Here is a 56195-nt window from a genome sequence, read left to right on the forward strand (position 1 = left end):
CGCCGGCAGCGGCGCGCTGGTTCTGCGGCAGACGGTCGCCTGCGGCACCGCCGTGGACAACGTGGATGTGGACGCCTTCGGCGCCTTGTGGATCGGTGCCCACCCCAAGCCGCTGAAATTCGCCCGGCACGCCCGATCCGCCCGTAATCGCTCGCCCAGCGAGGTGATCCGGCTGACCCCCAGGCCAAACGGCACCTTCGAGCGGCAGACCATTTACCTGGATGACGGGACTCAACTGTCCGGCTGCAGTGTGGCCGTGACGTTCCGGGACCGAATGCTGGTCGGCAGCGTGTTTGAACCGTTTTTTCTGGATTGGCGCCTGAGTCGTCGGTAGTCAAAACCGATTCGAGGAGATCGCTTTATGACGGATGAATCGCAAGTGGCGGCCATCGAAGCCTATATTCAGAACGATGCCTTCGCCCGTTTTTTAGGGGCCGAGGTCGAGATTGTGGCGCCGGGGCACAGCCGGGTGTCGTTGACGATCACCGAACGGATGACCAATTTCCACGGAATCACCCACGGTGGGGTGGTCTTCTCCCTGGGCGACATGGCTTTTGCAGCTGCCGGTAATTCCCGAGGGCAGGTGGCCGTGGCCCTGAATGTGAATATCCATTTCCTCCACCCCTCCAAGGTTGGCGACCGCCTGGTGGCCGAAGCCAAAGAGTGTCACCTGGGAGGCCGGACGGGGCTTTATGAGATTACCGTAATCGAGGAAAAATCCGGCACCCTCATCGCCCGCAGCCAGGATCTGGTTTATCGTAAGAAAGCGTGGTTTGTCGAACTGGAAGAATAACGGATTACAGCAATTGTGAAATGTAAGCAAACCGTACATCCCCGCTTTCCGGCGTTTCCAGAAAGCGCTGAATTCCCGCCAGGGTTTCCGGCCGGGGGTGGCCGATCCCGATAGCGCGGCCGTATTTTAAAGCGATCTTTCCAAGACGCTTCATTTGCCCGAAAACCGCTTTTTCGTCCCGCTGTGTATCCAGAAACAGATCTCTTCGAATGGTATCGACGCCCATCTGCCGTGCACGGGCATAAGCGGTGGATTGTCCGGTAGTCAGGCTGTCCACAAAAAACAGATCGTTGGCCCGAACCGCATCCAGGGCCTGGTCCATTTTTCGGGGAAGCTGGGTGTATCGGGAGCCCATATGGTTGTTGACCCCGACGATATTGGGCAGGGTCGCAATGTTTTGCGCCACCACATCCCGCACCCGTTCCGGCCGGTCATCGACAAAGATGGCCCCGGGACCTGGGTCCACACGGGTGCTGAAGGGTTCCATAGGCTGGTGGAGCATGAGTTCATGACCGCTTTCGTGCAATGCCTGAGCTGAGGATTCGGAACAGCAAAGCCGGGGAAGAATCGAAAAGGTGATGGGGATGCCGGCCGTAAGAAATTGTTCGGCCCTGGTGAGATTAAAACCGATGTCGTCGATGATCACGGCGATTCTGGGCGTCGCTGTTTCCGGCGGCATGAACATTTCCGCAGTGGCAGGTATGTGGGTGGCAAAGAGACCCCCAAAAAGAAAGCCGGCGCTTTTAGCCAGGAATGTTCGTCGATCCATTCGTTGTCTTGTGTTTCCCCGGCCTGCTGCCAGCAGCCCCGCTTTTCTGGCGGGATAAATGTTTTTCTCCAGGGCGATCCCTGATCGAATCGCGGTGAATCCTGCCTGTTTGTTTATACCGCTGGTTGGATATGGGATCAACCCCTATCACTATATATTGTTATACTTGACGAATCCATAAAAAGCTCCGGACTCGTCATGCCAGGATAGATAAGCCTGCCCCGGACCTGATGCGGGGGAATCCAGATTTTTTCGCCTATTTTTTGGCAGATCCCGCTTTTTACCCCCGAGCCATCTGCGATACGACCCGACCCAGGCGCCGAATCGCCGGCAGGGCTTCGTCAGACCAGTTGGCGGCATTGAGGCGGATGAAATTGCGATAGCGGTCTCCTGTGGAAAACAGATGGCCGGGCGTGATGGCGATGCCTTCGTTAAGGGCCAGCCGGTAAAGCTTCAGGGCATCGACGACTTCAGGAAGTTCGATCCACAACAGATAGCCCCCGGCCGGATCGGTGACCCGGATGTCGGTCGGAAAGAAACGGATCACCGCCCGCCGCAGTTCGGCCAGCCGCTGGCGGTAAACGCGGCGAATCCGGCGCAGATGCTGGCGATACCCCCCTTCGGCCATGAAAGCCGCCACGGCCACCTGGGACAAGGTGGGCGCGGCCAGGCTGACGCTGTATTTCAGCCAGGCCACTGTCGAACGGTAGCGGCCGGCAGCCGCCCATCCCACCCTAAGTCCCGGCGAGAGCGTTTTGGAAAAAGATCCGCACCACATGACGCGCCCATCGGCGTCAAAGGCTTTGGCGGACACCGGCCGTCGGGTGGAGTAGTGCACGTCCCCGAAAATATCGTTTTCGATCAGCGGAATGTCGTAGGACGCCAGCATCCGGACCAGGTCTTTCTTGTTGCCGTCCGGAATGCAGCTTCCAAGGGGGTTGTTGAAATTAGAAATCACCACACAGGCCTGCACCGAGTTGTTTTCCAGGGCGAAGCGCAGGGCTTCGAGACTGATGCCGTCTTTGGGATGGGTTGGAATTTCAAGGGCTTTGAGGCCCAGGTTTTCCAGATATTGAAAAACGTCGAAGCAGATGGGGGACTCGACGGCAACGGTGTCTCCGGGGCGGCAGATGGCCTGCAAGCAGGCGGAAACCGCCTCGCCGCAGCCGGAAGTAATCACGATTTCGTCGGCGTCGAGGCTGCAGCCGGCATCCATGGCGTGAAGGGCGATCTGCTGGCGAAGGGACCGGTTGTCCGAGTGCGGCATATACAGGCCGGCCCGATCGCCCATGCGGCGGGCCGCGGACGCCATCAGGCGGTTGAGCTGGCGGGTGGCGGTCTGTTCCATGGCCGGATGGGCGGCGCCCAACTGGATCAGCTTGGGATTGAGGGTGTCGTGAATCACAATGCGGGTGATCAACTCGCGCATGCCGACGGTGGTGGGATCCGGATCGGGATCGGAAAGGTCCGGCGCCGGTGGTGCGCTGGGCAGTTTGTGGCTGACAAAAAATCCCGATCTGGGCCGCGGAACCAACAGCCCCCGCGCTTCCAACAGGTAGTAAGCCTTGAGGATGGTCGAAATGCTGACTTCCCACTGCTGGCTCAACTTGCGCACCGAAGGTGCCGCTGCTCCCGGACCGAAAACGCCTTCCTCGATCATGCGGGTCAACCGCTCCGCCACTTGCTGGTATTTGGGCGTTTTTTTCATGTGTGCCATGACTCCCTTGAAAACAGTACAATATTGTAACCGTTCGACCAGTACAGATGAATATTTATCATAACTGTACTCATAACAAAACACGTTTTCTGTGGCTGTTATTTCTTTTTAAACGGACGTATAATTTATACCAGATCGTCAACGGTGTCTTTGACCCGGCGGTCTCGGGCCGGTCGACGGTGTGGCCCGTTATCAACCGATTCTGCTGTATGGGCAGCAACAGGAGGCTGTTATGGATACTCGGCATCAGGTCGTAGAAAACGACAAACCATTTTGCAACCAATTCGTGTTTTCCAATTTGAACAAACCGGAAAAGGTGGTCCATCTGTCCGCCGGCCAGGGCTGGGGCGTAAAGGGAAAGCGGGGCCGGCAGACCCTGTATTGCCTCGAAGGGACTGTTTGGGTAACCCAGCAGGGCGACATGCGCGATTACCTGCTGAAAGAGGGCGACGTTTTTGTGGTGAGCCGGCCCGGCCTGGTCATGGCCCGTGCGATGACGCCGGCATCTTTGGGGTATGCCGAAAATTTTATGACGGATACCTGGAATTAAAGGTGATCCACCATGCCTGAAAATCGACTGGCCGTGCTGAGCCTGGTCTGCGCAGCCCTTTTCTGGAGCACCAGCGGGGTGTTGATCAAACTGGTCGCCCTTTCGCCCCTGGCTATTGCCGGCTGGCGCAGTCTGATTGCCGGCATGGTGATCCTCTTGTTGTGTCGCAGGGCTGTGCATATTTCCTGGAACCGGGACGTGTTGATCGCCGCGGCCTGCGTGGGCCTGTTCTGCATCTCTTTTGTTGTCGCCACCAAGCTCACCACAGCCGCCAATGCCATCGTTTTGCAGTATTCCTCGTCGGCCCTTGTGGCTGTCCTGGCACCCGGGATGCTCGGAGAGCCCACGCGGCGGCAGGACTGGTATTTTTTGTCCGTGGTGGTTGCCGGCATCGCTCTTTTTTTTCTCGATTCGCTTTCCCTGCGCGGCATGCTGGGCATTCTGGCCGGAGCGGCGGGGGCGCTTTTCTGGGCAGGCGCCATGATTTTTTTGCGCAAAACCCGCCACGGATCCACCGCCTGGCCCATCGCTTTGGGCAATTTCATGGCCGCAGGCTTGTGCCTGCCGTTCATGTTTCGGCAGGTGCCGACAGCCACGGACACCCTGGGCCTTGTCGGACTGGGCGTGGTTTCTTTGGGCATCGGTCATGCCCTGTTTTCCTATGGAATCAAACGGGTGCGGGCGCTCGAGTCGGTCTTGATTCCTTCCATCGAACCGCTGATCAACCCCATGTGGGTCTTTCTGGCGACCGGAGAGGCGCCCGGCACATGGGCGTTTATCGGCGGCACCCTGGTGCTGGCGGCGGTGACGGTGCGCGGGGTGGCCATGGTGGGTGCGGGTCGGATGACCATCGCACCGGCGAAACCGAGCCTGTCAGCCCAAAGCGGCTGATTGGGCCATCGTTTTTTGCGACGTTATTCGGACAAGGCCGATTTTACGGTTTCGGCCAATTTATCGATCGTATAGGGTTTGCGCACGTATTGACCGGCGCCAAGTCGTTGAAGCGCCTTTACCCGCGCACTTTCGGAAAAACCGCTGACGATGATCGCTTTCTGGTCGGGACGGATTTCAATGATGCGCCTGTAGGTCTCCAGTCCGTCAATGCCCGGGTCCATGATCATGTCCAGCACCACCAGATCGACCGGATTTCCACTCAGATATTCAAGCGCTTCTTCTCCTCCGGCCACGGTGATGGGCCGATACCCCAACCGCTCCAGGATTGCGGCGGCGATCTGCCGCTGCTCCAGAACGTCATCGACAACGAGGATCGTTTCTCCTGCCCCCTGGTGATTGGCAAGCACGAACGAGGACTCTTTTTCGTCGATTTGCTTGCGGGTTGCCGGAAAAAAAAGGTTAAAAGTCGTACCGGAACCCTTTTCGCTTTGAATGCCGATAAAGCCCTCATGGTCCTTGACCGTACTCCACACCACGGTCATCCCTAAACCGGTGCCGCTTTTCCCCATGACCTTTTTGGTGTAAAAGGGCTCGAAAATTTTCTCCTTGTCTTCCTCCGAAATGCCGTGGCCCGTGTCGGCAACCTCGAGCAATACATAATCGCCTTCTTCAACATCGTCATAGTCCTCAAGGGTCCGATCAACGTATCGGTTATGAGTCGACAGGGTGCAGGTGCCGCCGTCGGGCATGGCCTCGCAGGCGTTAATTACAAGATTCATGATGGTTTTTGAAAGATGCACTTCGGATCCCATGATGTTGAGCAGATCGGGCGCAAGACGGGTCTCGATGTGACATTTCGGATGCGTTTTTTCCAGTTCCGCAAGCTCGGCGCTGTTCAGGTAATCCGTGATGATGGCATTCATTTTCACCGGCGTGAAGCGGGAAACGCCCCTTCTGGCAAGGGTAAGCAGCTCCTGGACGATATCGGCGGCTTTTCGGCCGGACTGGTGGATGGCTTCCAGCGGCGCTTTGAGTTCGCTGTCTTCAGGAAGGTTCATCAGGATCATTTCCGGGTAGGCAACCAGACCGGACAGGACGTTGTTCAGGTCGTGGGCTACACCGCCGGCCAGCGTGCCGATGGCTTCCATTTTCAATGCCCGGTGAAGGCGCTTTTCAAGCAGGTTTTTTTCCACCTGGGCTTTTTTATAGTCTGAAATGTCGTGCACGATCATGAAAATATATTCTGTCTGGCCGAGCTTGTAAAAGTTGGCTTTGATATCCACCGGCACCAGTTCCCCCGATTGTGCTTCGAGGTGGGATTCCATCAGAACCGTTTCCTGAACCCGGAGTTCCTGCCAGAACGCCGGCCATGCCGAAGGCGCGATATTGGAATCGATCTCGAAAATGGTCATGCGCATCAATGCGTCGAGCGAATAGCCTAGTTTTTTACCGGCCGCATTGTTGGCGAACAGAATTTTGGCATCCGGTTGGACGATAAAAATCGGATCCGAGAAGTGATCGATAATAAATTGGGTCAGTTCGAGGGATGCTTCAGTTTCCTTTCTAGCCTTCATTTCCTGCATAAGGTTTTCGTTAACCTGCTTGAGGTCTGCCGTGCGCTCGGCGACCTTGTCTTCCAGCGAGTCGTAAAACCCATGCAGTTTTGAAAAAAGGACGTTGAAACTGTCGGCCACTTCGCCAATTTCATCTTTTGATGAGATGCGAATTTCAGCGATATCCCGATAGCTGTCGCTCGCTGCGGCCTCGGACATGTGCCGGCTGATTTTGGCCAGGGGGTTCGTGACACTCAGACGGATAATTTGGGTGATGACAAAGAAGAAAAACCCAACCATTAAACCGATTAGAATAAACTTGTCGATGGATTCGGACCACAAAGCCGAGGTCATACTGGACAGGGGAACCGCCACGGTGTCGGTACCGATCACTTCACCGATCGGCCGATGAAAACCGGCTTTTTCACCGTAGCGTTCAATCAGGGACCGGGGCGCATCCGCCGGATCACCATGACATTTCAGGCACGACGGTATCATCCGACGGGCGCTGAACTTGGCCAGATAGGAACGCCCCTTGATTTCGATCTGGCCGGTCCAGCGTTTTACATTCGGGTTTTCGTTGAAGTAGCGGATAACCTTCAGCTCCTCGGGGCCGGCCTGATTGACGGGGTTGCGGGGGTTGTCCGAAGAAAATTTGATAATGGTTTCCGGAAACCGTTTGCGGACATCTTCGAATATGCTGCGGGCCACGAAAGACGTGGACATGGTTTCCGGTACGAATTCGTCCTCGCCAAGCAATTCGTACATCATCGGCCGAACGATCCCGCCCACGTAGCTGCGGATGGAAAGGTCGAACTGCATGGCCATTTCGGCCTGCTGGACAACCACGTCCTCGAGCCGTTGATTGGTCATGCGGTAGGTTTCGTAAAACAGGTAGGTCGCCAGCAGGGCGGATGCAATCCCGATGGAAAGGATCAGTTTGCCGGCAAGGCTTTTCATTTCTAATGGATCCTCTGGTGGCACATAAACAACGATTGTTGATTTAAGTAGACAGATACCGACTCATCATAATAGGTATCGTTCTTTGCGGTTAAAAAATTAGCGAAAAGGTTCCTGCAAATCCTGGAAGTTATGAATATGGGTGTTTTGCAAATAGTAAGGCCCTCAATCGATACAACGATTGAGGGCCTTTTTTACATAATAATTTTTGGTGATGTCTAGAAGGGAATGTCGTCCTCCTGGCCGCCTTGATACGGCTGCTGGGGGTATCCCTGGTCCTGATAGTCTCCGCCGCCGCGTCCACCGCCACTACCACCACTGTACCCGCCACCGCCGGAAGCCGGGCGTGAGCCGCCCCCGTCTCCCCGGTTGCCGAGCATCTGCATGGTCCCCCGCATGTCGACCACCACTTCGGTCGTCCAGCGGTCCTGGCCGTCCTGGCCCTGCCACTTGCGGGTCTGCAACTTGCCTTCGATGTAGACTTGCCGCCCTTTGGACAGGTATTCGCCGCAGATTTCCGCCAGTTTGCCGAAAACGACCACCCGGTGCCATTCGGTTTTTTCGCGCCGTTCGCCGGAACCTTTGTCGGTCCACGTTTCCGAAGTGGCAACGGAGAAATTGGCGATGGGGCGTCCATCGGCCGTATACCGGATTTCGGGGTCCTGTCCCAAATTACCCACCAAGATTACTTTGTTGATTCCGCCAGCCATGCGTAACCTCTCTTTTGCTGATATTTAAAAGTTGACAGAATCGTAAAAAGTTGCAGAGGCGTCATGCCGGACTTGATCCGGCATCCAGAATATATTGAAACGACTGGATTCCGGCCTTCGCCGGAATGACGAAAAATGGACTTTGTTACTTTTTACGAGTTCACCAAATTATCTTTGCGGAGAAAACTTATTTCCCCATATCATTTCTATGAAAATATTAACAGCCTGCCGGTCGGTAAACCTTTACCGGTTTCTGAACCAGTCGATAATCTTGCCGGCCAACGGTTTCTTGGCGCGAATGGCCGCGTGGGGGCAGACCTCCAGGCAACAATAACAGCGGATGCAGGTGTCGGTGTTGAACGAGATTCCCCGATCCGTATGGGAGATAGCCTGGGCCGGGCAATACTTCCAGCATTCCCCGCACAATTTACAGGCCTTGTTGTTCGCCACCGGCTGCTGGATCACAAACCGACGCATGAAGCGGCCCAGGTATTCCGGCCCCATGGCCAGCGAACCCAGTTCCGGAAACTGGAAATCGTTCAGGATATTCAGGTCGCCGTTGATATGAACGTCGCCCTTATAAACCCCCATTTCCCGGGCGTTGCGTTGTGTTTCCAGGCTTTCGGGGTCCATCCCCGTCATTAGGCAGGCCACGTGGTCCACGGCGTGGGCGTCTTTGCCGGCCAGCATCACCCCCAAATGGCGGGGGGTACCGCTTTTGCCCGGACCCTGCCCTTCCATGGCCAGAATGCCGTCTACGATGGTGTAGGCCGGCCTCAGCGCTTCGTAAATGTTTACGATCAGGCGGCCGAACATGTGCCGGTCCACACCCGTCCGCAAATGCCATTCGGGTTTTTGGATGCCCACGATACAGCCGAAGAGGTTTTTGACGCCCAGGGTCAGCATCATCATGGCATGGGTTTTGAGCTTGGCCAGATTGATGACCACATCGGCGTCCATGGCATCTCTGGCCACATCGATGCTGCCGAAAGGGTCCCCCACATCAACAGCGACGGTCTCTTCGAACGGTTTGGCCACCACATCCAGACCCTTCAGGGCCTCCTCGTAGCCCCCTTTTTTCATCACCTTGGCAAAGCTTCCCGTGGCCGGACTGTCCGAGATCTGGACCCTGGCCCCCCCTTCCAGGCAATATTCGGCTGCGGCCCGGAGGATGAGCGGATGCGTGGTCAATGCTTTTTCGGGTTCTGCCGGAGATAGAAAGTTGGGCTTGATCAGTACCCGGGTGCCGGCGTCGATGACCGGTGCTTCGGCGGAAGCCAGCATTTCGAAGACAAGGGGCCGAATGACCGCGTCATCGTATTCCGCTTTTCGGATGAAAACCGTGGACATGACCAAAAGGTGCTTTCCGGAGTAAGGCGATTGAACAAGGTTCGTTGAACTGATAGGGTTTGTTCAAGTTGGAACTTAGTATCGATGATGTTGTTTATCAACCCAAAGTTGACGGACACGTAAAAAAGCCGATATCGGCGTCACGCTTCATCCTTCGTCACTGCGGCGTACCTTTAAGTACGCCTCATTCCTCAGGATTCGCAAGCCTGATCTCGGCCTTTTTACGTGTCCGTCGGAAAAGCTTTTTACGAGTTCATCACCATTGAACGATTCAAAAAAAGAAACCGGCGTCAGTGACGCCTTCGCCAAGCGGGTTCGCAGACACGTCAGCGGCAGGGTGAGGGATTATTACGCCATCGTTTCCCCGGGATTCGAAGCCTGCGCCCGTCAGGAGTTGATTATCCTGGGGATCGATGAAAGTGACATCCGGGTATCCACCGGCGGCGTGACATTTCGCGGGCGGTTCGTCGATTGTCAGCGGGCCAATCTGCATCTGCGGACTGCCACGCGCATCCTCATGCGCATCGACACCTTTACCGCGACCAATCCAAGACAGCTTGAAAAGCATTGCGCGTCGATTCCCTGGGAGTTGTATCTGGTCGAGGGCACACGTCCAGAGATCAAGGTGCATTCCCAGCGTTCGCGGTTGTATCATTCCGATGTTGTCGCCCGGGCCGTAAAGGAGGCCATCGCCGGGCACTGGGAAGGTTCGTCCGCCCCAAGTGTATCAGCGGATTTTCCGCAAACGGTCTTTGTGCGTCTTTTAGACGACCGGGTGACGCTTTCGCTGGACAGCAGCGGTGCGCCTCTTTACAAGCGCGGCCTGAAACAGGGCGTGGCCCGGGCACCTCTCCGGGAATCGCTGGCGGCCGCCATGCTGATATGTTCGGGATACGACAGCAGCCGTCCTTTAGTGGACCCCTTGTGCGGCTCCGGCACCCTGTCCATAGAGGCGGCCATGATGGCCAAGGGCATGGCACCGGGAAGTCTGCGAAATTTTGCCTTCATGGGCTGGCCGGCATTTCGCGGGCGACAATGGTCCTTTTTGAAGCGGGAAGCCGAAGCCGACGCAAAGGCGTTCAACCGGCCGCCGATCCATGCATCGGATCTGGATGCCGCCGCCTGCGGGAAGCTGTCAGGAATCATATCGGATAATGGGCTGTCCGATGCCGTGAAGGTAACCGTTAAAGATTTCTTCGATTGCGAGGCCGGCCAGTACGAAGGTGGTCCCGGGCTGGTGGCGATCAATCCGCCCTACGGCATCCGTATCGGCTCCTCCCATCAGGCCGCCGACCTGTTTCAGCGCATCTGTCGGCACCTTAACGCGGCATTTACAGGATGGGACGTGGCCCTGATTTCCCCCGAGAAAAGTCTTCTACAGACCGTGCCCTTTGCCTTCCGGCAGGTGCCGATGCGGCACGGTGGATTGCGGTTGAAGCTGCTGTTGGGGACTGTGGGATCGGCATCCACCACAAGGCAAGGGCGAGGGAAAGCCTGAAGAATGATTTACCATTTATGGAGGCTTCCCAAGGAGCGTTCAATCTGACGCCCGGGAGCGCCTTGACAACCCTTGGATGCTTATTTATTTTCCCGTTGCACCGAATCCCGGCGCGCCTCTGCCGGAATTTCAAACGATGAAACCGAGCCTGCATGAACCCGGAAAAACGGGTCTGCATACGACTTTGCAGTAGGCAATCGATAAAAGGAGAGCATCGTGTCTTTGGAAGAACTGAACGTGCAGATCGAAGAGAAGCATCTGGTGGTCAATCGCATCCGGGAGGAGATTGCCAAGGTCCTGGTGGGGCAGCGCGAACTCATCGACGGACTGCTCATGGGCCTGTTCACCCGGGGACATATTCTCATCGAGGGGGTGCCGGGTCTGGCCAAGACCAGCGCGGTCAAGGCCCTGGCCGATACGGTGCGCGCCAACTTCAAACGCATCCAGTTCACTCCCGACCTGTTGCCGGCGGACCTGGTGGGCACCGAAATTTACCGCCCAAAAACCGGCGATTTCAGCATTAAAAAAGGCCCGTTGTTCAACAACATCATCCTGGCTGACGAAATCAACCGGGCCCCTTCCAAGGTACAATCGGCCCTGCTGGAAGCCATGCAGGAACGCCAGGTGACCATCGGAGAAACCACGTTTCCCCTGGCCGACCCATTTTTGGTCATGGCCACCCAGAACCCCATCGAACAGGAGGGCACCTACCCCCTGCCCGAAGCCCAGGTGGATCGTTTCATGCTCAAGATTCTCATCGACTATCCGGAGAAAAACGAAGAGAAAGAGATCATGAAGCGCGTGGGTTTCGATGCACCGGAGGCCGTGCAGCCGGTTCTCGATCCCTCGGAAATCAACGCCATCGGCAAGCTGATCAACAGCATCTACATGGACGAGAAATTAAAGGATTACATCGTAGACCTGGTTTTTGCCACCCGCGATCCGGCCGGCTACAACATTGACGTGGCCGACTACATCCAGTTCGGGGCCTCTCCCCGGGCCACGATTTTTTTGAGCCTGACCGCCAGGGCCTACGCTTTTCTGCAAGGCCGGGCTTACGTGACGCCCCAGGATGTCAAGACCATTGCCCCGGCCGTGCTACGGCACCGCATCCTGTTGACCTACGAGGCCGAAGCCGAGGATATCGACACGGATCAGATCATTGGCAGGATTTTCGATTCGGTGGAAGTGCCATAATTGTCGCGGATGCTCAGGCTCGTCATCCCGGCGAAGACCGGAATCCATTCGTTTCAAATAATTCTGGATGCCCCCGGACCTGGGTCCGGGGCAGGCTTGTCAAGCCCGGCATGACGAACCAGGAGCTTCATTCAAAGCAATGATGATGGTTATATAGAGTTAGAGAATACCAAGATAGCGTCATTCCGGCGAAAGCCGGAATCCAGGACAACACAGATAAGCATGTAGCCTGCTGTTTACATTCTGGCAAGTAAACGAAATGGAACCCTTTACATTGGTGTGACATCTGATCTCGCCAAACGGGTATGGGAACACAAAAACGATGTTGTGGGTGGCTTTACCAAACGCTACAAGGTCCACCAATTGGTTTGGTATGAGATTCACGCTACCATGGAATCAGCCATTAGAAGAGAAAAGCAGCTTAAAAATTGGAAACGGAACTGGAAGCTGGACTTGATTGAAAAAAATAATCCAACGTGGAAAGATTTTTATAACGAGATTGTTTGACATTGCCTATGAGTTGCCACGTCGAGGTCATTCCGGCAAAGGCCGGAATCCAGCTGTTTCAAATATTTCTGGATGCCGGGTCAAGCCCGGCATGACGAGACCGCAGCCTTTTACAGAGTCTCTATAACGCATGCTTTCTCCCGAAATCATAAAAAAAATCAAGAAAGTCCACATCAAAACCGGCCGCATGGTCAACACCGTCATGGCCGGCCAGTACCGGTCGATTTTCCGCGGGGAAGGCATCGAGTTCGAAGAGGTCCGGGAGTACAGCCCCGGCGATGACGTCAAAAGCATCGACTGGAAAGTGTCGGCCCGCATGGGCAAATCTTTCATCAAGCGCTACCGGGAGGAGCGCGAGCAGGTGGTGATGCTCCTGGTGGACATGAGCGCCTCGGGCCACTTTGGCACTTCGGAGAGCATCAAGCGCGAGACCGCAGCCGAAATCGCCGCCATCCTGGCCTTCAACGCCATCCGCAACAACGACAAAGCCGGAGCCATTCTTTTTACCGACCAGGTGGAGCGCTATATCCCCCCCAAAAAGGGTTCGGCCCACGTGTGGCGGCTGATCCGCGAAATTTTTACCTTCCAGCCCGAGCACACCGGCACCGATATCGAAGCTGCGGTGGACTTTCTGGCCCGGGTTTGCCGCAAACGGACCGTGGCCTTTCTCGTTTCCGATTTTCTCACTGAGCGTTTTGACCGCCGGGCCACCCTGCGCATCCGTTCGGCGGCCCGCAGACACGAACTGATCAGCGTGCTGGTCAGCGATCCCGGCGAATTCCGACTGCCAGAGGGCGGCATTGTTGCCCTGAAAGACCTGGAAACCGGCGTCCTGCGCTACCTAGATGCCGGGAACCGCGCCACCCGTGATCGATTTCAATCCGACCGTCAGGCGGTTCACGACCGCATCCTGCAGACCCACAAAGCCATGGATATGGACTGCATCGAAATGCCCACCGACGGTGATTCGGCCGACGCATTGGTGCGCTATTTCAGGTATAGGGAGAGGCGGCGGCGATGAAGCGGATACCAATAGACTTTAAGATGATGCTTTTGGGCGGCGTTATCGGTCGTCGCGGTATGATTTATACAGCTTCCTCCCTCTGGCCTTGCCAAAAACATCATCTTAAAGCCTATGAGAAAGCGTTAGGCATCCTGAGTGGTGTAGTCTTGTTTTTGATGATCGGATTTGGCATTCCAGTTCTGGCTGCGGAACTCCCGCCGTCAGTCCTCCCCAATGCCACACCAGCACCGGGCCAGGCTGCTACCAACACACCGGCAACATCCGACGCGCCGGCACCCATGACCGACATCCACGATATCCGGCCGCCGGTGTCGGTGGGTTTCGACATGCCGCCCTGGCTGGTGCCCGTGCTGCTGGCCCTGGCCGGGGTGGTGCTGCTGGCGGCCCTGTTTTTCTGGTGGCGCCGTCACCGTAAAAAACGTGTTATCGAAACCATCGTTCCCGAACTGCCGCCGGAAATGGTCGCCATGCAGGCCCTGGACGGGATCGGCGATGTTCGCGGACAGGACGGCAAGGCCTTTTACTTTCGTCTCTCGGCCATCCTGCGCCGGTACATCTTCGGCCGTTTTTCCGTAGGCGCACCGGAAATGACCACCGAGGAGTTCCTGCCTTGCATCGACCGGCTGTCCATCGATCGGGAGCTGGCCCGCCAATTGAAGCAGCTTTGCCGGGCCATGGATCCGGTCAAATTCGCCGGGGTGGCCACCGTGGAAAAGCAGATGGAAGCCGACCTTTTCTTTGCGCGGGCCTTCGTACGTCAGACAGCGCCGGAAGCCACACCGGAAACCCCGCCCGAAACCAACGCCCAGCCACCGGCGTTGCCGCCGGCAGAGGGAAAGGGGTAGCCATGCTGCGCTTCGCCTCACCTTGGTTCTTTCTGCTGCTCCTGCTGGTACCCCTGATCGTCTGGTACCGGCGCCGTCGGCATCGTCCGCCGACAATGGCCAGCAGCGCCCTTTTCCCGGCGGCAGCGGTGCCGGCTTCGGCGGCTCTGCGGCTGCGCCCCATGGTGCCAGCTCTCAAGTACCTTGTTCTGGTTTTGATGATCGTTGCCCTGGCCCGGCCCCAGTGGGGCACGGAGCGCACCGAGGTGCAGACCGAAGGGATCAACATCGTGCTGGCACTGGACCTTTCCGAAAGCATGGCGGCCCTCGATTTCAAGAAAGAGGGCCGGGTGGTCAACCGCCTGGAGGCGGTCAAGGGAGTGGTTGAGAATTTCGTGGCCGGCCGTACGGGGGACCGCATCGGCATGGTGGTTTTCGGCACCCATGCCTATACCCAGCTGCCGCTGACCCGAGATTACAACACCATTGTCAGCATGCTGGAGCGGCTGAAAATCGGGGCGGCCGGCAAGCAGACAGCCATCGGAGACGCCATCGGGATCAGCATCAAACGGCTGGCCGACATCGAGAGCAAATCCAACGTCATTATCCTGCTCACCGACGGCCAGAGCAATGCCGGTGAGTTGTCCCCGGAAACCGCCGGGCAGATCGCCAAGGAGAAGAGCGTCAAGATTTACACCATCGGTGTGGGCAGCCGGGGGAAGGCGCCGTTTCTGGTCAACGACCCGATCTTCGGCCAGCGCTACGTCTACCAGCGGGTCAGCATCGACGAAGAGACATTGAAGGCCATCGCCGAACAGACCGGCGGGCTTTACTTCCGGGCCGAGAACCTGGAGGGGCTGCAGGAGATTTACGATACCATCGACAAGTTGGAGAAAACCGAGGTCAAGGTGGACATCTTTGCCGATTACAGCGAGATCTACCCCTGGCTGCTGGTTCCGGCGGTGATTCTTTTGCTTGTTTACGTGGTGTTGAGAAATACGAGGTTTCTGGTCGTGCCATGAGCTTCTTTCGGGTTGAAATGCTATTCTTTATCTGGGTCGCACCACTGCTGGTGCTGGCCATCGCCTTCGGCATGCGACGGCGGCGCGAGATATTGCGCCGCTTTTCGTCGGAGCATGGCCTGGCGGCCATCGCTCCCCGGGTAGCCGATGGGCGGCGCTGGATCAAGGGTTTGCTGCTGGCCGCGGCCGTTCTTTTTGCCGCCGTGGCCCTGGCCGGACCCAAATACGGATTCCGCTGGCAGGAGATCCGCCAGCACGGCGTGGACATCATCATCGCTCTGGACTGCTCCCGCTCCATGACCGCCGCAGACATCTCGCCCTCCCGGCTGGAGCGGGCCAAGCGGGAGGTGTTCGACCTGTTGACCATGCTCCAGGGTGACCGGGTGGGGCTGGTGGCCTTTGCCGGCACCGCCTTTTTGCAGTGTCCCTTGACCTTGGACTACGACGCCTTCAATCTTTTTCTCAACGCTCTTTCCCCGGACTATCTGCCCGTAGGCGGCACCGATATCACCGGAGCCCTGACTACCGCCGCCGATGCCTTCGATCCCAAAAGCGCCGCCGATAAGGCGATCATTCTGATCACCGACGGCGAGAACACCGGCGAGGGCGACCCGGTCAAGGCAGCCGAAAGCTTGAAGGAAAAGGAGATCAAGCTCTTCTGCATCGGTGTGGGCGGCAGTGACGGCGTGCCCATTCCTGAGGCCGAAGGCGGATTCAAAAAAGACAAAAGCGGGCAGATCGTGCTTTCGCGGTTAGACGAGACGACCCTGAAGAAAATCGCCGTGGTCACCGGCGGCACCTACGTGCGCTCCGTGGCCGGGGACATGGACCTGGATGCCATCTACACCGATGAAATCCGCCGCACCATGGATGCCCAGACGCTTACTTCCAGCCGCAAGCAGGTCTGGGAGGACCGTTTTCAATGGCCCCTGGCCCTGGCCCTGGTCTGCCTGTTGGCCGAAATGCTGCTGCCAGTCGTTCGAAAAGGGCTGGTGTCGGTATTGCTGGCGGTGCTGCTGGTGCTGCCGGCAGCCACATCACAGGCCAGCGACACCAGCCAGGGCATCGAGGCTTACCAGGCCGGCGATTACGAAAAGGCGCTCAAGCATTTTGTGGATGCCCAACTGCAAACGCCGGACAAGGCCGAGTCCCTTTACAACGTAGCCAATGGCTACTATAAAACCGGCAACTTCGACGCAGCGGTCGACCATTACAAAAAGGTGCTGGAAACCGAAGACAAGGTCCTCAAGCAAAAGGCCGAGTACAACCTGGGCAATGCCGAGTTCCGGCGCGGCGATGCCAAGGCCGCCATCGAGCACTACAAAGCGGCCTTGGCCCTGGATCCGGACGATAAGATGAGCAAGGAGAACCTGGAATTCGTCCAAAAGATGCTTGAGCAGCAGCAGAATTCGGACGACCCGCAAAAGGACCAGAAAGACCGGCAACAGGATCAAAAGCAGAACCAGGATCAGCAAGGTCAGTCCAAACCGGACAACAAAGCTGACGACGGAAACTCCGAGAACCAACGGCCGCAAAATCGCGATCCATCCGCAGAAACCCAGACCGCCCCTGATTCCGGGGATAAACAGGACCAGCAGCCGCCGGCGCCGCAACCGGAGCCATCCGATCCGTCTGATGACAAGCAGGCCTCCCAGGCCTCTGCAACACCCGGCCAGGATCAGCAGGAAGGCGATCCGGGCCAGGCCGAGAGAATGCTCAACCGTTTGCAGGACCGGCCGGGCCGGGCTTTGATGCCGGCCGCGGGTGGACAACGCGTAGACAAAGACTGGTAATGATGGCAGCTTAGAGTATTATGGATGTGGGTGTTCGATGAATTCGTTAAAAGTAAAAAACACCAAATTGACGTCATTCCGGCGAAGGCCGGAATCCAGGCATTCCAATGTGTTCTGGATGCCACCGGATCGGGGTCCGGTGCAGGCTTATCAAGCCCGGCATGACGAGAAAGGCACTTTTTACGAATCCATCATATTCAGAACGCTTACCACCGCCATACTCATCTTACTATCTACTGCCATCGGCGCCCAGGCGGCCACTGTGCGGGCCGTGGTGGACCGCAACCAGGTTATGGTCGGGGAATCGCTCAGCCTCCAGGTGACCATCGAGGGCGGAGACGGTGATGTCGATCTTTCCAGCCTGACCGACTTCAAGACCGTCTCACGGGGCTCCACCAGCAGTTTCCAGATGGTCAACGGCCGAACCTCCCGCCAGATGATCTACAATTACGTTTTAATTCCGCTTAAGGCCGGCGAACTGAACGTCCCGGCCATTCCCGTGACCATCGACGGCAAGATCCATTACACGACCCCCATCCGTGTCCGGGTCTCCGAGGAGCCGCCGGTGGACAGCGGCCGGCGCGATGTGTACGTGTCTGCCGCCGTATCGGAGACCTCCCCCTGGGTTGGCCAGCAAATCGTTTATACTTTCCAGCTCTTCAACGCCGTCCAGGTGGCGGAAGCCAAGTTCCAGGCACCGGAATTCGACGATTTTCAGGCCGAGGAACTCGAAGACCGAAAATCCTACCGCACCGTGGTCAACGGCCGTGAGTTCATCGTTACCGAGGTGCGGTTTATCCTGATTCCGGTCAAGACCGGAACCTTGACCATCGATCCGGCGGTGCTCCAGGTGGGCCTGGTCCAGCACCGTCGCCGACCGCGCCCCTTTTCCGGCATGGATGCCTTTTTCGGTCGCACGGAGATGACCACCCGGGTGCTGCAGACCGATCCCGTTACGGTGACGGTACGCGATCTACCGCCCAAACCGCCGGGCACCGTGTTTTCCGGATTGGTGGGGAAATTTGAGATCAGCGCTGTTCTGGACAAGATTGACCTTCAGGTGGGCGATTCCACCACTCTGGCCGTTACCGTCAGCGGCAGCGGAAATATCATGGATGCTGCTCCGCCGACCATTGCCGCACCGTCGGATTTCAAGAGTTACACCGACAACCCCGAGGAATCCATCCGCAAAGAGGCCGCCGGGTATGTGGGCAGCAAGACTTTCCGCACAGCCCTGGTTCCGGTAAAGGCGGGAGACTACCATCTCGACCCGGTTACGCTGACCTATTTCGATGTCAATCAGGGCGACTACCGGACACTTTCCGCCACTACCGAAACGATTTATGTCCGCCCCTCGAAAACCGCTGCCACGGACATCGACGTGTTCCGAGCCGCACCGGATCGGATGCCTTCATTGAAAAAGCGGGTGGAGTTCACCGGCCGGGACATCCTGCCGCTCAAGACGGAACTGGAGGCCCTGCAGACCGGTCGACGGATGCCTCTGTCGTGGTTCAGCCTGCTGCTGGCGCTGCCGATCCTGGTTTTTGCCGCCACCCGAGTCGTGCTGCGTATGACCCGGAAGGATGAAACCCCGGGCCGGATCATGGCGGGTCGTGCCCGGCAGGCCCTCAAAGAGGCTTGCGCCCCAGCGACAACCGACAATGATTTTCTCACCAGTCTGTATCGTGCCCTGGTGTCGGCCATCCTGGGTCGCATCGGCGTCATGGGCACCTCGCTCACCTGGTCCGAAGCCCGTAGCCGCCTGCTCGAAATCGGCTGGGATGCCGAATCAGCCGATGCCGCCGCCCGTCTTCTGGAAGAGATCGAGTCCTTCAACTATTCGGGCGGCATTCTTGATGCGGATAAGCGGGCCGACCTGCTGGATCGCACCCGGCAGACGATACGGAGGCTGGCATCATGAAGCGATGGCTAACCACCGCAATCGGCCTGTTGGTTTTGCTTTCCCTTGCCACCGGCGTCCCGGCGAGCGAAAGGGCCCGGACCTTCATGGCGGGCATCGATGCCTACGGTCAGGGGGACTGGCCGGCAGCCATCGAGGCTTTCGAGCACCTGGCCGAAGAGGGCATCGACAGCGGGCCGCTTTGTTACAACCTGGGAAATGCCTACCTGAAAAATGGCGATCTGGGCCACGCCCTGCTCTGGTACGAACGCGCCCTGAAACGCACTCCCGATGATCCGGACCTGCGTTTCAACTACGATTATGCCCTGACCCTGACCAAAGACGAGCAGGGCGAGCAGACCTCGCCTTTGCTGCGAATCCTTTTTTTCTGGAAATACCAGCTCAACCCGGAGACCATCCGCTGGATCGCGTTGGCACTCAATGGGGTGTTGTGGTTATCCCTTGCGGTGCTGGTCATCCGTAAAAAACATCTGCTGCGGCCCAGCATCCTCCTGATTGCGGCCGCCACCCTCCTTTTTTCCGCCACGGCTGTCTTCAATTACTTCGAAGCCGCCCGTATCCGCCACGCCGTCATCCTCCCCGCCCAGGTTTCCGTCCGTTCCGGTTTTACCGACAGCGCCACCCAGCTTTTCGTTCTGCACGCCGGCACCAAGGTGCGGGTGGAAAGGCAGTCCGAGGATTATCTTCTGATTCAATATACGGAGGACAAGATTGGGTGGGTGAAACGATCGGATGCGGGAATTATTTGATATTGCTGGTTTTTTAGGGGCACGGCGCGCCGTGCCCCTACAACAACCTGCGAACAGTTTGGAGAATCATTTAAAACAGGTAGGGTATCACCGGCGCTTCGATGGGTTCGAGGGCGGCATCGGTCACCAGCGGAAAGGACTTGTCATCGACATGATGCAGGGAAAAGGTTCCACTCACCCGCACCCATTGGTCGTTGGCGAATGGTTCGGCCCGGTCTGCATCCACGGCGACGGCAAGGGGCAGGGCATCGGCAGCGCAACAGGTGATCAGGAAACGATAGACGGCCGTATCCCGGCCGCCGAAGTGCTCTTTGAGGGCCTCGTCGCGCATGATCATGCCCGTGAAAACCACCCGCCGGCCTTCATAGCGACCCGCACGGCGATATAAATCCGTGATGAAACACTCGCCCGCGGCCCTCGAACGGGGGCGGGTCGTATCGACGAGGCTCGCCTCTTCTTCGTTTTGTCCATCTTCCCAGGGAAAGCGTTCCCCGCTCGGATCCCGGGAATTGGTCGTGATCGTACCCGTTCCCACGAAACGATTTTTAAAAGCCAGTTCGCCCAGCATGGCATCCGGTACGCCGACCAGGAAAATCAGCGGGAGCAGCAATACGGCAGCCCGCAAGGCGGTCGAGGCATCTTTATCGGTCGTCCGATTCCCGGCGATAGCGGCAATCATGAAACCCATGGCGATGAAAACCGCCGGGACCAGCAGCAGTCCAAACTCCGGCCTCAGAAAGTCCATGTAGCGCCGGGAGCCCAGCAGGTAGACCAGTGCGACCATCCAGGCACCGAACACAAAAGGGTGCAGCCAGCGGGAAAAGATGGTGTCGGGCGATTTCATGCGAGCATCCCGGTGAGCGTTTCGTAGCCCATGGAAAATAGAAAAACCATGAGCGCAACCAGACTGGCCAATGCGACGATGGCGCGGTTGGTGAAAAGGCTCCGGTACATCAGCAGCAGTTTGAGATCCAGCATCGGCCCGGTCAGCAGGAAGGCCAGTTGCGCCGGAATCGGCATCATTCCCTGGAAAGAGGCCGCGATAAAGGCGTCGGCCTCGGAGCACAGGTTGAGCAAAATGGCCAGCGACATCATCAGAAGCACGGATACCGCCGGAATATCGGCCAATTCCGTGAACAGGGATCGTTCGACAACCGTTTGCGCCAGAGCGGCGATAAAGGCTCCGATCACCAGGTAATGGCCTACGGCAAAAAAGTCATTTTTAGCATGGATAAAGGCCTCACCCGCTTTATCCATCCAATCGGCCGGGGCCGCGGCGGTGTGGGGCGAGCAGCACCCGCATGCCGGGGCATGGGAATCGTGCATGCAGCCGCAAGGCGAGGAAGCCGGATCGATCCCGATTGTAAGGATTGCCGGCGCGTTTTGGAACAAGCGCCCCATGACAAGCCCGATGACAACGGCCAGGAAGTAGCCCCCAAGCAGGCGTAAGGCCACCACCTGCCAGTCAAAGGCATAGGCTAGGGCGGTGGAGGCCGCCACGACGGGATTGACGATGGGTCCGCCGAGCAGGTAGCCGATAGCAGCCGCAAGGGGGAAACCCTTGCCCACCAGTCGCCTGACCACCGGAACCACGGCGCACTCACAGACCGGGAAAAGAATGCCTGCGGCAGCCGCGACGCAAACGGTTTGCCAGCCCCGTTCGGGCAGCAATGCGGTCATACGTTCCCGGCTCAAGAACGCCTCGATTACCCCACCGACCAGCGAGCCCATAAGCATGAACGGAATCGCTTCCAGAACGATGCTGATAAAAACAATGGCCAGGGAATTCAGGGCGGACGAATCCGACCTGGCGGGAAGGAATAAAAACGCCGCCACCAGAAAAACCGCAGGCAGCCAGTCGATGGCAGCCAAACGATTGAAATTTCGACTTTTTAAACGAGATGTGTTCTTTGAATCCAGCATGATCAACCTTGTATAAACGAGCAGCATCGCCGTAGGAGATAGCTGATAGCAGAAGATGCACGGGAAGGAAACAGGCAAGCCATAAGCGAAGGAGCTGTTTTTTGACTCGGTCCCGTTGCGCCGGTCGGATTTATGCAATATATTTGCATAACAAATTTTCGCCGTATATTCGCTTTTTGTTTTAAATAATCATATAAAACAAAATATTAATCATAAATTGTCTGGATAAAGGGTGTTGAAAAATAGTTGCGTCTGATTCCACTTTTCTCTAAATCCTTGCCGCGAGGAGATTGACATGAACCGTACATTTTTTAATTTTTTATCCATTATTTGTATGTTATTTGGATTTGCATCAACGGCTGCGGCGGACGACAAGCTGCCTGTTTTCGTCAGTATCGTACCCCAGAAATTTTTCGTGCAACAAATTGGCAAAGACCTGGTGGATGTCCAGGCGATGGTTCAACCCGGCGCCAGCCCGGCCACCTACGAACCCAAACCCAGACAAATGGCTGCGCTTTCCAAAGCCAAAATTTATTTTTCCATCGGCGTTCCTTTCGAAAATGTCTGGCTGAACAAGATTGCCGCCGCCAATCCGCAAATGAGTTTGGTCCACACGGATGACGGCATTGAAAAGATCGCCATGGGAGGACATCATCACCATGATGATCATGCGGGCAAGGATCAAGAAGAGAAACACCATGGGGACGACCATGAGCATGCCGGTCTCGATCCGCATATCTGGCTGTCCCCACCCCTGGTGGAGGTTCAGGCGCGAACGATCACAACCGCCCTGCAGACCGCCGATCCCGCCCATCGGGATTTGTACGACGCCAATTTCCGCGACTTCGTTGGCCGGATCGATCAGTTGGACAATGAATTGAGACAGACCCTTGCCGGCAAGTCCGGGATGTCGTTCATGGTTTTTCATCCGGCCTGGGGTTATTTCGCCCATGCCTATGGCCTCAGGCAATTGCCCGTCGAGGTCGAAGGCAAGGACCCGAAACCGGCCCAGTTGCAAGCGTTGATCGAAAATGCTAGAGAACACGACATCCGTGTTGTTTTCGTGCAGCCGCAGTTTTCCACCAAAAGCGCCGAACTGATTGCCCGGGAAATCGGCGGCCAGGTTGTGGCTGCCAATCCGCTGGCCGAAGACTGGATGGCCAACTTGCGCCAGGTTGCTGACAAGTTCAAGGCCGCTCTCAAATAAACTAAAGAAAGGTGACCATGGCTCTGGTCGAAATCAACAACGTCTATTTTTCCTATAACGGCGATACTGTTCTCGAGGATATCAATCTGGATGTCCGACAAGGGGATTTCATCGCCATGATCGGACCCAATGGCGGCGGTAAAACCACGCTGCTGAAAATCATGTTGGGGTTGTTGAAACCGAATTCCGGCACGATCCGCGTTAACGGCGATTCCGCGCACAAAGCGTCTTCCTGCATCGGCTACGTGCCCCAGGATGTCCACATCAACAGCCGGTTTCCCATTACCGCCCTGGACGTGGTCCTGATGGGGAAGCTGGACCGCAATAAACGCTGGGCTAGAAAAACAGCGGCGAATCGCCGGGAGGCTTTGGACGCCCTGGAACAATTGGACATGGACATCCACGCCGAAAAAAAAATCGGCGAACTGTCCGGCGGGCAGCGCCAGCGGGTCTTCATCGCCAGGGCCTTGGTCACCCGGCCCAAACTGCTGTTGCTGGATGAACCCACGGCCAGTATCGACACAAGAGGGCAGGCCGATTTTTTCAAGCTTCTGGAAAAACTCAACCGGGAGATCACCATCGTCGTGGTCAGCCACGACCTGCTCGTCATTTCCCGCTACATAAAATCCGTCGCCTGCGTGAACCGGCGGCTGCATTACCACGACCAGGCGGAAATTACCGGCGACATGCTCGAAACCATGTATCCATGCACCGTCGAGGAAACGTGTCCCGTCGAACTGATTGCCCACGGGCATCTTCCGCACAGGGTGTTGAGGCATCACGAGGATGATCGATGATTGAAGCCCTACAATTCGAGTTCATGCGCAACGCCCTGCTGGCCGGCCTGCTGGCCGCCGTCATTTGCGGCATCATGGGCACGCTGGTAGTGGTCAACCGGATTGTGTTTCTTTCCGGTGGAATCGCCCACGCCGCATACGGCGGCATCGGACTTTCCTTTTTCTTCGGCTGGCCCTATATGGTCGGAACGATCGGGTTCTCGCTGTTTGCCGCCATGCTGATGGCGGCCATCACCCTGCAAGCCAAGCATCGCGCAGATACGATCATCGGCGTAATCTGGGCGCTGGGCATGGCTTTCGGCATTATCTTGATGGACCTGACGCCGGGGTACCATGTGGACCTGATGAGCTATCTGTTCGGCAGCATCCTCACGGTGCCGGACAGCGACTTGTGGACCATGCTCATCATGGCCGCGGTGATCGCGGTTTTCGTCGTGGGCTACTACAACGACCTGCTGGCACTCTCCTACGACGAGGAGTTCGCCCAGGTCCGGGGCGTACCGGTCAAGGGCCTTTATTTCACCATGATCGGGATGCTGGCCATCACCATCGTCATGGTCATCCAGGTGGTGGGACTGATTCTGATTATCGCCTTGTTGACCATCCCGCCCTTTATCGCCGAAAAATATGCCAAATCCCTGTTCCAGATGATGGCGGGATCAAGCATTCTGGGAGCCCTGTTCACCATGACCGGTCTGTGGCTGGCCTACCGGTTCGATCTGACGTCGGGCGCCTCGATCATCCTGGTTTCCGGGATCGCTTTTTTAATTATCCTGGGCACTGAAAAACTGCGCCTGTCCGCACGAAAAGCCAATGGGCGTAAATCGTAAGGAACGCCATGTGCCATCAATGCAATTATGAATCGTTGTTGACCGAAGCGAAACTTGGCCCTACCGAAAACCGTCGGCGCGTGCTGGAAGTCATCGGCAACAACCGGTTCCCCCTTTCTGCAGGCGATGTTTATCAGACGCTGGAGCGCACCGGCTCCATCAACCGGGTAACGGTCTACCGAATTCTGGATCTTTTGGTGGACCACGGCCTGGTGGAGCGCATCAGCACCGGCGGCCGGGCTTTTTGTTACGGAATGGCGCCCAACGAAAATCACCGACCCCATCCCCATTTTTACTGCAAACGCTGCGGCCGCATGGACTGTTTGAGTCCGGAAAGTCTTACGATTGATATCGATGCGTTATTGCAGACCTTTCCCGGGCGCATCGACAAGGTGGAAGTCCGGGTGGACGGGGTGTGCAAGGACTGCCTGAAATAGGGTCGGAAATCGTCGAACAGGCGCATCTGCCGGTCGTCCCCGGCAGATTTATTTCACCCCGGATTTTTTCGCAGTTTCACAACCGCGTCAACAACCACTGCAACGGCCTGATCGATCTGATCGGCAGTGGTCATGCGGCCCGTGGAGAACCTTACCGTTCCCTTGGCCCATTTTACCGGTATCCGTATGGCTTCCAGGACATGGGAAAGCTGAACCGTGTCCGAATGGCAGGCCGCACCGGCCGAGGCGGCCACCTCCAGGCCGATCTCCTCCAGAATTCGATTGGCTTCCAAGCCCTTGAATGAAAGACTCAACGTGTTGGGCAGCCTTTGTTCCGGGTGCCCGTTGAGGCGAACCTCGCCCAATTGATCGGTCAGTCCCCGGTGCAGCCTGTCGCGCATGGCTTTCAGGTGGGTTTGGGTGTGGTCCAGGCTGCGCTCGGCCATCTCGCAGGCCTTGCCCAGCCCGACGATTTCCAGGACATTTTCCGTGCCGGCCCGCCAGCCCATCTCCTGCCCTGCGCCGTGGCAGAACTTTTCAGGCACCACTCCCTTTCTCACATAAAGCGCACCGATGCCTTTGGGGGCATACACCTTGTGCCCGGCCACCGACAGCATGTCCACGTTCAAACGTTGAACGTTCGTTTCGATCTTGCCCACACTCTGGGCCGCGTCGGTGTGCATGTGAATATTGTATTTTTTGGCCAGTTCGCCAATCTCGGAAATGGGCTGGATGGTTCCCACCTCGTTATTGGCATGCATGACGGTAATCAGGATGGTCTCGGGCCGGATGGCAGCCGCGACATCTTCCACGCGAACCATGCCGGTGTCGTCCACTTCAACGTAGGTCGTGGTGAAGCCCTCGCCCTCCAGATGGCGGCACACCTCCAGGATTGCCGGATGTTCAACGGTGCTGGTGATGAGGTGGTGCCCCTTGTCTTTCAGCGCCCGGGCCGCACCTTTAATGGCGTGGTTGTTGGATTCGGTGCCGCCGGAAGTGAAAAAAACCTCGGTCGGCTCGCAGCCCAGCAGAGCGGCCACCTGCCGTCGGGCGGCTTCCACCGCTTTTTTGGGGCGAATGCCATACCAGTGTGAACTGGACGGGTTGCCGAATTCGGTTTCCAGAAAGGGGCGCATGGCCGCAATCACTTCCGGATCGTGGGGGGTGGTGCCGTTGTAGTCCAGGTAGACGGGCTGAATCATGAGAACGCTCCAATGGCAGCTTCTGTTTTCCGGTATCAACGAAAACCGGATTTTATCAGGATGTATATTGGCCTCGAATCGGGCTGATCGAAGCCGGTGAAGCGATATATTTTCATAATTTCTTATATCATGTCAATCGCTTGGGCTTGGATGCGAGCCTTTCCAAAACCACCATGAATGTGATAATAATATGACAATGCCTGTATCCCCTCTGGAACCGTTCGATCCCGACAACCAAACCCAGCGAAAAGAGATGCAATGAAAAATGCGGTGGGCGTTATCCTTTTACTTCTGATGATTGCCCCGCATGCCGGAGCGGAAACCTATTTTTTCGTGGGGAGCCATTTCCCGATCCTCTCGGAGGAGACTGAAGACGGCAGTCTTTGCGGTATCGGTGTTGATGTTGCCAGACGGATCGGCTTGAAACTCGGTCATACCTTCACCATCCGCATAGTTCCCTGGGAGCGTGCCAAAACCATGGTAAAGACAGGCGACGCAGACGTGCTGATTGCGCCTTTCAAGACCCCCGAACGGGAAAAATGGCTCGATTACTCCGCCACTTATTTCTTCGTGGACAGGTCGTTTTTTTTCGTAAAACCCGGCAGCCCGGTTACCTGGGACGGCACGTTTGCTTCGTTGCAGGGTTTGAAAATCGGTCTTGTCCAGGGGTGGAGCGTCGGCCCCGTCTTCGACCAGGCAAAAGAGGCATTGCAGATTGATTATGCCCCCACATTGGATCTCTGCTTCAAAAAATTGCTTTACAACCGTATCGATATGATTCCCACCCAGGACCGCGAAGCAAATGCCGCTTTCAAACGGATGCATCTCAACGATACGGAGAAACCGATAGCCATTTTGCCCGAACTGGACATCAACTACAACTACTTCGCTTTCTCGAAAAAGAAAAACCTGTCCGTGTTCAAAAGAGAATTCGACCGGATGTTGAAGCAGATGCAGACCAGCGGGGAAATCGCCCGAATGCTGAAAGAAAACTATGGCATTTCCGGCTATAAGTGAAATCGGCAATATCCGTTGTCCACGGTTCAACCCTCTTTTGCTGCTGGAAAGTACAAAAAGAAGACAAACCGTTTCCAAGTTTTAGGAAAAAAGATGAAAACGATTGCCTTGCTTTCATGGCTGCTTTGTTGGCCAACAGTGGTCTTTGCGGAGGCATTGCCGGTGGTGTGTCAGGAGTTCCCTCCGTATAATTACATTGGAGAGGACGGTAGGTTTACCGGCACCAGTACGGAAATCCTCATCGCAGTGCTGAAAAGAATGGGATATGAAGCCGATATCCAGTTGCTTCCCTGGAATCGGGCCTACCATCGCGCCGCCTCCGGCGAGGCCGCTATTTTATACACATTCAGCAAAAACGCCCAACGGGAAGATCATTTTTTCTTCACAGATGGATTGGCCTCCATCGAAATCGTCTTTTTCAAAAGAAAATCGGATTCCATCACCTGGGAAGAACTGACCGACGTTAAAGACCTTCGCATCGGCTATGTCGACGGTTACAACTATGGAGATACCATGATGGAGGCGCTCCGGCAGGCCGCTACGCTTAACCCTATTGCCAAACATATTTTCACGGGGTGTCCGCTCCTGGCTAGGAAGGGTCAATTGCCTGCCAGTCCATCATCCGCCAATCCCAGGGCGGACGTTCGCCTTCATGAAGGTCAGCTTCCGGCCAGGGCCATTGATGCGGGATGGGGCAGATGAGATCCAGTTGCGTTTTTCGGGTGGGATGCTCAACGGACAGGCTGCGGGCCAACAGGGCGATCTGTTTTTCCGGCAGCGGCTCGTCGGCGCCGTAACGCAGATCGCCGAGGATCGGGTGGCCCATGCGGGCCAGCTGGATGCGGATCTGGTGGCGCCGGCCGGTTTCCAGGGTGACTTCCAGAAGGCTTCTTTCGTCTGCCGTGGCCAATCGCGTATAAGACAAGCGCGCCTCCTGGCTGTCTGCCGTCGGCGCGGGAACCACTCGGCTCGTCCGGTCCTGCCGTTCGATGTGATCGATTCGCCGTTGCGATTCTTGGGCGACAATACCCTGCACCACGGCCAGGTATCGCTTGTCTACGATGCGCTCCCGAAACTGGCGGGCCAGGCGTCCGGCGGCCTTGGATGTCCGTGCGAACAGCACCACGCCGGCCACCGGACGGTCCAGCCGATGGACCATGGCCAGAAAGACGTTCCCCGGCTTGTCGTAGCGCTCCTTGATCCACTGTTTGGCCAGATCCAGCAGGCAGACGTCGCCGGTGCGGTCCCCTTGCACCAGCAGTCCCGATGGTTTATAAACCGCCAACAGATGGTTGTCTACATACAGCACCGGCCAGCGTTTGTCGAAAAAGAACGGTCGATCGGTTTTGTCGAAGGTGGTGTCCAGGGCATCCATACGCGGCTCGGATTTTCGGGGTTTATCGGTTTGGTTTGATAAGTACACCTATTCATAAACACGATGGTATTCGATTGCCGCTGCATCCCGGCTCGCGGCGTTGCTCGGCGCGTAAATAGGCTTTGGCTATTCACGCTTCTCGCGCCTTGCGATCCGGGCGCAGCAACAATCTCGATACGTCATCGTATTTACGAACAGGTGCACTAAGGGGTACCATGTGAAACTAAAGGGTACAAGTTTTGAGAAGAAAAGGGGTCCGGCAGGCAAGACGGCACCCTCTGCCAGCCGAATGGATTTTCTGCTACAGCGCTGCGGAATTCGCCTCAGCGGCGCTCAACTCGAGCCGCTCTGGCGCTACCATCAACTGCTGCGGCAATTCGACGCCGAACTGAATCTCACCCGGATTCACAATTTTGAGAACATGGTGGTCAAGCTCTATGCCGATTCCATCCTGCCGGCCCTGCAATATCCGCAGTTGCCGTCTCCGCTGCTGGATCTGGGAACCGGCCCTGGCATGCCGGGCATTCCATTGAAAATTTTCCGTCCGGATCTGCACATCCTGCTGGCGGAGAGTCGCCAACAACGGGTCCATTTCTTGAAAACGGTTGTGGAGGAATTGAATCTGCCCGGTCTCGATGTGATCGAGCGGGGAATTGCCCCGGACTTTGACAAGCCTGTGGCCGGGGTGATCACCCGGGCCGTGGAACCCATCGCCGACACCCTGAAACGCGTGTCCGGGTGTCTGAAAAAAAATGGCTTGGTCATATTCATGAAAGGCCCCCGCTGCGATGAGGAAATGGCGCAGGCGGCACGGGACTGTTGCGACGATTACGCTTTGGCCGAGGATATTGCCTACCAGATTCCCCAGACCCCGCACCGGCGCCGTCTGATCTGCTACCGGCGCAGGGTTGCCGCGTTTAAGGCCACGCAGGCTCCCGACCCACCGTCACCTTACCGCATCCGGGAAATCGAAAGTGAATCCAATCCGGTTTTCAAGGATCTGAAAAAGCTGCTTACCGGACGGGGCGTAAAAAAAGGAGGGAAGACCCTGATTTGTGGTCGGCGGCTGGTCGCCGAGGCGATGCGTTGCGCTCCCGAGCGCTGCCGGGCCTGGATCGGCAGCGGCGACCGCCATGAACCGCCGGCCGAGGCACCGTACGAAATGGAATGGCTTCAATTGTCCCCGCAGCTATTCGGGCAACTGGACCTGTTCGGTACCCGTACGCCCATACTGCTTTACGATTTGCCGGAAATCCCTGCCTGGGATGCCGGCAATGCGGCCCCCGGTTGCAGCCTGTTGATCCCGTTTCAGGATCCTGAAAATGTCGGCGCCGTTATCCGCAGTGCCGCTGCCTTTGCGGTGGAGCGCATCGTTCTGCTCGCCGAAAGCGCCAATCCCTTCCACCCCAAGGCCATTCGCGCTTCGGCCGGAACCGTTTTGTCGGCCAACCTTTATGCGGGGCCTTCCCTGAAGGACCTGAGGGGTAATCTGCCGGTCGTGGCCCTGGCCGCTTCGGGCCGGCCGATCGCCAATTTCGCCTTCCCGGAATCTTTCTGCCTCTTGCCGGGCATGGAAGGTCCGGGCCTTGATTCACGCTGGCTCGACAATGCCGTGTCTATTCCCATGGCCGAAGACGTTGAATCCCTGAACGCGGCCACGGCCACGGCGATCACTCTTTATGAATGGCGCCGGCAACGTAAAGGAGAATAAAGCCAATGGTATCCATACTCGGGAAAAAGCTGCTTCCACTCCTTTGCATTTTCATCACACTGGGTTGCACACCATCCATGGCAAACGACTTACGGGAAAGCGCTCTCGCCGCCGGAAATGACTTTGCCCTGGACCTGTACAACCGACTGGCAGATTCCGAAGGGAATCTCTTCTTTTCGCCGGCGAGTGTCCAGACAGCCCTGGCCATGACCTACGCCGGCGCAAAGACCCGAACGGCTGCACAGATGGCAAAGGTCCTGCATGTTGAAAAAGCCGGCCAGGGAATCCACCCGGCATTCCAGTCCCTGCTGCAACAGCTCAATACCCCCCGGATGTTCAAATCCTACGAAAAGGTCGGCGATGAGATCAAACCGGTCGAGAAACCCGCCTATGAGTTGGTCATCGCCAATGCGCTTTGGGGGCAACAGGATTATCCCTGGAACCAGGCGTTTCTGACGCTGACGGCATCCAATTACGGGGCCGGCCTGCGGCAGGTCGATTTTTCAAATCATCCTGATGAAGCCCGCAAAACCATCAACAACTGGGTGGAAGAGAAAACCCGGGACCGGATCAAGGATTTGATTGCAAAAGGTGCGATCAGTCCCATGATGCGCCTGATCCTGACCAACGCGATCTATTTCAAGGCTGCCTGGGCCGAACCATTTGACGATCATGCGACCCGAGAGATGCCCTTTCATGTTTCCGAATCCAGCCAGGTTTCTGTGTCGATGATGTTTCAGAAGGAAGGTTTCCATTACCTGGAAACCGACAGCTTCCAAGCCTTGGAACTGCCCTATAAGGCCTACGAACTATCCATGATCGTATTCCTTCCCAAAACTATGGACGGGTTGGATGATTTTGAAAAATCCCTGTCCGCCGAAAAACTGGATCGCTGGAGGGCAGCCCTTCATCGCGAAGAAGTCGAGGTGTATTTTCCAAAGTTCGAGTTCACCAGCAGCTTCAGCCTGTCCAAAAGCCTCAAGAATTTGGGCATGGAGGATGCCTTCTCGCCGACGTCAGCCGATTTTTCGGGCATGACCACCGCCGAAAGAATCTTTATCTCCGAGGTCATCCACAAAGCATTTGTAGCCGTAGACGAAGACGGGACTACGGCCGCGGCTGCAACGGCGGTGATGATGGAAGCTACCGCCATGCCCATGCCCAAGCCGGAGCCAAAGGTTTTCAGGGCCGATCACCCATTCCTGTTCTGTATTTGCCACAATCCCACCGGCAAGATTCTTTTCATGGGAAGAGTTGCCGATCCCCGAACCAGATAGGCTGACACCGTGGTGGCTGCGACCATCGCCCTTTATGATGAAGTCGTAAGAAGTCTAAACTTTCATCTTTTCGTCATTCCGGCGCAGGCCGGGATCCAGTTGTTTCAATGGGTTCTGGATGCCGGATCAAGTCCGGCATGACGACTCTGGCACTTTTTACGAGACAGTCTTTTATTAATGACGCCGAAATTTTGAATAATTGATATCTCTGCCCAGTTTTGATAGAATTAATTTATATCAATGTTCTCACAAAACGTTTTTTAGACCCCCAATAGCCATATAACCGGTACAGTCCTTCTCATACTCATTCGTTACCGAAGGAGGATGCCATGGCTCATGTTTTGACTCAATCCGCATACGCCCGCCTTACCGAACGGCTCAACCGCTTTCCCCAGGGGGCGCCCCCGACCGAACTGCTCACTAAAATCCTGAAAATTCTCTTCGATCAAAAGGAAGCCGAAATGGTTTCTCTTTTGCCGGTAAAACCTTTCACGGTGAAAAAGGCGGCCCGCGTCTGGGAGATGTCGGAAAAAGAAGCACGCAAGGTGCTGGAACGACTGGCCGAAAAGGCGCTACTGGTCGATTTTCAAACCGATGGCGAGATGCACTACGTGCTGCCGCCGCCCATGGCCGGGTTTTTCGAATTCTCCATGATGCGCATACGCAAGGATATTGACCAGAAGCTGCTGTCCGAGCTTTTTTACCAGTATTTGAACCAGGAGGAGGACTTTGTTCGCGAACTCTTCGCCACGGGGCAGACCCAGCTCGGGCGGGCTTTCGTCAACGAAACGGTCCTGTCCGAGGAAAACAGCCTGCACGTGCTGGATTGGGAGAGGGCCAGCGAAGTGATCCGAACCGCCACCCACCGCGGCATCAGTGTGTGTTACTGCCGGCACAAGATGATGCACCTGGATCGGGCCTGTTCGGCGCCCATGGAAATCTGCATGACCTTCAACACGGCAGCTGAATCGCTGATCCGGCACGGGCATGCCCGGTCCGTAGAGGCTTCCGAAGGGCTGGACCTGCTGGCCGAGGCCAGGGAGAACAATCTGGTCCAGTTCGGTGAGAACGTGCGCCAGGGGGTCAATTTCATCTGCAACTGCTGCGGATGCTGCTGCGAAGCCATGATTGCCGCGCGGCGGTTTGCCGTTATGCACCCCATCCACACGACCCATTTTCTCCCCCGGGTGGACGAGAATACCTGCGACGGCTGCGGCAAGTGCGTGTCCCTGTGTCCGGTGGAAGCCATGACCCTGGTGTCCGCCAACGACCCCAAACGACCCAAACGCAAGATCGCCCGGGTGGACGAAGACCGCTGCCTGGGTTGCGGGGTGTGCTTGCGGGCATGCACCAGGACCAACAGCCTTTCCCTTGAACATCGGCCGCAGCGGGTACTCACCCCGTTGAATGCCACCCATCGGGCGGTGGTCATGGCCGTGGAACGCGGTAAACTTCAGGACCTGCTGTTTGACAACCGGGTGCTGTGGCACCATCGTGCCCTGGCCGCCGTGCTCGGGGCCATTTTGCGGCTGCCGCCGGTGGCCCGGGCCATGGCCACCGATCAGGTCAAATCCCGCTACCTGGAGGCTCTGGCGCTGCGCTACTCGTGATGCGTCACGGTCCAGGTCGATTCATGCATTTTTACTCGAACCCCCTGCCGGAAAACCGTTCGAGAAACGCCCGGTCCACCACCCATTCGTCGTCTTTTTGTATCCATTCCAGTTGCAGGTTGTAGAGGTCGGCCTTGTCGCCGACCGCTTCGAGCCAGGCCATGGGATCGTCCCGCAGGGTGTCCAGGCCGGGAATCTCATGATCTTTTCGGACGATCAGAAAGGGGAACCGGGTTGAGGCTTCTCCGGCCGCTGCGATGATTTCGATTTCGGGACGGGGGTAGAAGACGGCAAGCGGCCCGTAGTATTTGAAGGTTCGCCAAAGGACGGGCCGAATACCGTTGCGATCCAGATTCATGGGCATGGCCACGACCCCCTCGGAGGCGAGTTTCAGCAGGCCGCCGATATCGTGGGCTTCGGCCCGTTCCGCGCCCCTGGCGATCTGCGCAAGGATTTTGTCCGCATCATCCCCGCGGGAGCAGGCCGTGCAGAGCGTGAAGAAGACAATGGCCGCCACGACAGTGTTGACGACCCTGCTGTGAGGTTTGGTGATGGTTTTCTTCCATCTTCCGTCCCCTGTTTTACCTTCTCTGCCCTCCGTCTTCTGTCCTCTATCTTCGGTCATCATGCCTCCGTTTTGCGCGCCGCGATGGCCACCCACCCCCCCTTTTCCAGAATTTCGATCACGGTCAGGCCGGATTTTTCCAGGCCGGACAGTACGGACTCTTTTTTCTCCACGATGATGCCGGAACAGATGAGGATTCCGTTTGGTTCGAGTACCGCCGTCACATCGGGAAGAAGATCCAGGATCACTTCGGCCAGAATATTGGCCGCCACGACATGAAAGGTACTGTCCACTTGTTCGACAAGGTTGCCGGTCATCAGGCGGTAATCCTGGACACCATTGGCCAGCAGATTTTTCTCGGCCACGGAAACGGCAACTTCGTCATTGTCCACGCCGCATGCATTTATGGCCCCCAGCTTGGCGGCGGCGATCATCAGGATCCCCGATCCGGTGCCCACATCCAGAAATGTGTCGCCCGGCTGCAGATGAGACTGAATCTGCCGGATGCAAAGGGCCGTGGTGGGATGGGTGCCGGTGCCGAAGGCCATGCCCGGGTCGATTTCCAGGATGATTTCATTGGGTTTGGCAGCATATTCCCGCCAGGAGGGCTTGACCACGATGGTGTCGGTGATTTGTTCCGGCCAGAAATACTCCTTCCAGGCTTCGGCCCAATCCTGCTCGTCTATGCGGGAGTAGACCACTCGGGTCACGATCCCGGAGGCTTTTTGCAGATGCATCAGTGCATCTTCGAGCCGCCGGCATTTTTCGGCCGCTTGATCCGTGTCGGCAAAATAGCCGATGACCGCCGGCTCTTGTGGCGGCGGAACGGCATCGTCGGCCCAGTCCGGCTTCGGATCCATTTGCGGATCGTTGACGACCACGCCCTTGAGGCCCAACGAGTAAAAGGTGTCCGCCACCAGGTCCGCGGCCAGACCAATGTCCGGGCAGTCGAAAACCACTTTTGCGGCAATCCATTTCATGGTTTTTTTTCCTTTTGGTTAGCTACCAGCAAGTCCGCGAAGCGTTCCCTGGGTGGGTTGAAATAGCTGAACCGCAGGCGGGGATAGCGTTTGCCGATCATTTGCAGCAGCCGGTCCATTCCCACCGCCGGTCCCATGGGGGCTGCGGCCTGCATAATTTCCAGGTAGCGCCGGGGGTCGAAGTTGAGATTGCGCCACTGGATCAGATGCACCGGGTGCTTTTCCAAAAAGACCGAAAGGGCGGCTGCCTCTTCTGGGCAATCGGTGAACCCCGGGCAGTTGAGGTAGTTGATGGCCACGTGTCCGCCTTTGGCCAGGGTCAGGTCGATGCTCTCCACCACCTGGTCGAAACCATATCCGCGGGGGCGGAAATAGGCCGTGTAGCAGGGTTCGCGTACGGAATTCATGCTCACCCGGATACTGTCCAGCCCGGCATCCAGCAAGTCCGCCAGGACATCCGGCAGGCTGGCGTTGGTGTTCATGTTGATGGTGCCCTCGGCGGTTGCTTCGCGAATCAGGCGGATGGCCGGTTCGATTTCCGCGGCTGCCATCAGGGGATCGCCTTCGCAGCCCTGGCCGAAGCTCACCACGGCGTTTTCCACCCTTCGGATGTGGGTCAGGGCCACTTCCGCGATCTCCCGGGCCGAAGGAGTAAAGGCAATGCGGTTCTGGCTGCTGGTCAACTGGGCGTCGGACTGCAGGGAGATGCAGCCCATACAGCGGGCATTGCAGGCCTGCGAGGTTGGCAGGGGCGCTTCGTAGCGGCCGAGAAAAAAGTTCTTGCCGGCCGGGCAGCCATAGGTAAGGGCGCAGTGCTCCAGGTGTCTGGCCAGGCGGTTGTCCGGCAATTGTTTCTGCATCTGCCGCACGCCAGCGACGATCCTTTCCTGCGGCATGCGGCGCAGGTCCTGGCGGGGTTCGGTGTCCACCACCATTGCGGCCGACCGGAACCCTTTCTTGTGCCATCCCACTGCGCCGTAGGAAAACAGGGGCAGGATTCGGGCCTGGGGACGTTCTTCATAGGCGCAGGTGTGGGTCAGCACCACACCCGGGGAGTTGAACGCAGCCACGGGAAAAATCTTTTCGTCGGGTGCATAGGGGTTGCGATCCAGAGGGCCGAGCGTTCCGGTTGAACGGTCCAGGAGAACCGGCGCGCGGTCCGGCAGGAACATCAGTTCGCTCCCATGGGGCAGCTCAATGGTGTTGGCCGTTGTCAGAGAAGCGAATTGCGCCCCGTCGGCCCCAACGGCGGCGTAGCCCTCCAGGTCGAAGATTTCTCCCTTTTCGTTGGCCACAACGGCGGTGAGCAATTGGGGCGTTCGGCCTCCGGATCGGTTTTTCTTTCTGTAAGTTCTTTTCGGTCGGGTCATAGTCGTTTTTTCCCCGGGAACAAGCGGTAGAAGGGTGCCAGACGGGCAGGGTTCACCCCGGCCAGGCAACCGATGGCGATGGCGGTGTTGACCAGCGTGGTTCGCAAGGGACCAATTTTTCGCCAGCGTCGGGCCGAGGTCACAACCGGGGCCGCGGTCAGGGCAATGCGTCCTCTTCTGGCCAACCGACGCACCAGATAGAGGTCTTCTGCGATGGGCACCTGCGGAAAGCCGCCAGCCGCCCAAAAATCTTTTTTGCGCAGGAACAGGCCCTGGTCCCCGTAAGGAAGCTGGAGCCAGGCTGCGCGCAATTGGGTCCAGAAGGCGATCCAGTGCATGGCAGGCGTCGCCAGATCCGTTTGAAAACGAAAGGCCCCCAGAACGACGCGCCGATCCATGAGAGTTTCGAAAATATGATCCACATAATTGGCCGGCAAAAGGGTGTCGGCGTGCAAAAACAGCAACACCCGGCCTTCGGCCTCTCCAGTCCCCCGGTTCTGCTGGGCGGCGCGACCCTTGGGCCCTTCGACAATGCGGACCCCATGGTCGCGGGCGACCGCCACGGTGAGATCCGTGCTGCCTCCGTCGGAAACGATGATTTCGGCATCGGCGGATCGGGCGCCGACCAGGGTTGCGGCCAGGTGCCGCTCCTCGTTCAACGTGGGCACAACGATGCTGAGGTAGGGTTTTGCGGCCTCGTTACCGAGTCCTTCCCGCTCTAGATCTTCGGTGTCGTCCAGATCGCTGAGCGGGTCCAGCAGGCTGGGCGCCATGCCCTTGCTGCGGGCCAGGTTCAGCGTGCTTTCCAGAACCGTTGCGGTACTCCAGGCAATACCATCGAAAATGTTTTCCGGACGGGACATGCCCACCAGCCAGTAGCCGCCGTCTTTGGAAGGGCCGATCACCAGATCGTGGCGTTCCAGCCGGTCGAAGGCCGCTTCCAGGTGGTCCGGGGCGAGGCCGGGGATGTCCGTTCCTACCAGCACCACACGGCGGGCGCCCTGGCCGAAGGCCCACTGCAGGGACCGGAACATGCGGCTGCCAAGATCGCCTTGGGTCTGGGGCACATAGTCGATATCTCGCTTGCCCAGCCAGCGCTGCATCTGCTTTTTGCTTCCACCGTCATGGTGAACCGCCAGACGCGCATCGGTCTGTCCAAGGCAGCGCTTGGCAACGGCGACAGTCCATTCGGTGAGCCGGCGCTGAAGGTCGGCGGCGCTGGCAGGACCCAATGCGGGGATCAGGCGGGTTTTCGTTTTTCCCGGCCGGGGGTAGCGCCCGAAAACGATCAGCCGGTGGAGGGATACGGATTTCATGGACCTGCATTTATAAGGTGTTTATGGCATCGATTCCACTTGGGCGAACTTTCCGTTTTTATGACCAAGCGACATCTTCCGCGTCTACCACAGACGGCCGTCAAAGTACATCTATCCGTTATAAAGGTTCAAATAATCAGGGGATTGAAAAATGGTTGACCTTGTCCAGGCCATGGGCTATTGAAGCATCATCGACAGACCGAAGTCTGCCATTGCGGTCCCGACAACTGGTTGTTCCACGATCCACCCGACCATGAAGACTGCGTCTCGAAGGACGCTCGTATTCGTGGTTTTTTGTTTTAACAGTCCCATAATCCTATCGACGGAGGAAACATGCGATTCAGAAACTTGATGGCAGGCGTAACGGTGGTATTCTTGATTATGGTTTTCCAGGGAAGAGCCCTGGCACATTTCGGCATGGTCATCCCATCGGACAACATGGTGATGCAGGAGGACAACCGCAGCGTCACGGTGACCCTCTCCTTTTCCCATCCTATGGAGATGGTCGGCATGGAACTGGTCAAGCCCAAGGAGTTTGCGGTAGCGGCCAATGGCAAGGCGCAGGATCTGCTCGGCCAATTGAAACCGGCCAAAATCATGGATCACAAAGCATGGCAGGTTGATTATGCGATCAAACGGCCCGGTGTCTACATGTTTCACATGGAGCCTCAGCCCTACTGGGAACCGGCCGAAGATTGCTTTATTGTTCACTATACCAAAACCGTGGTGACCGCTTTCGGCGACGACGAGGGCTGGGACGAAGAACTGGGGTTGAAGACCGAAATCGTGCCCCTGTCCAAGCCCTACGGTCTGTATGCAGGCAACGTGTTCCAGGGCATCGTCAAAATGGATGGCAAGCCGATTCCCTACGCCGAAGTGGAAGTGGAATACTACAACCAGGACGAAAAATCCCAGGCGCCTACGGACTACATGGTCACCCAGACCATCAAGGCCGACGGCAACGGCGTATTCACCTACGCCGCGCCCAAGGCAGGCTGGTGGGGGTTTGCGGCCCTGAATACCGCGGATTTCAAGCTCAAACACGACGGCCAGGAAAAAGATGTGGAGATGGGCGCCGTAATTTGGGTCCATTTCGAGAACTGGCAGTAGCGCACAGTGTAACAAAACCAAGGGAGTTCGCATGCATATATCCGAAGGTGTGCTGAGCGGGCCGGTGCTGGCCACCGGAGCCGCGGTTGCCTTGGCCGGTACGGCCGCCGGGCTGAAGAAGCTGGATCTGGACCGTGTGGCCCAGACCGGTATGCTGGCGGCGGCTTTTTTCGTGGCTTCGCTGATCCATGTGCCCATAGGCCCTTCCAGCGTTCACCTGATTCTCAACGGCGTTGTGGGTCTGCTGCTCGGATGGGCGGCCTTTCCCGCCATCCTGACGGCGCTTTTGCTGCAGGCCATGCTGTTCCAGTTCGGTGGCCTTACCGTGCTGGGGGTCAACACCGTGATCATGGCAGGGCCGGCGGTAATCTGTTACTATGTATGCGGCCCCTTTGTTTTGAAAAGCCCTCCGGTTGCTTTCACGGCCGCCTTCATTGCCGGGGCGGGTTCGGTTTTTCTGGCGGGGATACTGGTGGGTGTCAGTCTGGTGTTCACAGGGGAAAATTTTCTTGAAGTCGCCGGACTGGTGGTGGCGGCTCACCTGCCGATCATGGTGATCGAGGGAATTGTTACGGTTTTTTGTGTGGCTTTTCTGAAAAAGGTAAAGCCGGAAATGCTTCCCGGTTACAGCGCAGGAATCATGGTATGAAACAATTTTTGAAAGTGTTCGGTTTGATCTGTGCTTTGATATTCATCGGGCATGGAATGGCACGGGCCCACAAAGTGACCATATTTGCATGGGTCGAAGGGGATCGGGTGTTTACCGAAAGCAAATTCAGCGGCGGTAAAAAGGTGCAAGGCGGGACAGTGACGGTTCTCGACAGCGCGGGGAAGCAACTGCTGGAAGGCAAGACCGACGACAATGGAGAATTCTCCTTCAAAACGCCCGATGCCGACGGGCTGACCATCATTCTCACCGCCGGAATGGGGCACCGGAATCAGTGGACCCTGAGTGCCGCCGAACTGGGGGCCACGGGGGGAAATTCGGCGGCGCCGGCGGTCGAGGAACAGTCCGGGCCCGTTTCTCCAGCTCTTGTAGGCGGAGTGAGCGCCGCGGAAGTGGAGGCCATCGTTGCCCGTCAGTTGGAGGAGAAGCTGCGTCCGCTGACCCATATGGTGGCTGAATCCCGGGAAAAAGGGCCCTCCGTCGCCGATATTTTCGGCGGTATCGGTTACATTTTGGGCCTGGTGGGCCTGGGTGCCTACGTGCGCTATCGCCGGGAGAACCGTTCTTAATGATCGACGAAGCCTTTGCCGAGGGGGATGGCTGGTTGTATCGGATCGATCCGCGCCTCCGGGTTCTGGGTGCCGCGGGATTCGCTGTGGTGGTGGCGGTAGCCTATGATTTCCGGGCACTGCTTTGCGCCCTGGCCATCTCCTTTGGTCTGGTGGTCTCGGCTCGGTTGAGCCTGCGCCGGGTGGTCCGCAGCCTGCTGGCGGCGCTGCTTTTCCTGGCACTGCTATGGCTGGTGCTGCCCTGGTCTTACGAGGGGCCGGTCTGGTTCGAAATCGGTCCCGTCGGCGTTACCCGGCCGGGAGTTGTCCTGTGCAGCCAGATCAGTTTGAAAACGGTTGCCCTGATGACGGCTTTCATGGCACTGGTGGCCACCATGACCGTCGACACGCTGGGCCACGCCCTCAGCCGCCTGCAACTGCCCGACAAGATGGTATACCTGCTTTTGATCACCTACCGCTACCTCTTCGTCATCGAACAGGAATACCAGCGGCTGGTTCGGGCCATGAAAATCCGGAACTTCCGGCCGACTACCAGCCTGCACACCTATCGAACCTATGCCTATCTGGTGGGAATGTTGTTCGTCCGCGCTTTGGAGCGTGCCCGGCGGGTGCACTGCGCCATGATCTGCAGGGGGTTTTCCGGCCGGTTTGTCAGTCTGCGACAATTTCCGTCCAACCCGCTCAATTCCGTTTTTTCCTTTGGCGCCATCGGGGCTGTCGGACTGCTGATCGTGCTGGAATGGGTGATTTGAATATGGACTCCCTTCTTCTGAACCTGTCGAACATCAGTTTTCACTACCCCGGCGGAAAGCCGGTTCTCGACCGCCTCGAATTTCGCCTTAACGCCGGTGACCGCGTTGGACTGGTGGCACCCAATGGCAGCGGCAAGACCACCTTGTTTCATGTGATCATGGGGCTGCTCAAACCCGATTCCGGTACGGTGGAAGCCTTCGGCCGCCCCAGACAAGAGGAAAGCGACTTTGTCGAAGTACGTCGGCGCATCGGCCTCTTGTTCCAGGATGCCGACGACCAGCTTTTCTCCCCCACGGTCCTGGAAGATGTTGCCTTCGGGCCATTGAACCTGGGAAAAACAAGAGAGGAAGCCCTGGCCGTCGCCAGGGAAACCCTTGATTTTCTGGGATTGAAGGGCTTCGAGGATCGGGTGACCTACAAGTTGTCCGGAGGGGAAAAACGACTGGTGTCCCTGGCAACGGTCCTGTCCATGCGGCCGGAGGTGCTGCTGCTGGACGAGCCTTCCACGGGCTTGGATTCAACCACGAAGGAAACGCTCGTCGAGATCCTCAACGGGCTTGATCTTTCCCTGATTCTCATCTCCCACGAGTTCGACTTCCTCTCCCGAACCGCCCGGCACATCTATACTTTGGAAGATGGCCGCATTCGCCTGGACGCAGAACTACAGATTCATACCCATCAACACGCCCATCTCGTAGGAGACCAGCCCCACAAGCACATTTAAGGTCGGAAAATCAACTCGGATACTATTCGGCTTCGACAAATCCGTTGATCTGGCGTTGAAAGCTCTTATAGGTAATCATCAGAGACTTTATCCGCTGTTTGTCGGGGAAAAAGAGTTCGAACACTTCCTGATATACGTGATAGGCCAACCGGTCGACGCCGATGCCGGTGTCCACCATCATGGCGATCATGTCGGCCAGGTAGAGGGTCACCGTGGCCGGGTCGTTGCGTGCGGCAGGCGTGGTCAGATGGTGGTTTTCGATCATATAGGTCATGTGAGGGCTGAAATGCCATTGCTTGGCGATCATGCCGCCCACGGTGGTGTGGTCCATGCCCAGCACCTCCATTTCCGCTTCCACGAAGCTCATTCCCTTGCCCTTCACCAACTCCTGAATGGATGTAAGCTGGTCGGCGACAAATTCGTGCAGAACGACCTTGCCGATATCTTTCAGCAACGCGGCCGTATAGATGGCCGGCAGGCTCATCAGGTCGTGTTCGTCGGCCAGCGTCCGGGCAACCATGGCAACGGCCAGGCTCTGGCGCCACAGATCCCCTTTGGCCAGTCCATAACCTTTCTGGGCCCGCTTGAGATTGCCGGACAGGTTTTGGGAAAGCACCATTTCCACCACCCGCTGCAACCCCAGCATGGCAACGGCCTGCTGAACGGAGTCGACTTTGACGGGCAAACCCACATGGGCGGAGTTGACCGTTTTCAACAGATTGGCGGTAATGGCCGGATCACGCTCGACCACGTCCATCAAATCTTTCAAAGGTGCATCCGGGTCGTCGGCCAGATCCAGGACTTTGTGGATGACCGAAGGTATCGGTTCCAGGCGTTCTACCTTCTTCAATACTTTTTTAAGGTTGTCCATGCTTTCGTTGTCCTTATTTTCCATTTTTCGTTTCGAGAATGGCACGATGCAGGCACACAATAAATCATCGGTTCTTTTCGGGCCGGCATTAGCGAATTTTGTCGTCCAGGCTGCGATTCTCGTATAAATCGATAAGGATGGACTGAATACAGGAAACCAGAAGCCAGCCACAAGAATGGATCGGTAGACGGGAACCCGATCATGATTATGTTTTACGGGTTTTGCAAACGGTCATTACCCGCAGCGTTATAGGTGACACCATGATTCGACTGGGGCTATGCTGTATTTTTCGAAATGCGCCCATCAAATTCCGGCGGACCACCGCACGATATCTGTTATCCATTTCCAAAGCCAAACGGGAAGAACATCTGGCCACGATCTGTATGCACAATGCCGATGCCCTCTACCGGTCGCTGAAATTTTGTGCTGCCAATGGCATCGGCGCCTTTCGGATCAACAGCCAGATTCTACCCGCCAAAACCCATCCAGAAGCGGGATACGACCTGGATAAATTGCCGGAAGGGGACCGGATCATCGCGCGTTTCAAGCAATGCGGCGCCTTTGGCCGCGAAAACGGAATTCGGACCTCCTTTCATCCGGATCAGTTTCTGGTGCTTTCGTCGACCGACGCCGATGTGGTCAAGCGCTCCATTGCGGACCTGGAGTACCATGCCATGGTGGCCGGGTGGGTGGGGGCCGATGTGATCAACATTCACGGCGGCGGGGCCTATGGCGATAAAAAGAGCGCGCTCAGACGGCTGGCCGGGGTGATCAGAGGGCTCGACCGGGAAATCGGAAGCCGCCTGACCCTCGAAAACGACGACCGGGTCTATACGCCGGCGGACCTGCTACCCTTGTGCATGGAAACCGGCGTTCCACTGGTCTATGACGTTCACCACCATCGCTGCCTGCCCGATGGAAGCAGCGTTGAGCAAACGACCGAAGCGGCGCTGGCCACCTGGAACCGGGAGCCGTTGTTTCACCTTTCCAGCCCCCTGAACGGGTGGGAAAAGGGTCCCTGTCGGCCCCATCACGACTATATCGACCCAAAGGATTTTCCCGATTGCTGGAAAGGGCTGGATCTTACGGTGGAGGTGGAGGCCAAAGCCAAGGAGCTGGCGGTGCTGCGGTTAAAAAAGGGCTGCGGTTAAAATTCGGCGCGGCTTTTCTCTTTCATCAGATGGGACAGACCATCTAGCACATGCTGTTTCACACGGCCAATGTGCTCGGAAAGCACCCGTTGGGCCTCTTGGAGGTTGCCGTCGCGAACGTGCGCGAACAACTCTTTGTGAGCGGCGTCGGCCTTGTCCATGGAGGTCGAAAAAAGGATGTTGCCCCCGTATTTCAGGTAGAGCAGATCGAAAAGAAAACGCAGGGTCTGGTGCTGGACACGATTACCGGACAGGTCGGCCAGGGTGAGGTGAAACTCCATATCCTTCAGCAGCCGGTCGTGCAGATAAATTTTGCGGGAAGCCTGCAAATGGGCCTTTAGGGCGTCTTCCAGTTTCTGGAGTGCCGGCGTATCCATCCGGGCCATGGTTCGGGGCAAAAGGGCCAGCTCGATCTGTTCCCGGAACTCGTAAATCTCTTCGACTTCCCGGATGCTGATCGGCTCGGTGTAGTAGCCGCGGTGGCGCTCATGGCGGACCAATCCCTGAAATTCCAGCCACTTGAGGGCCTGAATCACGGGGGTCTGGCTCATGCCCAGCCGCTCGGCCAGATCGCGGTAGGCAATTTTCTGCCCCGGCACGATTTCGTTGTGAAACAACATCTGCCGGATGCCCTGGTAGGCCTTGCGGGTGTGGCCGGCGTCGGCCTTGTCTTTTGTTTTCGCTGGTGCCATGGGTCCGCCCGTAAGATTTGATCAAATCTTTGATTAAATCAATGCGGCCCGGATGTCAATACGTTGCTAATCCTTCATCGAGAAACGCCATGCACAATACCAGTCGTCAGGATGCGCGTCCGGCGGGCAGCCGATGCATTCGGTCTCAATCCGGGAATCGACGGCTCTGGCAAAATAGGCGTATTCCACCAGACCGGCGGATTTGCAGGGATAGTCGGGGAGGCTCTTTTTTTTGCGGGCCACCTGGACCCGGCATTCGTTCATGCGGAAAATGAAGGCATCCGGGCCGTCGTCTTCGAAGGACTGCACGTTGATGCGGGCGTAGACGCGAAAACTCAGTGCCTTTTTGAGCCCTTCCAGTCCCGGTTGTTCGCCGAGATTGAGGAATCGTTTGATGGACCAGGCTTCGAAAGGCGAGAAGTGGGCCCAGCAGGAGTCGTTGCAGCGTTTGGCGTCGTTCATGCCGTTGGTGAACTCCACCGCCTGGAACCAGACCCCGTCGTTGGCCAGCCAGTTGATGGCGACCCCGTCGAGAAGCGCCAAAAGATCTTTTTTTTCCATGTTCAAAAGCGGTTCGGGAATGCCGTTTTTCATGTCGAAGCCGAGGATTTTGGACAGCCGCTTGAATTGAATGCCAAGGCTTTTTTCCGAAGCCGCGGAAAGCGCTTCCAGCGCCTTTTCCATGCCCATCTGGTGGCGGATTTCAGTGAACCAGAGCGCATAGTGGATAATGGTCCGGTGCATGATATCCATGACGAGGCGTGCGGTCTGTTCCTGATCCAGGTTGTCGATGGTTTCGACATTAATGGCCATGGGCGGTCTCCTTTCATTGGTGGCACCCGTCCCTTTTTAAGGACAGGTCGGCGGCAGATGAGGGTTATCGGGAAACGTTGGCGGCATGCACTGTAGGCAAAGGTCTCGGCGAAGTCAAGACTTGTGGCCGCATGCCCATAATGGATGGACAAACATTTATTATGGGAACATGTCGACCGGGTTCAGACGGTACAACGGGCCGTGGTTTACGATTTGACTGCGCAGGTTGCGTCGGAAGCTGACGAAGCCCGGTTTTCGAGGCCGATGAATCAGGTGCGACAGGCAAGTGCAGTCCGAGGCGCCGAAACCGGCAACGGGGCAGGTCGATCCTTTCAGGGCGGAAAAACAGCGGGCCCATGCACATTCGCGTTTGACGGGATCGGTGGTGGTCCAGATGTCCACGGGCCGTAAGGCGGTTTTGAGGTAGTCCAGGTGCCAGTGGGGCCGTCGTGACGGTTTCAGGTGGTGGGCCAGTCGAGAGGCCAAACCGCCCGGACCGAAGGCGCTGCCCACATAGATCCAGTACCCTCGGTAACCTTCGGCGAGGCCCAATTTACCGACCCGTACGCGAAAGGGCGTGTCGCAGTGAAAAATCAGGGCGTAGGTGCCCGGCAGGTTGTTCATGACAGACCGTGGCATGGGATTCTTGCTTTACAACGTCGGCGACTTCATTTAATTTAAATAATTTAAGCCTGATGGTCCAGTTGTTTCGCATGCCGGACGGGGTCCGGCATGCCCATGCAGGAACTCAGGATATCATCAATATTGGCGGTTTCGCCAGTCGGATCGATTCCCGAACCGGTTGGCGAACCAAAGACGACGGAAAATCGATGGCCCAAACAAACGTTATCTCCGATATGCTTGCCGGCCTTGGACGCATGGCCATCGACCCTGTCCAGGAACTGGGCCGGGCGGCGATATTTTTCTTTCGGGGGCTTGTCCACCTTTTTTCCTTTCCTCTCCAGGCGGACAAGATTGTCGATCAGGTCTATTTTATCGGCATGAAATCCGTGTTCGTCATCTGCCTTACCGGGGCGTTTACCGGAATGGTGCTGGGGTTGCAGGGCTATTACACGTTGGTGAAATTCGGCTCCGAAGGGTTGTTGGGCGCGGCCGTGGCTTTGAGTCTGATTCGGGAAATGGGCCCGGTGCTCACGGCTATCATGGTTGTGGCCCGGGCCGGTTCGGCCATGGCGGCGGAAATTGGCATCATGAGAATTTCGGAGCAGATCGATGCCCTGGAAACCATGGACATCAATCCCATTCGTTTCCTGTTCAGCCCCCGTCTGGGTGCCGCGTTGATCGCCTTTCCTTTTCTCACGGCCATTTTCGATGTGGTGGGCATTTTCGGCGGGTATGTGACCGGCTCGCTGCTTTTGGGCATCAACTCGGGACTTTACTTCAGCCGGGTGGAATCCAGCGTTCTGATGGAAGACATCAACGGCGGATTCATCAAGGCGTTCTGTTTCGCCGCCATCGTGGCGACCATCTGCTGCTACCAGGGCTACACCACCCACATGCGCAAGGAAGGCTTCGGCGCCAAGGGCGTCAGCCTTTCCACCACATCGGCGGTGGTGATTTCCTGTGTGTTGATTCTGGTGGCCGACTACGTGCTGACCTCCTTTTTGCTGTGAGAAGACGATGGACGAACCGCTGATCCAATTCAACCAGGTATGCAAGCACTTCGGGGACAATGTCGTTCTCGACGGGGTTGACCTGTCCATTTTCAAGGGACAGGTTACGGCCATCATCGGCAAAAGCGGCATTGGCAAAAGCGTACTGCTCAAGCACATTATCGGCCTGCTGGAGCCCGATGCAGGTGAAATTCTCTTCGAGGGGCGGTCCCGCGGTGCCATGACCAAGGCTGAGCGCCGGTCGCTGAAGATGAAATTCAGCTACATGTTTCAGGGGACGGCCCTGTTCGACTCCATGACCGTATACGACAACGTGGCCCTGCCGCTGAAGGAAAACAGGCGGGTCGCCTTCAACGAGATCAAGGAACGGGTCCGGGACAAGCTGGCCCAACTGGATCTGATCGGCATCGAAGAGAAATATCCGTCCCAGCTTTCCGGCGGCATGAAAAAACGGGTGGCCATGGCCCGAGCGCTGGTGACCGAGCCGCAGATCGTTCTTTTTGACGAACCGACCACCGGCCTGGATCCCATTCGCAAAAACGCCGCCCACCGGATGATTTCCCAATACCAGCAAGCATTCGGGTTTACCGGAGTCATGGTCAGCCATGAAATTCCCGATGTTTTCCATATCTCCCAACGCATTGCCATGCTGGATCGAGGCCGGATTCTCTTTCAGGGCAGTCCCGAGGAAATCCAGAGCAGCGACGAGCCGGCCATCCGGCATTTCATCCGGGGAGAAGTACCGGAAGGCGAGGAGTATGACGGGTTGCACGAATGATGCACCCTTAAAATAACCATTTCAGCCACGAAACAAGGGGTTGCAGCCGCGGAGGCAATATGAAAAAAACATCTGTGGAAACGGCGGTAGGCGTGTTTGTGATGATCGGCCTGATGAGTGTCGCCTACATGACCATCAAGCTTGGCAAAATGGAATGGTTCGGCGATGGCTACTATCTGCTGGATGCCCGCTTCGATTCCGTTTCCGGCCTGAAAACCGGTGCCCAGGTGGACATGGCCGGTGTAGAAATCGGGCAGGTAGCCGATATTCGCCTGGACAACGAGCGCAAGGTTGCCGTCGTGCAGTTGAAAATCAGGGAAGATGTCATGCTCACCGATGACGTCATTGCATCGGTCAAGACCTCCGGATTGATCGGGGATAAATACATCAAGTTGACGCCCGGCGGTTCGGATCGAATTCTCAATCCCGGTGGCATGATCATCGATACCGAATCGGCTTTGGATATCGAGGAACTGGTCAGCAAGTATGTGTTTGGAGATGCCGAAAAATAAAAAATTTCAGAAAACGGTGGTCCGTCCGTTTGCATTAACGGGCTGCGGGCGGAACCATAATAAAACCGTATTGCGGAGGAAAACCATGAGGAGAAGGCTATTTGCCTGTATGTTGATGCTTGCCGTGCTGGGGATCGGCCCGGCTGCGGCTGCATCCACCGAGCCCATGGCAGTGATCAAGGCGCCCATCGACGAAGTCATCGAAATTCTCAACGATCCCCAGTACAAAGAGGCCGGTACCAAACAGGCCCAGCGCAACGCGATCTGGCAGATCGTCCGTCCGATGTTTGATTTTGAAGAGATTTCCCGGCGGGCCGTGGCACGCGAATGGCAGCGTTTTACCGATGCTGAGAAGCAAGCCTTCGTGGATGTGTTCGCTCAATTTCTGGGCAACACCTACATCGATAAAATTCAGGGGGAGTACCACAACGAAAAGATCGCTTACCTCGGGCAGGAAATTCTTCAAGAGGTGTACGCCGAGGTCAAAACCCAGATCGTCAGAGAAACGGTCGAAATTCCGGTTAACTATCGCATGCGCAAATACGATGACGGCCATTGGAGAGTTTACGACATCATTGTCGAGGGCGTCAGCCTGGTTAAAAATTACCGTACCCAGTTTGCCAGCATCCTGAAAAAGAAAAAGCCGTCCCAACTGATCGACCAACTCAACGAAAAGCTCACCGAGCAGAACCAGCGGCTGGTTGGAAGCGGGCAGGATTGATTTAATGGCTGAAAAATGGATTCCAGCGGTCCGCTCGCCTCAGCGGCGCGTCATGGTGTGGGCGCTGGCGATTCTGATCGTAGTGTTGACCCGCAGCGCCGCCATGGCCGGGTCCTTGGAGGAAAAGGCCTCCGAGTCGCCCACCGGTGACGAACCGGCTCTGACGGAATCATCGGACCCTTTCGATCCTTTCGACAAGGGCGGCGGGGATGTTTTCAAAAATGAAGACGAAGCATCGCAGGCGGTTGCCGATCCCATCGAGGGGTTCAACCGGGCCATGTTCACCGTCAACGACAAGCTCTATTTTTGGGTGCTCAAGCCGGTGGCGACCGGATATCGGTACGTCTTGCCCACGCCGGTTCGTTCGAGCGTCAAGAATTTTTTCTACAATTTGCTGGGTCCGGTGCGGTTCGTGAACTGCCTGTTTCAAGGCAAATGGAGGGCCGCCGAGGGTGAGTTCTGCCGCTTTACCGTCAACACCACAGCGGGCATGCTGGGGTTTTTCGATCCCGCAAAAGATAATCCGAAAATGAATCCCCATGAAGAAGACTTTGGCCAGACGCTGGGTTATTATGCAGTCGGCAATGGCTGTTACATCGTCTGGCCGATTTTCGGCCCCTCTACCCTGCGGGATACGGTGGGCGCTGTCGGCGATTGGGCATTAAATCCGTTTTCTTTCATGAAATTGATCAATGTCGATGCCGGCGCCTTGACATCCGATACGACCAACGTGGCCATGTACTGTATCCGGACCGTCAATGACGTGTCTTTCCGCATCGGCGACTACGAAACCCTGAAAAATGCAGCCTTGGACCCCTATGAAGCCTTTCGGAATGCGTATATTCAGAATCGCAACAGCAAAATCGCCCGGTAAGAGGTCTTGGGGGTAGCCTGCAGCGCCATGATACCCCGTTGCGATGCGGCACAAAAACCCTTGCCCACGTCACAATACGCTGACCGGCTGGTTGCGGCCGAAGGTTAAGGCGGAAGCATGTACAATCGATTTTTCGGGTTCACAGAGAGACCTTTCCGGCTGGTACCCAACCCGGCGTTTTTATATCTCTCCCGAATGCATGAAGAGGTCCTGGCCCACCTGAATTACGCGGCGGCCTATGGTGACGGCTTTGTTGAAGTCACCGGTGAAGTGGGCACGGGAAAAACCACCCTGTGCCGCATGTTTCTGGAAAATCTGGATGAAAAGACGGAAGCCGCCTATATTTTCAACCCCAAGCTCGATGCCCTGCAGCTCCTCAAGGCGATCAACGACGAGTTCGGCATCGCCTCGGACACCGATTCGGTCAAAGCGCTCATCGACCGCCTCAACACCTTTCTGCTGGATCAAAAAGCCAAGGGCAGGCGGGTCCTGCTGCTCATCGACGAAGCCCAGAACCTGAGCCCGGATGTGCTGGAGCAACTGCGGTTGCTCTCCAACCTGGAAACCACCACCAGCAAACTGCTTCAGATCATCCTGGTGGGCCAGCCCGAATTGGGGGAGATGCTGGAAACCGGAGCCCTGCGCCAACTCAATCAGCGCATTACCCTGACCTGCCACCTGGTTCCCCTGACCTTTACGGAAACCCGCGCGTACATCCGTCACCGTATTCACGTCGCTTCGCAGAATCCGGGTCTGGAGTTTACTGCAGGCGCCTACCGATCCATTTTCAGATACAGCGGCGGGGTTCCCCGGTTGATCAACATCGCCTGCGACCGTGCCCTGCTTACTGCCTATACCCGCAACAAGCACCGTATCACCAACCCGATTGTCAAACGGGCGCTGCGTGAGTTGAACCGCAAAACCACGCGGACGGCCAAGCCGATGCTGCTGCGCGAAAAGCTGACCCTCGGGTTGCTCTTTCTTCTGGTTTTTCTGGTGTTGGGGGTGGCTGCCGATTATATCCTGTTCAGCCCTGTACGGAAAAAGGCCGCTACACCGCTGGTGCACCATAAAATTCAGGAAAGGCCTGCGTTTTCGGAAACAGAAACGCCGCCTTCACCCCGAACCGACCCAATAGAAGTGGATGACAGCCAGCCGGCTACTGCCGATGCCCCATCACAGGAACAGGCGACCACCGAAGGGGTTGCAACGGCGGCTGTTGAACCTCCCCTGTCTTCAGTGGAGGCGCAACTCCCTCCGTCGACGGAGCCTCGTTCGCAGGAACCGGAATTGATCCAAGCGATCACCGTCGCTGATGAGATGCGTTCACGCGCCGGCGCACTGAAAGCGGTATTGAAGGCCTGGAATATGAAAACGGACCCACGTCCTTTAGAGGTCTCGGACGGCGACACCTATTTTCGCCTGGCCGCTCACTACAACAACATGGAAATCGTTCAGGCGCGCGGCAACCTCAACCTGATTCGAAAACTGAATCTACCGGCCATCGTGGAATTTCCACATCCCGACGGCAGCGGCATCCGTTATCTGGCCGTGACGGGCATGAGTGACGACGAGGTGCAACTTTCCGATGGGGAAATTGCGTATTCCGTTCCCACAGCGGTCATGGAAACCACGTGGAATGGCAGGGTCCATATCCTCTGGAAAAATCATTTCAACTACACGGGGGTCGTTCCGATCAATTCTCCGGGAGACGTCATTCTTTCTCTCAAGGGACATCTCAAGGCGCTGGGTTATCCCGTTGGGGAAATGAATGCCACTTACGACATCGTCACTCGAGAGACGATTGAAAGGATTCAGGCCCAGCATGGTCTGGAGGTTGACGGTATGGTGGGGCCGCAAACCAAAATCGTTATCTATAACGATGATAAAACACTGGAAATACCAAGACTTGACAACGCGTTGAACGGATGATGCCGGTACTGCAGGCGACAGAGGCAAGCAACCATTGAGTTCAATTCTGGAAGCACTGAAAAAAGCGGAACGAGAGTCCACCGAAGGACGGGACGCAGATCTACCCTGGCCGGCGCCGCTGCCCAAACGGTCGCCCTACCCGACGGTTCGGCGTCGGTGGTGGCTGCCCCTGGGTGCCGTGGGGGTTCTGTGTCTCGGCATGGCTCTTTTCTGGCATTTTCAACGTCCCGATCCTTCCAGACCCACCGTTGCTTCGACGCCGCCTCCGATCCCTGATGAGCAAACAAGTTCTCCTTCGCCGATCCGCCGGGCGGACAGGCCGGAAACGCCGCCGGTCTCCAAAAACAAGACCATTGCTGCCGTGCAAGACCCGGCTTCCGGAACTGCCCCCGCGTCTCGGGCCAAAGCGCCGGCGGCAACGGCCGCACCGGTTCAACCCGCGCAGCAAAAGGTTCGAAAAGCTCCGCCACCCATGGTGGCCAAGGCCCCTCCACTGAGGCCTCCAGAGACCCATTCCCAGCCTCAATCCCCCGAGCCCAATGATGCAACGGTACCAGCCGACCCGCACCGCGCTGCCCCCCGAGATACCGTCAAGCCTTCCAGGATCCCGACATCATCCGAAAAAAGCGATAAAACCTACCGCAGCGACCCCCGGATAGAGTTGCAGGCCCTGGTGTGGAGCCCGGACGCCGCCGAACGCTTCGTGATCGTCAACGACCGCCTGATTAAAGAGGGCGGATCGATTGAAGGGATCACCATCGTGAGAATCAATCCCGACGACGTCCTGGTTTCGGAGGGCTCCCAGCGATGGCATGAAGCGTTCAAGATCCGCTGATCCGAAGGAAACCGGTTGTTTTTATGGCTTCAACGATTTTAAAAAAATTCCGCAAAAAATCCTCGAATCAAAAAAATCCAAAAAAAACGGTTGATTACCAATTTGTCATTTGATAACTAACCGATATGCAAGCTAAAGTTGTCGATGCAGGCGACCGAAACCATCCTGGACCAGGCTGAATGTTCGAAAGGAACGTCCGATATGTGTGTGAAAAATAGAGTGCTTGCTGTCCTTTTCTGTCTTGCCGCGGGGGTCGGCAGCCTGATGCTTCCCCCCACCGGCCGGGCTGCCGGGGATCAACTGGCGCCGGCGGCCGGCCAGCATCTTTTGACTGCCGTGGCACCAGCCACAACGGTCAGTGTCGTCGAAGGAGTGCTGCGCAATCGTACGCTCTACGAGGTTCTGACGGCCTGCCACATCCCACCGGCCGAGATTCTCTCCCTTTCCCGGTCGTTCAAACCGGTTTTCGATTTTCGAAGCGCCCGACCCAAGGACGTCTACCAGGTCAGCGTCGACAACCGGCATATGATTCAAAAGTTTGTCTACAAGACCAGCCCCCTGGACGAATACGAGGCCATAAAGAACGAAAAGGGTGGCTACAGCGTTCACAAGCGTGACATCGTGCTGGACCGTCAGCAGGTGGCCAAGGTTTTCACGATCGAGACCTCGCTGTACGAGGCCGTGGCCGACAGCGGCGAGGACCAGGCCATTGCCGGCATGATTGCCGATATCTTTGCCTGGGACATCGATTTTTATCTCTATCCGCGCAAGGGTGACCGCATTGCCGTGGTGTACGAGCGCTGTTACAAGGACGGCGTTTTTGTCAAATACGGGAAAATTCTGGCGGCCCGCTATGCGGGCAAGCACAAGACCTTCTCCGCGTTTTTGTTCAACGACGGCCGCTTTGACGGCTACTACGACGAGACCGGCCAGCCGCTTAAAAAATTGTTCCTGCGTACACCGATGAAATTCGGGAAGATGACCTCCGGCTATTCCATCCGACGGTTTCACCCGATTTCGAAACGCTACAAAGCGCACACCGGCATCGACTACGGTGCTCCTCGGGGAACCCCCATAATGGCTACTGCCAACGGCCGGGTCACTTTTTCCGGTTGGAAAGGCGGCTACGGCAAGCTGCTCATGGTAAAGCACGCCAACGGCTACCAAACCTATTACGGCCACTGCTCCCGGCTTCTGAAAAAGCGCGGCCAACTGGTCGAACAGGGACAGGTGATCGCCCGGGTCGGTTCCACCGGCATTTCCACCGGCCCCCACGTCCACTACGAAGTCCGGGTGAACGGCAAGCCCATCAACCCCAACAAGGTCAAGAAAAGCCGCGGCAGACCTCTGAGCCCCGAACTGCTGGCCAAATTCAAACCGATCGTCGAGGAGCGGCTGGCGATGGTGGAAAGCCTGTTGGAAGAAAAGACCAGCCTGGTAATGCTGATGCAAAACGATTGATGGTCTTGACGGTAGCGCCAAAAAGGCCTACACAAAGACTGTCAAAAGTCGTGTGAGGATCTAAACGAAGTTATAACATGGGGATGTAGCTCAGTTGGGAGAGCGTAGCGTTCGCAACGCTAAGGTCAGGGGTTCGATCCCCCTCATCTCCACCAAATAAAATCATGGGGTTGCGACATTTTCGCGACCTCATGATTTTTTAATTATTGGCTAATTGTTAGCCAGTATTTCGTAGCTCAAAAATTAGAGCTGACTCCATGGCGTGCAATGAATCTGTACGATGATGTGAAAAAGGATTGGTCGCGGCTAAAACAATCCCTATCCTGCCGCTTTTAAAAGGCGAGCTTGTTTTGCTGTTAAAATGATTTCTTTGCTATAACCTTTGGTTTTCATGTCATTTTTTACTGTATTATCCAGGATTGTGACTATTTCAGAACATTTGCGGGGGTCAAGGTCTCCGCTGCCACATAGCTTTGACGCTTTGATGAATGCTTTTGTTCTTTTGATTTTTGTCATCGCCCCCCTCCCTTAAGTGTTGGTTAAAACAAACAAAGTAACTTAGTATGTTTTAAAAGCCTAAAAGCTCATTTCGGATGTTAATTTTTTCCCCAAAAGTATTAAAGGCTCTTTGGAGCATTTGTTCAATTGCTATATAGTTGATAAAATAGAGTAAATGCCTGTGCCTCTCATCGGTTTTTATAGATATACCCATGGACAAAAAGGGTTTCCCTTTATCATAATAATCATCAAAAACCAAGGTAATATAATTTTTCCATTTTGTGTCATGCTCTGCTTTCTGATGGGAACGCAAATTTAAAGATTTTATTAGAGATCTTTTCAAAACTCCAGCCTTGTAAATCATTCCTTGGTCTGTATTCATTGGGGACAGTTCTTTCTGATATTCAATCCCGCCCATACTCGATACAAGCTTTATGTATTTGTTGTTATGCAAGTACCGAAAGTGAACACGAACATCTCTAGAATCAAAAAGCAGATTTGCTGTCCCAATACAAACATCTAAAAAATAGCCTCTAATAATATCAAATGGAGTATACTCCCCCTTTTGAAGCTCGTTTTCATGTTCTTTATTTTCTATGTCATCGGCATGTTGTTGGGAAACTTGATTTATATATTTTGAGTAATTCCAGATTCTATCGGAAAAATCTGGAATAGACTTAATAAGCCTGTTGGAGACGGTGATGTTTGCATTTTCGGGGAGTGGCACATACAATGCACCAGAAGCAATTTGTTCATTAAGTCTACTCTCTCGATCATCTAACTGCTTTTCTCGTAAAATGTTTTGTTGAAGTTGTTCTTGAACCTCTTGCATGTCTGTAAAATTTTCATCTTTTAAGGCGCTTTTTTGAGCAAATTCGTAATGTTTATCAATATGGTCTTTTCGGGCCAACAAGATGTCTACAGTTTTAAGTTTGATAGGTGAATTCTGTTGTGTTTTCTTCAATAGGTATACACATAGGAAAAAACTTAAAAATCCAGATATTATTAAAGAGAGGTAAAAAGCGGATATTGCTTCGTGAAGTTTTTCTTGTGGAAGTTTGATTTTATCTACGACATAGAAAAAAATATAATGAAATCCGGCATTACCGCCAGCAACACCTGTAACCTTTAGCCATAAATTATCAGCTCGGAAAGCGAGAAGACCTGTAACGATTCCGATGATAAGTCCTAAAAGAGAGTATGGTAGTAAATGCATTAGGTGAGGAGAACCACAATATGGTTAGCATTAATAATTGTTTGAATACTATATATTGTGTCTTTTTGCATTTTACCCTAATTATGATTCTTAATTCATATTTTGGAAAGATTGTCAATACTTAATTAGAATTTTTGAATTATAGTTTTATAGACAACCAACGGCCTATAATTTTGACAAGGCCGTTGATTGCCTATTGGTGGACCCAAACATTGTCTTTTTTTGATTAGGCTATAATTGCTTTTTTTGTTCTTCCGGAATAGGAAATTCTTCCTCATCGTATCGTTCCAGAGCTAAAACAAGTGGATATAGCAAATTTGAAAATTCACCATATAATTGGTTTTCAGTCTGAAAATAATCTGGATGTTCCTCGGAAGCCATAATCAATACTGAGTAAAGACTTTCGGCATAATTTTTCATTCTTACGATTTTTATGCTGGCATCGGCACTATCATCCCACATAATCACACCTCCTGAACCGTTCGGAATATCCGCGCTCAAGCGCTCCATAAATCCGGTCAATGGTTTCCGCTTCAACCGGGTGGCCGGTGCTGGTGGGTAGCTTGGCTATGAGATCCATGGCATCAAGGTATCCCAGGGCTTGCCCGTTTTGGCTGATCGTTTGAAAATTTTGGGTTAGCTGCTTGGTAGGTGGTGAGAATCCGGGTTGATTGTGGCGCATGACGAACCTCCTTGTGGTGTGGTGTAGGATAGTCCGCCCTTTTGTCGCCAAACAAAAAGGCGGTACACGCGCGGTTGGCGAACCGGCCCACAAGGAAGCCGGCAGACCTTTCGGTCTCCGCGCATGCACCGCCAATTGAATCATAGTACAGAAATTAAAAAACGCCATACTATGAAATAGGGCGCTCATGCGCCTTGTGGTGTTTCCGGTCGCCAAACCGGGCAACGGTATTTGCCGTTACGATTTAAAGCATA

Annotated in this window: 57 protein-coding genes and 1 tRNA gene (1 of these 58 running past the window's edge); 37 read left to right on the plus strand and 21 right to left on the minus strand. The window is 56.1% G+C overall.

The annotated features are described in order from the left end of the window. A protein-coding gene (locus GN111_RS21155) for a strictosidine synthase family protein (RefSeq protein ID WP_155305662.1) crosses the window boundary here: on the plus strand, positions 1-334 show its 3' portion. It extends 719 nt beyond the left edge of the window; only the last 334 of its 1053 coding nucleotides appear in the window; the start codon falls outside the window, past its left edge; the stop codon is at positions 332-334. Between the two features lie 27 nt (positions 335-361). Further along, positions 362-793: a hotdog fold thioesterase gene (locus tag GN111_RS21160; protein ID WP_155305663.1), complete on the plus strand. Its 432-nt coding sequence runs from the start codon at positions 362-364 to the stop codon at positions 791-793. Between the two features lie 4 nt (positions 794-797). Here the strand turns inward: GN111_RS21160 and GN111_RS21165 are convergent, their stop codons facing one another. Both GN111_RS21165 and GN111_RS21170 read right to left on the minus strand, forming a co-directional pair. Further along, positions 798-1472: a divergent polysaccharide deacetylase family protein gene (locus GN111_RS21165; RefSeq protein WP_170302393.1), complete on the minus strand. Its 675-nt coding sequence runs from the start codon at positions 1470-1472 to the stop codon at positions 798-800. A 370-nt stretch (positions 1473-1842) separates the two neighbouring features. Then, positions 1843-3270 (minus strand): aminotransferase-like domain-containing protein, encoded by a 1428-nt coding sequence (locus tag GN111_RS21170; RefSeq protein WP_197740394.1) that lies wholly within the window; start codon positions 3268-3270, stop codon positions 1843-1845. 241 nt (positions 3271-3511) lie between these two features. Here GN111_RS21170 and GN111_RS21175 point away from each other — a divergent pair, with 241 nt between their 5' ends. Together GN111_RS21175 and GN111_RS21180 are read left to right on the plus strand one after the other, a co-directional pair. Next, positions 3512-3829 (plus strand): DUF2917 domain-containing protein, encoded by a 318-nt coding sequence (locus GN111_RS21175; RefSeq protein WP_155305666.1) that lies wholly within the window; start codon positions 3512-3514, stop codon positions 3827-3829. Between the two features lie 12 nt (positions 3830-3841). Next, on the plus strand, positions 3842-4720 hold the full coding sequence (locus tag GN111_RS21180; RefSeq protein WP_155305667.1) for a DMT family transporter: 879 nt from the start codon (positions 3842-3844) through the stop codon (positions 4718-4720). A gap of 23 nt (positions 4721-4743) precedes the next feature. On the opposite strand, the gene GN111_RS21185 is transcribed toward GN111_RS21180, so the two are convergent. From GN111_RS21185 to GN111_RS21195, 3 genes are all read right to left on the minus strand, one after another. Next, positions 4744-7236, minus strand: a complete 2493-nt coding sequence (locus GN111_RS21185; protein ID WP_155305668.1) for an ATP-binding response regulator — start codon at positions 7234-7236, stop codon at positions 4744-4746. A gap of 218 nt (positions 7237-7454) precedes the next feature. Next, positions 7455-7946, minus strand: a complete 492-nt coding sequence (gene ssb / locus GN111_RS21190; protein WP_155305669.1) for a single-stranded DNA-binding protein — start codon at positions 7944-7946, stop codon at positions 7455-7457. Positions 7947-8189: 243 nt separating this feature from the next. Further along, the gene (locus GN111_RS21195) at positions 8190-9296 is read right to left on the minus strand and encodes a DUF362 domain-containing protein (RefSeq protein WP_155308094.1); all 1107 of its coding nucleotides are present in this window, start codon (positions 9294-9296) and stop codon (positions 8190-8192) included. Between the two features lie 262 nt (positions 9297-9558). Here GN111_RS21195 and GN111_RS21200 point away from each other — a divergent pair, with 262 nt between their 5' ends. From GN111_RS21200 to GN111_RS21240, 9 genes are all read left to right on the plus strand, one after another. Next, on the plus strand, positions 9559-10794 hold the full coding sequence (locus GN111_RS21200) for a THUMP domain-containing class I SAM-dependent RNA methyltransferase (RefSeq protein WP_155305670.1): 1236 nt from the start codon (positions 9559-9561) through the stop codon (positions 10792-10794). Between the two features lie 216 nt (positions 10795-11010). Continuing rightward, complete coding sequence (locus tag GN111_RS21205) at positions 11011-11991, plus strand: AAA family ATPase (RefSeq protein WP_331457669.1); 981 nt, start codon at positions 11011-11013, stop codon at positions 11989-11991. A 243-nt stretch (positions 11992-12234) separates the two neighbouring features. Beyond that, the gene (locus tag GN111_RS21210) at positions 12235-12498 is read left to right on the plus strand and encodes a GIY-YIG nuclease family protein (RefSeq protein WP_269433857.1); all 264 of its coding nucleotides are present in this window, start codon (positions 12235-12237) and stop codon (positions 12496-12498) included. A gap of 130 nt (positions 12499-12628) precedes the next feature. Continuing rightward, positions 12629-13519, plus strand: coding sequence for a DUF58 domain-containing protein (locus tag GN111_RS21215; RefSeq protein WP_155305672.1), 891 nt, complete (start codon positions 12629-12631; stop codon positions 13517-13519). After that, positions 13516-14367 (plus strand): DUF4381 family protein, encoded by an 852-nt coding sequence (locus GN111_RS21220; RefSeq protein ID WP_155305673.1) that lies wholly within the window; start codon positions 13516-13518, stop codon positions 14365-14367. The genes GN111_RS21215 and GN111_RS21220 overlap by 4 nt, the downstream gene beginning before the upstream one ends. A gap of 2 nt (positions 14368-14369) precedes the next feature. After that, on the plus strand, positions 14370-15368 hold the full coding sequence (locus GN111_RS21225) for a VWA domain-containing protein (protein WP_155305674.1): 999 nt from the start codon (positions 14370-14372) through the stop codon (positions 15366-15368). Next, a complete protein-coding gene (locus GN111_RS21230) occupies positions 15365-17161 on the plus strand; it encodes a VWA domain-containing protein (RefSeq protein ID WP_155305675.1) in 1797 nt (598 codons plus the stop codon). Before GN111_RS21225 ends, GN111_RS21230 begins: the two co-directional genes overlap by 4 nt. Positions 17162-17279: 118 nt before the next feature. Then, on the plus strand, positions 17280-19082 hold the full coding sequence (locus tag GN111_RS21235) for a BatD family protein (RefSeq protein ID WP_170302394.1): 1803 nt from the start codon (positions 17280-17282) through the stop codon (positions 19080-19082). Then, entirely contained in the window at positions 19079-19831 is a 753-nt protein-coding gene (locus GN111_RS21240) for a tetratricopeptide repeat protein (RefSeq protein ID WP_155305677.1), read from the plus strand. The genes GN111_RS21235 and GN111_RS21240 overlap by 4 nt, the downstream gene beginning before the upstream one ends. Before the next feature lie 70 nt (positions 19832-19901). Here GN111_RS21240 and GN111_RS21245 read toward each other — a convergent pair whose 3' ends face one another. Beyond that, entirely contained in the window at positions 19902-20675 is a 774-nt protein-coding gene (locus tag GN111_RS21245; protein WP_155305678.1) for a TIGR03943 family putative permease subunit, read from the minus strand. Further along, complete coding sequence (locus tag GN111_RS21250) at positions 20672-21754, minus strand: permease (RefSeq protein WP_170302395.1); 1083 nt, start codon at positions 21752-21754, stop codon at positions 20672-20674. Before GN111_RS21250 ends, GN111_RS21245 begins: the two co-directional genes overlap by 4 nt. Before the next feature lie 295 nt (positions 21755-22049). On the opposite strand from GN111_RS21250, the gene GN111_RS21255 reads away from it, so the two are divergent. Genes GN111_RS21255 through GN111_RS21270 form a run of 4 tightly spaced genes read left to right on the plus strand, consistent with a single transcriptional unit; the run spans position 22050 to position 25025 of the window. Further along, positions 22050-22961, plus strand: a complete 912-nt coding sequence (locus tag GN111_RS21255; protein ID WP_155305680.1) for a metal ABC transporter solute-binding protein, Zn/Mn family — start codon at positions 22050-22052, stop codon at positions 22959-22961. 17 nt (positions 22962-22978) lie between these two features. Beyond that, entirely contained in the window at positions 22979-23758 is a 780-nt protein-coding gene (locus tag GN111_RS21260; protein ID WP_155305681.1) for a metal ABC transporter ATP-binding protein, read from the plus strand. Then, the gene (locus GN111_RS21265; protein ID WP_155305682.1) at positions 23755-24588 is read left to right on the plus strand and encodes a metal ABC transporter permease; all 834 of its coding nucleotides are present in this window, start codon (positions 23755-23757) and stop codon (positions 24586-24588) included. Before GN111_RS21260 ends, GN111_RS21265 begins: the two co-directional genes overlap by 4 nt. An 8-nt stretch (positions 24589-24596) precedes the next feature. Then, positions 24597-25025, plus strand: a complete 429-nt coding sequence (locus tag GN111_RS21270) for a Fur family transcriptional regulator (RefSeq protein WP_155305683.1) — start codon at positions 24597-24599, stop codon at positions 25023-25025. 53 nt (positions 25026-25078) lie between these two features. On the opposite strand, the gene GN111_RS21275 is transcribed toward GN111_RS21270, so the two are convergent. After that, the gene (locus GN111_RS21275; RefSeq protein ID WP_155305684.1) at positions 25079-26227 is read right to left on the minus strand and encodes a cysteine desulfurase family protein; all 1149 of its coding nucleotides are present in this window, start codon (positions 26225-26227) and stop codon (positions 25079-25081) included. A 258-nt stretch (positions 26228-26485) separates the two neighbouring features. Between GN111_RS21275 and GN111_RS21280 the strand changes: the two genes are divergently transcribed. Further along, positions 26486-27244 (plus strand): substrate-binding periplasmic protein, encoded by a 759-nt coding sequence (locus GN111_RS21280; protein ID WP_155305685.1) that lies wholly within the window; start codon positions 26486-26488, stop codon positions 27242-27244. Positions 27245-27337: 93 nt separating this feature from the next. Continuing rightward, entirely contained in the window at positions 27338-27946 is a 609-nt protein-coding gene (locus GN111_RS21285; protein WP_155305686.1) for a substrate-binding periplasmic protein, read from the plus strand. On the opposite strand, the gene GN111_RS21290 is transcribed toward GN111_RS21285, so the two are convergent. After that, positions 27834-28619, minus strand: a complete 786-nt coding sequence (locus GN111_RS21290) for an RluA family pseudouridine synthase (protein WP_155305687.1) — start codon at positions 28617-28619, stop codon at positions 27834-27836. The two genes, GN111_RS21285 and GN111_RS21290, sit on opposite strands and share 113 nt — an antisense overlap. Positions 28620-28836: 217 nt before the next feature. On the opposite strand from GN111_RS21290, the gene rsmG reads away from it, so the two are divergent. The 3 genes from rsmG to GN111_RS21305 all read left to right on the plus strand — a co-directional run bounded on the left by rsmG (position 28837) and on the right by GN111_RS21305 (position 33217). Continuing rightward, a complete protein-coding gene (gene rsmG, locus GN111_RS21295) occupies positions 28837-30330 on the plus strand; it encodes a 16S rRNA (guanine(527)-N(7))-methyltransferase RsmG (RefSeq protein ID WP_231715518.1) in 1494 nt (497 codons plus the stop codon). A 5-nt stretch (positions 30331-30335) separates the two neighbouring features. Continuing rightward, positions 30336-31607 carry a serpin family protein gene (locus GN111_RS21300; protein ID WP_155305688.1) on the plus strand — a complete coding sequence of 424 codons (1272 nt, stop codon included), beginning with the start codon at positions 30336-30338 and terminating at the stop codon, positions 31605-31607. Between the two features lie 329 nt (positions 31608-31936). Next, on the plus strand, positions 31937-33217 hold the full coding sequence (locus GN111_RS21305; protein WP_155305689.1) for a 4Fe-4S dicluster domain-containing protein: 1281 nt from the start codon (positions 31937-31939) through the stop codon (positions 33215-33217). A 31-nt stretch (positions 33218-33248) separates the two neighbouring features. On the opposite strand, the gene GN111_RS21310 is transcribed toward GN111_RS21305, so the two are convergent. From GN111_RS21310 to GN111_RS21325, 4 genes are read right to left on the minus strand one after another with little or no spacing between them, the layout of a single operon-like run. Next, positions 33249-33842: a hypothetical protein gene (locus tag GN111_RS21310; RefSeq protein WP_170302396.1), complete on the minus strand. Its 594-nt coding sequence runs from the start codon at positions 33840-33842 to the stop codon at positions 33249-33251. After that, complete coding sequence (gene prmA, locus GN111_RS21315) at positions 33842-34762, minus strand: 50S ribosomal protein L11 methyltransferase (protein ID WP_155305691.1); 921 nt, start codon at positions 34760-34762, stop codon at positions 33842-33844. Before prmA ends, GN111_RS21310 begins: the two co-directional genes overlap by 1 nt. Beyond that, on the minus strand, positions 34759-36132 hold the full coding sequence (locus tag GN111_RS21320) for a radical SAM family protein (RefSeq protein ID WP_155305692.1): 1374 nt from the start codon (positions 36130-36132) through the stop codon (positions 34759-34761). Before GN111_RS21320 ends, prmA begins: the two co-directional genes overlap by 4 nt. Next, positions 36129-37448, minus strand: a complete 1320-nt coding sequence (locus tag GN111_RS21325) for a TIGR04283 family arsenosugar biosynthesis glycosyltransferase (protein WP_155305693.1) — start codon at positions 37446-37448, stop codon at positions 36129-36131. Before GN111_RS21325 ends, GN111_RS21320 begins: the two co-directional genes overlap by 4 nt. Before the next feature lie 351 nt (positions 37449-37799). Between GN111_RS21325 and GN111_RS21330 the strand changes: the two genes are divergently transcribed. Genes GN111_RS21330 through GN111_RS21350 form a run of 5 tightly spaced genes read left to right on the plus strand, consistent with a single transcriptional unit; the run spans position 37800 to position 41271 of the window. Next, on the plus strand, positions 37800-38558 hold the full coding sequence (locus tag GN111_RS21330; protein WP_435050935.1) for a DUF4198 domain-containing protein: 759 nt from the start codon (positions 37800-37802) through the stop codon (positions 38556-38558). Between the two features lie 31 nt (positions 38559-38589). Continuing rightward, positions 38590-39207 (plus strand): cobalt transporter CbiM, encoded by a 618-nt coding sequence (gene cbiM / locus GN111_RS21335; RefSeq protein ID WP_155305695.1) that lies wholly within the window; start codon positions 38590-38592, stop codon positions 39205-39207. Further along, entirely contained in the window at positions 39204-39794 is a 591-nt protein-coding gene (locus tag GN111_RS21340) for a NikL family nickel/cobalt ECF transporter subunit (RefSeq protein ID WP_155305696.1), read from the plus strand. Before cbiM ends, GN111_RS21340 begins: the two co-directional genes overlap by 4 nt. Further along, positions 39794-40546 carry a cobalt ECF transporter T component CbiQ gene (gene cbiQ / locus GN111_RS21345; protein ID WP_155305697.1) on the plus strand — a complete coding sequence of 251 codons (753 nt, stop codon included), beginning with the start codon at positions 39794-39796 and terminating at the stop codon, positions 40544-40546. The genes GN111_RS21340 and cbiQ overlap by 1 nt, the downstream gene beginning before the upstream one ends. A gap of 2 nt (positions 40547-40548) precedes the next feature. Then, entirely contained in the window at positions 40549-41271 is a 723-nt protein-coding gene (locus GN111_RS21350; protein WP_155305698.1) for an energy-coupling factor ABC transporter ATP-binding protein, read from the plus strand. 22 nt (positions 41272-41293) lie between these two features. Here the strand turns inward: GN111_RS21350 and GN111_RS21355 are convergent, their stop codons facing one another. Further along, positions 41294-42166 carry an HDOD domain-containing protein gene (locus GN111_RS21355; protein ID WP_155305699.1) on the minus strand — a complete coding sequence of 291 codons (873 nt, stop codon included), beginning with the start codon at positions 42164-42166 and terminating at the stop codon, positions 41294-41296. Positions 42167-42402: 236 nt separating this feature from the next. Between GN111_RS21355 and uvsE the strand changes: the two genes are divergently transcribed. Next, positions 42403-43293, plus strand: a complete 891-nt coding sequence (gene uvsE, locus GN111_RS21360; protein ID WP_155305700.1) for a UV DNA damage repair endonuclease UvsE — start codon at positions 42403-42405, stop codon at positions 43291-43293. On the opposite strand, the gene GN111_RS21365 is transcribed toward uvsE, so the two are convergent. From GN111_RS21365 to GN111_RS21375, 3 genes are all read right to left on the minus strand, one after another. Then, positions 43290-43985: a GntR family transcriptional regulator gene (locus tag GN111_RS21365; protein ID WP_155305701.1), complete on the minus strand. Its 696-nt coding sequence runs from the start codon at positions 43983-43985 to the stop codon at positions 43290-43292. The two genes, uvsE and GN111_RS21365, sit on opposite strands and share 4 nt — an antisense overlap. A gap of 66 nt (positions 43986-44051) precedes the next feature. Next, positions 44052-44798: a DUF6125 family protein gene (locus GN111_RS21370; protein ID WP_155305702.1), complete on the minus strand. Its 747-nt coding sequence runs from the start codon at positions 44796-44798 to the stop codon at positions 44052-44054. A gap of 159 nt (positions 44799-44957) precedes the next feature. Next, entirely contained in the window at positions 44958-45437 is a 480-nt protein-coding gene (locus GN111_RS21375; protein ID WP_155305703.1) for a GIY-YIG nuclease family protein, read from the minus strand. Between the two features lie 191 nt (positions 45438-45628). Between GN111_RS21375 and GN111_RS21380 the strand changes: the two genes are divergently transcribed. From GN111_RS21380 to GN111_RS21420, 9 genes are all read left to right on the plus strand, one after another. Next, positions 45629-46432, plus strand: coding sequence for an MlaE family ABC transporter permease (locus GN111_RS21380; protein WP_155305704.1), 804 nt, complete (start codon positions 45629-45631; stop codon positions 46430-46432). Positions 46433-46439: 7 nt separating this feature from the next. Then, positions 46440-47210 carry an ABC transporter ATP-binding protein gene (locus GN111_RS21385; protein ID WP_155305705.1) on the plus strand — a complete coding sequence of 257 codons (771 nt, stop codon included), beginning with the start codon at positions 46440-46442 and terminating at the stop codon, positions 47208-47210. Between the two features lie 59 nt (positions 47211-47269). After that, a complete protein-coding gene (gene mlaD, locus GN111_RS21390) occupies positions 47270-47722 on the plus strand; it encodes an outer membrane lipid asymmetry maintenance protein MlaD (RefSeq protein WP_155305706.1) in 453 nt (150 codons plus the stop codon). 85 nt (positions 47723-47807) lie between these two features. Then, entirely contained in the window at positions 47808-48443 is a 636-nt protein-coding gene (locus GN111_RS21395; RefSeq protein WP_170302397.1) for an MlaC/ttg2D family ABC transporter substrate-binding protein, read from the plus strand. Positions 48444-48447: 4 nt separating this feature from the next. After that, positions 48448-49317 carry an MlaA family lipoprotein gene (locus GN111_RS21400; protein ID WP_155305708.1) on the plus strand — a complete coding sequence of 290 codons (870 nt, stop codon included), beginning with the start codon at positions 48448-48450 and terminating at the stop codon, positions 49315-49317. Positions 49318-49434: 117 nt separating this feature from the next. After that, on the plus strand, positions 49435-51249 hold the full coding sequence (locus tag GN111_RS21405) for an AAA family ATPase (protein WP_155305709.1): 1815 nt from the start codon (positions 49435-49437) through the stop codon (positions 51247-51249). Between the two features lie 34 nt (positions 51250-51283). Next, the gene (locus GN111_RS21410; protein ID WP_155305710.1) at positions 51284-52084 is read left to right on the plus strand and encodes a general secretion pathway protein GspB; all 801 of its coding nucleotides are present in this window, start codon (positions 51284-51286) and stop codon (positions 52082-52084) included. A gap of 201 nt (positions 52085-52285) precedes the next feature. Next, a complete protein-coding gene (locus GN111_RS21415) occupies positions 52286-53545 on the plus strand; it encodes a M23 family metallopeptidase (protein ID WP_170302398.1) in 1260 nt (419 codons plus the stop codon). Between the two features lie 79 nt (positions 53546-53624). Beyond that, positions 53625-53700, plus strand: a tRNA-Ala gene (locus GN111_RS21420). 163 nt (positions 53701-53863) lie between these two features. Here the strand turns inward: GN111_RS21420 and GN111_RS21425 are convergent. The 4 genes from GN111_RS21425 to GN111_RS21440 form a co-directional block, all read right to left on the minus strand. Beyond that, positions 53864-54061, minus strand: coding sequence for a hypothetical protein (locus GN111_RS21425; RefSeq protein WP_155305712.1), 198 nt, complete (start codon positions 54059-54061; stop codon positions 53864-53866). A gap of 52 nt (positions 54062-54113) precedes the next feature. Then, positions 54114-55259, minus strand: coding sequence for a hypothetical protein (locus GN111_RS21430; RefSeq protein WP_155305713.1), 1146 nt, complete (start codon positions 55257-55259; stop codon positions 54114-54116). 231 nt (positions 55260-55490) lie between these two features. Further along, positions 55491-55721: a hypothetical protein gene (locus GN111_RS21435; protein ID WP_155305714.1), complete on the minus strand. Its 231-nt coding sequence runs from the start codon at positions 55719-55721 to the stop codon at positions 55491-55493. Beyond that, positions 55711-55941, minus strand: a complete 231-nt coding sequence (locus GN111_RS21440) for a hypothetical protein (RefSeq protein ID WP_155305715.1) — start codon at positions 55939-55941, stop codon at positions 55711-55713. The genes GN111_RS21435 and GN111_RS21440 overlap by 11 nt, the downstream gene beginning before the upstream one ends. Positions 55942-56195 lie beyond the last annotated feature (254 nt).

The sequence above is a fragment of the Desulfosarcina widdelii genome (genome assembly GCF_009688965.1).
Lineage (GTDB): Bacteria > Desulfobacterota > Desulfobacteria > Desulfobacterales > Desulfosarcinaceae > Desulfosarcina > Desulfosarcina widdelii.

Bases quoted from the DNA above. Each gene is read 5' to 3' on its own strand.
- prmA (WP_155305691.1), bottom strand. From the start codon at position 34,762: ATGAAATGGATTGCCGCAAAAGTGGTTTTCGACTGCCCGGACATTGGT.
- GN111_RS21235 (WP_170302394.1), top strand. From the start codon at position 17,280: ATGCCACCGGATCGGGGTCCGGTGCAGGCTTATCAAGCCCGGCATGAC.
- GN111_RS21260 (WP_155305681.1), top strand. From the start codon at position 22,979: ATGGCTCTGGTCGAAATCAACAACGTCTATTTTTCCTATAACGGCGAT.
- GN111_RS21275 (WP_155305684.1), bottom strand. From the start codon at position 26,227: ATGATTCAGCCCGTCTACCTGGACTACAACGGCACCACCCCCCACGAT.
- GN111_RS21160 (WP_155305663.1), top strand. From the start codon at position 362: ATGACGGATGAATCGCAAGTGGCGGCCATCGAAGCCTATATTCAGAAC.
- GN111_RS21365 (WP_155305701.1), bottom strand. From the start codon at position 43,985: ATGGCACCAGCGAAAACAAAAGACAAGGCCGACGCCGGCCACACCCGC.
- GN111_RS21385 (WP_155305705.1), top strand. From the start codon at position 46,440: ATGGACGAACCGCTGATCCAATTCAACCAGGTATGCAAGCACTTCGGG.
- GN111_RS21305 (WP_155305689.1), top strand. From the start codon at position 31,937: ATGGCTCATGTTTTGACTCAATCCGCATACGCCCGCCTTACCGAACGG.
- GN111_RS21255 (WP_155305680.1), top strand. From the start codon at position 22,050: ATGAACCGTACATTTTTTAATTTTTTATCCATTATTTGTATGTTATTT.
- GN111_RS21250 (WP_170302395.1), bottom strand. From the start codon at position 21,754: ATGCTGGATTCAAAGAACACATCTCGTTTAAAAAGTCGAAATTTCAAT.
- GN111_RS21325 (WP_155305693.1), bottom strand. From the start codon at position 37,448: ATGAAATCCGTATCCCTCCACCGGCTGATCGTTTTCGGGCGCTACCCC.
- GN111_RS21400 (WP_155305708.1), top strand. From the start codon at position 48,448: ATGGCTGAAAAATGGATTCCAGCGGTCCGCTCGCCTCAGCGGCGCGTC.
- GN111_RS21165 (WP_170302393.1), bottom strand. From the start codon at position 1,472: ATGCCGCCGGAAACAGCGACGCCCAGAATCGCCGTGATCATCGACGAC.
- GN111_RS21180 (WP_155305667.1), top strand. From the start codon at position 3,842: ATGCCTGAAAATCGACTGGCCGTGCTGAGCCTGGTCTGCGCAGCCCTT.
- mlaD (WP_155305706.1), top strand. From the start codon at position 47,270: ATGAAAAAAACATCTGTGGAAACGGCGGTAGGCGTGTTTGTGATGATC.
- GN111_RS21285 (WP_155305686.1), top strand. From the start codon at position 27,338: ATGAAAACGATTGCCTTGCTTTCATGGCTGCTTTGTTGGCCAACAGTG.
- GN111_RS21405 (WP_155305709.1), top strand. From the start codon at position 49,435: ATGTACAATCGATTTTTCGGGTTCACAGAGAGACCTTTCCGGCTGGTA.
- GN111_RS21355 (WP_155305699.1), bottom strand. From the start codon at position 42,166: ATGGAAAATAAGGACAACGAAAGCATGGACAACCTTAAAAAAGTATTG.
- cbiM (WP_155305695.1), top strand. From the start codon at position 38,590: ATGCATATATCCGAAGGTGTGCTGAGCGGGCCGGTGCTGGCCACCGGA.
- GN111_RS21340 (WP_155305696.1), top strand. From the start codon at position 39,204: ATGAAACAATTTTTGAAAGTGTTCGGTTTGATCTGTGCTTTGATATTC.
- GN111_RS21230 (WP_155305675.1), top strand. From the start codon at position 15,365: ATGAGCTTCTTTCGGGTTGAAATGCTATTCTTTATCTGGGTCGCACCA.
- GN111_RS21380 (WP_155305704.1), top strand. From the start codon at position 45,629: ATGGCCCAAACAAACGTTATCTCCGATATGCTTGCCGGCCTTGGACGC.
- GN111_RS21350 (WP_155305698.1), top strand. From the start codon at position 40,549: ATGGACTCCCTTCTTCTGAACCTGTCGAACATCAGTTTTCACTACCCC.
- GN111_RS21435 (WP_155305714.1), bottom strand. From the start codon at position 55,721: ATGTGGGATGATAGTGCCGATGCCAGCATAAAAATCGTAAGAATGAAA.
- GN111_RS21215 (WP_155305672.1), top strand. From the start codon at position 12,629: ATGCTTTCTCCCGAAATCATAAAAAAAATCAAGAAAGTCCACATCAAA.
- GN111_RS21395 (WP_170302397.1), top strand. From the start codon at position 47,808: ATGAGGAGAAGGCTATTTGCCTGTATGTTGATGCTTGCCGTGCTGGGG.
- GN111_RS21370 (WP_155305702.1), bottom strand. From the start codon at position 44,798: ATGGCCATTAATGTCGAAACCATCGACAACCTGGATCAGGAACAGACC.
- GN111_RS21185 (WP_155305668.1), bottom strand. From the start codon at position 7,236: ATGAAAAGCCTTGCCGGCAAACTGATCCTTTCCATCGGGATTGCATCC.
- GN111_RS21225 (WP_155305674.1), top strand. From the start codon at position 14,370: ATGCTGCGCTTCGCCTCACCTTGGTTCTTTCTGCTGCTCCTGCTGGTA.
- GN111_RS21430 (WP_155305713.1), bottom strand. From the start codon at position 55,259: ATGCATTTACTACCATACTCTCTTTTAGGACTTATCATCGGAATCGTT.
- GN111_RS21195 (WP_155308094.1), bottom strand. From the start codon at position 9,296: ATGTCCACGGTTTTCATCCGAAAAGCGGAATACGATGACGCGGTCATT.
- GN111_RS21220 (WP_155305673.1), top strand. From the start codon at position 13,516: ATGAAGCGGATACCAATAGACTTTAAGATGATGCTTTTGGGCGGCGTT.
- GN111_RS21245 (WP_155305678.1), bottom strand. From the start codon at position 20,675: ATGAAATCGCCCGACACCATCTTTTCCCGCTGGCTGCACCCTTTTGTG.
- GN111_RS21290 (WP_155305687.1), bottom strand. From the start codon at position 28,619: ATGGATGCCCTGGACACCACCTTCGACAAAACCGATCGACCGTTCTTT.
- GN111_RS21265 (WP_155305682.1), top strand. From the start codon at position 23,755: ATGATTGAAGCCCTACAATTCGAGTTCATGCGCAACGCCCTGCTGGCC.
- GN111_RS21170 (WP_197740394.1), bottom strand. From the start codon at position 3,270: ATGAAAAAAACGCCCAAATACCAGCAAGTGGCGGAGCGGTTGACCCGC.
- GN111_RS21415 (WP_170302398.1), top strand. From the start codon at position 52,286: ATGTGTGTGAAAAATAGAGTGCTTGCTGTCCTTTTCTGTCTTGCCGCG.
- GN111_RS21320 (WP_155305692.1), bottom strand. From the start codon at position 36,132: ATGACCCGACCGAAAAGAACTTACAGAAAGAAAAACCGATCCGGAGGC.
- uvsE (WP_155305700.1), top strand. From the start codon at position 42,403: ATGATTCGACTGGGGCTATGCTGTATTTTTCGAAATGCGCCCATCAAA.
- GN111_RS21310 (WP_170302396.1), bottom strand. From the start codon at position 33,842: ATGACCGAAGATAGAGGACAGAAGACGGAGGGCAGAGAAGGTAAAACA.
- GN111_RS21240 (WP_155305677.1), top strand. From the start codon at position 19,079: ATGAAGCGATGGCTAACCACCGCAATCGGCCTGTTGGTTTTGCTTTCC.
- cbiQ (WP_155305697.1), top strand. From the start codon at position 39,794: ATGATCGACGAAGCCTTTGCCGAGGGGGATGGCTGGTTGTATCGGATC.
- GN111_RS21330 (WP_435050935.1), top strand. From the start codon at position 37,800: ATGGCAGGCGTAACGGTGGTATTCTTGATTATGGTTTTCCAGGGAAGA.
- GN111_RS21175 (WP_155305666.1), top strand. From the start codon at position 3,512: ATGGATACTCGGCATCAGGTCGTAGAAAACGACAAACCATTTTGCAAC.
- GN111_RS21375 (WP_155305703.1), bottom strand. From the start codon at position 45,437: ATGCCACGGTCTGTCATGAACAACCTGCCGGGCACCTACGCCCTGATT.
- GN111_RS21270 (WP_155305683.1), top strand. From the start codon at position 24,597: ATGTGCCATCAATGCAATTATGAATCGTTGTTGACCGAAGCGAAACTT.
- GN111_RS21300 (WP_155305688.1), top strand. From the start codon at position 30,336: ATGGTATCCATACTCGGGAAAAAGCTGCTTCCACTCCTTTGCATTTTC.
- GN111_RS21280 (WP_155305685.1), top strand. From the start codon at position 26,486: ATGAAAAATGCGGTGGGCGTTATCCTTTTACTTCTGATGATTGCCCCG.
- ssb (WP_155305669.1), bottom strand. From the start codon at position 7,946: ATGGCTGGCGGAATCAACAAAGTAATCTTGGTGGGTAATTTGGGACAG.
- GN111_RS21440 (WP_155305715.1), bottom strand. From the start codon at position 55,941: ATGCGCCACAATCAACCCGGATTCTCACCACCTACCAAGCAGCTAACC.
- GN111_RS21425 (WP_155305712.1), bottom strand. From the start codon at position 54,061: ATGACAAAAATCAAAAGAACAAAAGCATTCATCAAAGCGTCAAAGCTA.